The sequence below is a fragment of the Streptomyces sp. CC53 genome (assembly GCF_001865245.1).
Taxonomy (GTDB): domain Bacteria; phylum Actinomycetota; class Actinomycetes; order Streptomycetales; family Streptomycetaceae; genus Streptomyces.
This window is the reverse complement of sequence record NZ_MKXB01000202.1, coordinates 1-55,732: the sequence shown is the minus strand read 5'-3', so window position 1 is coordinate 55,732 and position 55,732 is coordinate 1. Positions and strand designations below refer to the sequence as shown.

Sequence of the window (55,732 nt, the reverse complement as noted above, 5' to 3'; positions counted from 1 at the left end):
GCCGCCGCTCTCGTCGTCCTGGTTCACGGGTTCCCTTCGATGTGGAGCGTGAGGGTGTTTCCTGCTCGATCATGCAGTGCGTGGGGGTCTGCCGTCGATGGTATGTCGCTCGCTGTCAGTGGCGGGCCGTAGGGTCTGAGTCATGACGACGAGCCCGCAGCCTTCCCCGACGAGCCCGGAGGCGCCTGCGCCGAGCCCGGAGGCGCCTGCTTCGCGGGCGCAGGAGCCCGCGGTGCCCCGGCCGCAGGAGCCGTCGGGGCCGCGGCCGCCGTCGTCGCTGTCGCCCTCACGGGCGAGCGACTTCATGCGGTGTCCGCTGCTGTACCGGTTCCGGGTGATCGACCGGCTGCCGGAGAAGCCGAGTGAGGCGGCGACGCGCGGCACGCTGGTGCACGCGGTGCTGGAGCGGTTGTTCGACGCGCCCGCTGCGGAGCGCACGGCTCCGCGGGCGCGGGCGCTGGTGCCTCGGCAGTGGGACCGGCTGCTGGAGTCGCGGCCGGAGCTGGGGGAGCTGTTCGCGGACGACCCGGAGGGTGAGCGGCTGGCGCAGTGGCTCGGGGAGGCCGAGGGCCTGGTGGAGCGGTGGTTCGCGCTGGAGGACCCGACGTCCCTGGAGCCGGCCGAGCGGGAGCTGTCCGTGGAGGCGGAGCTGGATTCGGGGCTGCGGTTGCGCGGGGTGATCGACCGGGTGGACGTGGCGCCGACGGGTGAGGTGCGGATCGTCGACTACAAGACGGGCCGGGCGCCGCGGCCGGAGTACGCGGACGAGGCGTGGTTCCAGATGGTGTTCTACGCGCTGGTGGTGCGGCGGTTGAAGGGTGTGCTGCCGCGCCGGTTGCAGCTGGTGTACCTGGGCAGCGGTGACGTGATCACGTACGACCCGGTGGAGGCGGACCTGCGGCGGGTGGAGCGGAGGCTGCTGGCGCTGTGGGAGGCGATCCGGCGGGCGACGGAGACGGGTGACTGGCGGCCGCGGCGGACTCGGCTGTGCGGGTGGTGCGACCACCAGGCGCTGTGTCCGGAGTTCGGGGGCGCTCCGCCGGTGTACCCGCTGCTCGCGGGTGGTGCGGAGGCGTGAGGCGCGGTGGGTGCGCGGGGGCGGGTGGGGGCAGAATGGGGCGGGTCCCGTGATCTGTTAAGGAGTTTCCGTGGCTATCCGCGTCCTGCTGGTCGATGACCAGCCACTGCTGCGTACCGGGTTCCGGATGATTCTGGAGGCCGAGGGGGACCTGGCGGTGGTCGGTGAGGCCGGGGACGGTCTCCAGGCCCTCGACCAGGTGCGGGCGTTGCAGCCGGACGTGGTGCTGATGGACATCCGGATGCCCCGGATGGACGGGGTGGAGGCGACGCGTCAGATCACCGGTCCGGGGCGGGACGGTCCGGCGAAGGTGCTGGTGCTGACGACGTTCGACCTGGACGAGTACGTGGTGGAGGCGTTGAAGGCGGGGGCGAGCGGTTTCCTGCTGAAGGATGCCCCCGCGCAGGAGTTGGTGCAGGCGATCCGGGTGGTGGCGGCCGGTGAGGCGATGCTGGCGCCCAGCATCACGCGGCGGTTGCTCGACAAGTACGCGGGGCATCTGCCGTCGGGTGAGGAGCCGGTCCCCGACGCGCTGAACACCTTGACGGAGCGTGAGGTGGAGGTGCTGAAGCTGGTGGCGCGGGGCCTGTCGAACGCGGAGATCGCGGCGGATCTGTTCGTGTCGGAGACGACGGTGAAGACCCACGTGGGTCATGTGCTGACGAAGTTGGGGCTGCGGGACCGGGTGCAGGCCGCGGTGTACGCGTACGAGAGCGGTCTGGTGCGCCCGGGGGCGCAGTAGTCCTGGTGACGGCGGCGGCCGCCTCGGGAGGGTTCCCGGGGCGGCCGCCGTGTCGTGTGCGCGGTGGGCGCAGGGCGGGTCAGCCCTTCTTGATCTCCCAGAAGCGGAAGACGGTCGACGCGTCGAGGGTCCACTCCAGGCCGGAGACGGTGTTGTAGGCGACGGCGTACTGCTTGGCCTGCCAGAGCGGCAGGATCGGCAGGTCGTCGGCGACGAGGTTCTGCAGCGTGCCGAAGGCCTCCTGGGCGGAGGTGCGGTCGGCGGCGGCCGCGGTGTCCGGGATGATCTTGTCGGTGATTTTCTTGTTCTCGTAGTGGTTGCCGAGGACGTTGCCGTCGCCGAAGAACGGCTGGGTGAAGTTGTCCGGGTCCGGGTAGTCCGGGACCCAGCCCTTGACGTAGATGCCGCACTTGCCCGCGGCGATGTCCTTCTCGTACTGCTCGTACTCGACGGACTTGACCTCGGCCTGGAACAGGCCGCTGTCGTTGAGCTGCTTGGCGATGGTCTGGATCTGCTCGTCCGTGCCGGGGCCGAAGCGGTTGGGGGTGGAGTACAGGGTCAGCTTGACCTTGCCGTCCTCGAAGCCGGCGTCGGCCAGGGCCTTCTTGGCCTTGGCGGGCTGCGGCTGGTCGCCGTACTTGTCGAAGAAGGCGGTGTTGTGGCCGAGGATGCCGGCGGGGACGATCGAGTAGAGCGGGGTGGCGGTGGACTGGTAGACGTCCGTGACCAGGGCGTCGCGGTCGATGAGGTAGGCGACGGCCTGGCGGACGCCGAGCTTGCCGGCGACCGGGTCCTTCATGTTGAAGACCAGGTGCTGGACCTCGGCGCTGGAGCCCTCCTGGACCTCGATGCCCTTCTGGCCGGCGGTCGGGGAGCCGTTGAGGTTCTTGATGTCGGCGGCGGCGAGGCCGCGGTAGGCGACGTCGATGTCGCCGTTCAGCAGGCCGTCGGCGAGGGCCTTGCGGTCGCCCTGGTAGAGCTTCAGCGTCACGCCGCCGTTGCGGACCTTCGCGTTGCCCTGGTAGGTGCCGTTGACGGAGAACACGGCCTCCTCGGCGCTGAACGAGTCCAGCTTGTAGGGGCCGGAGCCGACGGCCTTGCCGTCGGTGCGCAGGGCGTCGGCCGGGTACTCGCGGTGGTCGACGATGGAGCCGGCACCGGAGGCGATCTTGCTGGGGAAGGTGGCGTCGGGGACCTTCAGCGTGAAGACGACGGTCTTCTCGTCCGGGGTCTCGATGTGGTCGATGGTCGACAGCAGCGGGCCGGGGCCGTTCGGGTCGTCGATCTTCAGGGCGCGCTCGAAGGAGAACTTGACGTCCTCGGCGGTGAGCGGGTTGCCGTTGCTGAACTTCAGGCCCTCGCGCAGGGTGCAGCGGTAGACGGTGCTGGCGCCCTTGTCGAAGTCGCAGTTCTCGGCGGCTTCCGGCTGGGGCTCGGTGCCGCCGTTGGGGAAGCTCATCAGGGACTGGAAGACGTTGTTGAACAGCAGCCAGGAGCCCGGGTCGTAGCCGGCTGCCGGGTCGGTGGCCATGACCTCGTCGGACATGCCGATGACGACCCTGCCCTCGCCGCCCGCGGCAGCGCCGTCGTCGGTGCCGCAGCCGCTGAGGGTGGCGGCGGCGAGCCCCGCGGCGAGCGGGGCCGTCAGCCACTTGGTGTGTGCCTTCACTGGAACCTTGCCTCTGGATTTCTCGAACGACCGGGCTGGGGGTACGGCCCGGGTACAGCAGGGGTCAGGTGGTTCCTCGGCCGAGCTCCCAGAGCTGCAGGTCCGAGGAGGTGTTGAGCGCCCATTCGACGCCGTTGAGGGTGTCGCGGGAGGCGACGTACTGCTTGCCCTGCCAGAGCGGGAGCACCGGCACGTCGCGGGCCACGATGTCCTGGAGCCGGCGGAAGGTGCCGGCGGCGGCTGCGCGGTCCGCTTCGCGGCGGGACGCGGGGATGAGCCGGTCGCGGGCCTCGTCGCTGACGTAGGGCGTGTTGAGGAAGTTGTCGCCGTCGAGGAACGGGGCGATGTAGTTGTCGGGGTCCGGGAAGTCGGGGAACCAGCCGAGGCCGTAGACGGCGTAGTCGCCGCGCTTCTGGGCGGCGCGGAAGGCGGACCACTCGGTGCCCTCCGCGGTGGCGTCGAAGAGGCCGCTCTTGTTCAGCTGGTCGCGCAGGGCGGCGAACTCCTGGGCCGTCGCGGTCCCGTAGTGGTCCGTCGTGTAGTGCAGGGTGAGCTTGACCGGTGTGTCGACGCCGGCGTCGCGGAGGATGGCCGCGGCCTTGTCGCGGCTCGGTTCTCCGTACCGGTCGAAGAACGCGTTGGCGTGGGTGGCGATCGTCGAGGGGATCAGCGAGTACAGGGGCTGGGCCGTGGGCCCGTACACCTGCGCGGCGATCTCGTTGCGGTCGACGAGGGAGGCGATGGCCTGGCGGACGGCCTTGTCCTTGACCTCCGGAGCCTCGGTATTGAAGGCGAGGTAGCGGATCTCCAGTCCGGGGACCTCGGTGAGCTTGATGCCGTCGGTGGGCTTCCGGTCGAGTTCCTCGATCTGCTCGGGTGTCATCGTGCGCGTCATCATGTCGATGGCACCGTCGTCGAGGGCCCTCGCCATGGCGCCCGGGTCGGGGAAGGAGCGCAGCTCGACGGTCTCGTTGCGGATCTCGACGTCGCCCCGGTAGCGCGGGTTCCGGCTGAACACGACGCTGCTGAGGCTGCCGTCGCGCATCACCGGCTCCATGGTGTAGGGGCCGGAGCCGTCGACCTGGAAGCCTGCGCGGAGGGTGTCGTGGGCGTACTTGTCGCTGCTGACGATGCCCGCGACGGGCGTGGACAGCTTGTACGGGAACGTGGCGTCGGGGGTGCGCAGGTGGAAGACGACCTCGCGGTAGCCCCTGGTCTCGATGGTGTCGACGGTGGACAGCAGACCGGCGGCGCCGTTGTCGGCCTTGATGGCCAGGACGCGTTCGACGGAGAACTTGACGTCCTGGGCCGTGACGGGCTGGCCGTCGGCGAAGACGAGGTCCTCGCGCAGGAAGCAGCGGTAGTGCCGGCTGGCGCTGTCCGTGAACTGGCACTCGGAGGCCGCGTCGGGGACGGGGCGCCCGCCGCCGCGCGGGATGCGCATGAGGGTCTGGACCGTCTGGCGCAGCACGTTCCAGATGCCGGAGTCGTAGGCGTGGGCGGGGTCGAAGGGTGCGGGAGCGTCCTGGGTGACGGTGAACCGGTCGGTGGTGCCGACGACGATGGCGCCCGGTCGGGCGGCTCCGCTCGGGTCGCTCCCGCAGGCCGCGAGGAGGGGCGCGAGGAGGCCGACCGCGGCGGTGAGCGCCAGGGTCTTGCGGTTCATGGGGGACGTACTCCTGGATCCGGCACGGGGGGTGGGGCGGTGTGCGGAGCCTGTGCCGCGGGTGCCCTGTGGGGCTGGGCGACCGGGCCGGGCGGCGGACGGTCGACCCCGTGTTCCCGGTGGCTTCTGTCGCGGTCCGGAAGACGGGGAATGTGCGGCGCAGTGCTCGCCAGAAGATTAGTGGCAGCACCACTCATCCCGGACCGGGGTGAAGTTGAGAGGTCATCAGAACGCGATAGCGCGCGGTGCCCGTACGGCTGCGTAGCGGAGGAATGTTTCGTACACCGCTTCATCAATCCGGACACAAGGACGCGGTCGAAGTCGCCCGTACCGGGCATGCCACCCCTTGCCGACACGGTGCAGGGACCACCGTGCGTGAGCAACGTCACGTTCGTCGCTTTTCCGTAGGGTCACGGAGAATACACGCTTAGCAGCCCTGGGTTTTTCGGCTATTCAGCATGCCACGCTCGGTGTGCGGCTCAGTCGGTTCCGGTGATCAGAGAGCGGAGAAAGTCGAGATCGACTTCTTCCAGGGAACGGACGACCGCGCGGCCGTCGGCGGGTGCGATCGGCGCGAGCGAGGGGACGGCGACGACCCGGCACCCGGCGGCCTCGGCCGCGGCCACACCGGTCGGGGTGTCCTCGACGACGGCGCAGCGGGCCGGGTCGGCTCCGACGCTGCGGGCCGCCAGCAGGTACGGGTCCGGGTGGGGCTTGGTCCGGGGGACCTCGTCACCCGCCACGGTGACGGTGAAGTGGTCGCGGCCGAGGGACTGCAGGACGCGGTCGATGATGCGGCGGTGCGACGCGGAGACCAGGGCGGTGGGGACGGCGTGGGCGGTGAGCTGGGTGAGCAGCCGGCGGGCGCCGGGCATGAGCGGCACGCCGTCGTCGATGCGCTCCTCGAACCGGTCGTTGAGGAGGGTGGTGAGCTCGGGGAGGCTGATGTCGGCGCCGGTGGCCTCGATGAGGTAGCCCGCGCTGCGGGTCATGGGGCCGCCGACGACGATGTCGCGCCAGGATTCTTCCAGCCGGTGTCCGAGGTCCGCGAAGACCGCGACTTCCACGTCCCACCAGAAGCCCTCCGTGTCGACGAGGGTGCCGTCCATGTCGAGGAACACGGCCTGCAGAGCCGAACCGCCGGTGGTACGGCTCGGGGACGCGGGGACGGTGCTGGTCATCCGGCACACCTCCAAGAGGGACGAGAAGGCCGGTCGCGGACCCCCGGGGAGCCGTGGTGCGCTCCCCGCGGGACGGATGCGACCGGCCTGCGCTGGATCGACCAGTGTACGTCGGCGTGCGCCGGGGCGTGGCCCCCGCGGCCACGGCGTGGCGCCGCGCCACCACGGAGCGCGTACCCCTGGCGGGGGGCGGCACGGGGTCCCGCGGGCCGTCCCCTACCGAAGCAGGCCGTGCCGGGGCAGGCCACATGGGCGGGCCGACCCCTGACGGGACGCCCATACCGACGGGCCGCTTCCACCGGAAGCGTGGGCGGCACCGGGTCCCGCGGGCCGTCCCCTACCGAAGCAGGCCGTCCAGCGTCGGGAACTCTACGGCCGACCCCTGACGGGAAGCCCGTACCGGCGGGCCGTTCCCTCCGGGGGGCGGTCCGTGGCGGCGGGCCGCAGGAGGTGCCGCCCGGGGCGGGGGGCAGTCCGGGGATGGCGCCGGGTCGCGGAGACGGCCGTCGGTGTGACCCGGTGGCCGGCGGCGCTCCCAGGACGGCCTCCGCCGGGCGCCGGGGTCGCGGCCCGCGAGCAGGAGCGGGCACCGCAGCGCCGTCCCGCCGGGCCGGGCCGCTCCCGTGCCCGGGGCGGCCCGGCGCGAAGCTGCGGCCGGGACCGGCGGTGGGGGCCGCGGGGTCAGCGGGCGTTGAAGTACTTCGCCTCCGGGTGGTGGATCACGATCGCGTCCGTGGACTGCTCGGGGTGCAGCTGGAACTCCTCTGACAGGTGCACGCCGATGCGCTCCGGCTCCAGCAGGTTCGCGATCTTGGCGCGGTCCTCCAGGTCGGGGCAGGCCCCGTAACCGAGGGAGAAGCGGGCGCCCCGGTACTTGAGGGAGAACATGTCCTCGATCGCGTCCGGGTCCTCCCCGCCGAAGCCCAGCTCGGCGCGGACACGCGCGTGCCAGTACTCGGCGAGGGCCTCGGCGAGCTGCACGGACAGCCCGTGCAGCTCCAGGTAGTCGCGGTAGGCGTCGGCCTCGAAGAGCTCGGCCGTGGCCTCGCCGATGCGGGAACCGACGGTGACGACCTGGAGACCGACCACGTCGGTCTCGCCGGACTCCTCCGGGCGGAAGAAGTCCGCCAGGCAGAGCCGGCGGCCGCGGCGCTGGCGCGGGAAGGTGAACCGGGTGCGTTCGTTGCCGCGCTCGTCCAGGATGATCAGGTCGTCGCCCTTGGACACGCACGGGAAGTAGCCGTGCACGACGGCGGCTTCGAGCAGGTTCTCGGTGTGGAGACGGTCCAGCCAGCCGCGGAGGCGGGGCCGGCCCTCGGTCTCAACGAGCTCCTCGTACGTGGGGCCGTCCCCGGCGCGGGACTGCTTCAGGCCCCACTGCCCCTTGAAAAGGGCGCCCTCGTCGAGCCAGGAGGCGTACTCCTTGAGCTGGATGCCCTTCACGACGCGCGTGCCCCAGAACGGCGGCTCGGGCACCGGGTTGTCGGTGGCGACGTCGGAGCGGACCGCACCGTCCTGCGCGGCCTCCTCCTGGACGGGCGCGGCCGTGGCGCGGACCCGGCGCGGGCGGAGCTCCGGCAGTGCCGCGCCGGGCACGCCGCGCTTGACGGCGACGAGGGCGTCCATGAGGCGCAATCCCTCGAAGGCGTCACGGGCGTAGCGGACCTCGCCCTCGTACACCTCGTGCAGGTCCTGCTCGACGTAGGCGCGGGTGAGGGCGGCACCGCCGAGGATCACGGGGTACTTGGCGGCGAGGTCTCGCTGGTTGAGCTCCTCCAGGTTCTCCTTCATCACGACGGTCGACTTGACGAGGAGTCCGGACATGCCGATCACGTCGGCCCGGTGCTCCTCGGCCGCCTCGACGATGGCGGAGACGGGCTGCTTGATGCCCAGGTTGACGACGTTGTAGCCGTTGTTGGAGAGGATGATGTCGACGAGGTTCTTGCCGATGTCGTGGACGTCGCCGCGCACGGTGGCCAGGACGATGGTGCCTTTGCCGCCGTCGTCGCTCTTCTCCATGTGCGGTTCGAGGTGGGCGACGGCCGTCTTCATCACCTCGGCGGACTGCAGGACGAACGGCAGCTGCATCTGGCCGGAACCGAACAGCTCGCCGACGACCTTCATGCCGTCGAGGAGGGTCTCGTTGACGATGTCGAGTGCCTTGCGGGTGGTCAGGGCCTCGTCGAGGTCGGCCTCCAGGCCGTTGCGCTCGCCGTCGATGATGCGGCGCTTGAGGCGCTCATCCAGCGGCAGGGCCGCCAGCTCCTCGGCCTTGCCGGCCTTGAGGGACTTGGCGGTGGCGCCCTCGAAGAGCTCCATGAGCTTCTGGAGCGGGTCGTAGCCCTCGGAGCGCCGGTCGTAGATCAGGTCGAGGGCGGTGGTGACCTGCTCCTCGTCGAAGCGGGCGATGGGCAGGATCTTCGACGCGTGCACGATCGCGGAGTCGAGGCCCGCCTTGACGCACTCGTCGAGGAAGACGGAGTTCAGCAGGATGCGGGCGGCGGGGTTGAGGCCGAAGGAGATGTTCGACAGGCCCAGCGTCGTCTGCACCTTCGGGTGGCGGCGCTTGAGCTCGCGGATTCCCTCGATGGTGGCGATGCCGTCCTTGCGGGACTCCTCCTGGCCGGTGCAGATGGTGAAGGTGAGGCAGTCGACGAGGATGTCCTCCTCGTGGATGCCCCAGTTCCCGGTGAGGTCGGCGATGAGGCGCTGCGCGATCTCGACCTTCTTCTCCGCCGTGCGGGCCTGGCCCTCCTCGTCGATGGTGAGGGCGATCAGGGCGGCGCCGTGCTCCCGGGCCAGCCGGGTGACCTTCGCGAAGCGGGAGTCCGGGCCGTCGCCGTCCTCGTAGTTGACGGAGTTGATCACGGCACGGCCGCCGAGCTTCTGCAGTCCCGCCCGGATGACGTCCACCTCGGTGGAGTCCAGCACGATCGGCAGGGTGGAGGCGGTGGCGAAGCGGCCGGCCAGCTCCTCCATGTCGGCGACGCCGTCCCGTCCGACGTAGTCGACGCACAGGTCGAGCATGTGGGCGCCTTCGCGGATCTGCTCGCGGGCCATCTCCACGCAGTCGTCCCAGCGCCCGTCGAGCATGGCTTCGCGGAACTTCTTCGACCCGTTGGCGTTGGTGCGCTCGCCGATGGCGAGGTACGCGGTGTCCTGCCGGAAGGGCACCGTCTGGTACAGGGAGGCCGCGCCCGGCTCGGGGCGCGGGTCGCGCTCCGGCGGCGTCAGGCCGCGCACGCGCTCCACGACCTGCCGCAGGTGCTCGGGCGTGGTGCCGCAGCAGCCGCCGACGAGGGAGAGCCCGTACTCGCGGACGAAGGTCTCCTGCGCGTCGGCGAGCTCGGGGGCGGTGAGCGGGTAGTGGGCGCCGTTCTTGCCGAGGACGGGCAGGCCCGCGTTCGGCATGCAGGACAGGGCGACGCGGGAGTGGCGGGCGAGGTAGCGCAGGTGCTCGCTCATCTCGGCGGGGCCGGTGGCGCAGTTCAGGCCGATCATGTCGATGCCGAGGGGCTCCAGCGCGGTGAGCGCGGCGCCGATCTCGGAGCCGAGGAGCATGGTGCCGGTGGTCTCGACGGTGACGGAGACGATCAGCGGGACGCTGTAGCCGGCCACGTCCATGGCGCGGCGGGCGGCGACGACGGACGCCTTGGTCTGGAGGAGGTCCTGCGTGGTCTCGACGATGAGGGCGTCGGCGCCGCCGGCGAGGAGGCCCTCGGCGTTCTGCTGGTAGGCGTCGCGGATCGCGGTGTACGTGGTGTGGCCGAGGGTCGGCAGCTTGGTGCCGGGGCCGACGGAGCCGAGCACCCAGCGCTGCTGCCCGGTGGCGGCGGTGAACTCGTCGGCGACCTCGCGGGCGATGCGGGCTCCCGCCTCGGACAGCTCGACGACGCGGTCCGCCGCGTCGTACTCGCCCAGTGCGGTGAGGTTGGCGCCGAAGGTGTTGGTCTCGACGCAGTCGACGCCCACGGAGAAGTACGCCTCGTGGACGGAGCGCACGATGTCGGGACGGGTGACGCTCAGGATCTCGTTGCACCCCTCCAACTGCTGGAAGTCGTCCAGCGTCGGGTCCTGTGCCTGGAGCATCGTGCCCATCGCGCCGTCGGCGACGACCACGCGCGTCGCGAGGGCCTCGCGGAGGGCGGCGGCTCGGGCGGCGCTGTCGGCCGGGGCTGCGGGCGCGGTGGACGGGGTCGGCAACGAGGCCATGGAGGTGCTCCCTGAGGTGCGACGGCTGTCGGCTTTGCGCCACCGGGCGGGAGGCGCACGTCGTCAGCGTAACCGTCCCGCCCCCGGGGTGGACATCTCGTTCCACGTGGCGGACGGCATGCTGGGCGGGACGTCGAAGTCCGGCCAAGACCATCGGGGGTTGTCCGACATGTGGCCGGGGGTCGGCAAAGGCCGATAGTGTTCAGCATTGTCGAACCATGAAGTGAAGGAGCAGGCCGGGGATGGCGAAGAACATCCAGTCGCTTGAACGAGCGGCGGCGATGCTGCGACTGCTCGCGGGCGGGGAGCGCCGGCTGGGTCTTTCCGACATCGCGTCCTCGCTGGGCCTGGCGAAGGGCACGGCGCACGGCATTCTGCGGACGCTCCAGTCGGAGGGCTTCGTCGAGCAGGACGCCGCGTCGGGCCGCTACCAGCTCGGCGCGGAGCTGCTGCGCCTCGGCAACAGCTACCTGGACGTGCACGAACTGCGGGCCCGGGCGCTGGTGTGGACGGACGACCTGGCCAGGTCCAGCGGGGAGAGCGTCCACCTGGGCGTGCTGCACCAGCACGGGGTGCTGGTGATCCACCACGTCTTCCGGCCGGACGACAGCCGCCAGGTCCTGGAGGTGGGCGCCATGCAGCCGCTGCACTCCACGGCCCTGGGGAAGGTGCTGTCCGCGTACGACCCCGTGGCGCACAGCGAGGCGGTGGAGGTGGAGCGCAAGGCGTTCACCCCGCGCACGGTGACGGCCCTGGACGACTTCGAGGAACTGCTGGACCTGACCCGGGCGCGTGGCTGGGCCGCGGACGTGGAGGAGACCTGGGAGGGCGTGGCGTCGGTGGCCGCGCCCATCCACGACCGGCGCAGGATGCCCGTGGGAGCGGTGGCGATCACGGGCGCGGTGGAGCGGGTCTGCGACGCCGGTGAGCTGCGGTCGGAGCTGGTGGCGGCGGTACGGGAGTGCGCGCGGGCCGTCTCCCGCGACCTGGGCGCGGGGCGCTTCTAGGGGTGACTTCCGGCACCCCTCGCCTACGGTCGGGGCCCGCCGGCTCCGGAGCCGCCCGCCGGCCCCGGAGCCGCGCCTCTGCCCTGGGCGTCGGGCGGGTCGGCCCCTGCGGCGCGAGCACCGGTCCGGGTGGGGGCGCCTGTGCGGGGCGCCGCCCGCGGCCGGGTCGGCGGGCGGCTCGCGTTGAAGGGGGCCCGCGCACGGGCCGCCTCCCGCGCGCAGGGCGGTCGGGGCGCAGTACGTGACGGGCAGCGCGGCCGGAGCCTGCGGCGCAGCAGGAGGCGCGGGCGGCGCTGGACGGGCGGGGCTCGACACGGCCGGGGCCGCGGCGGGTGCGGCGGCCCACACCCCTGACGGCAGCCACTCCTACGGGACGCCCAGCCACCCTCGGGCTCCTCCGACCCGCACCCCTGGCCTCAGCCAATCCCAGGGCACCCAGGCACCCTCCGGCCCGCACCCTGACCGCAGCCGACCGCCGAGGCGGCCAGGCCGCCCGCGGCCCCACACCCCTGACCCCAGCCACCCCCACGGGACGCCCGGCCACCCTCCGGCCCGCACGCCTGGCGCAGCCGCCCCCAGGGGACACCCAGGCACTCTCCGGCCCCTCCGGCACGCACGCCCGGCCCCAGGCCGACCGCAGAGGCGGCCGGGCCGCCCAAAGGCCCCGCACCCTGTGTCCCCGCATCTCCGCCGCCCTGCACCGCCGCCCCCGCAGCCGCGCCCGGCCCCCGCACGGGCAGCCACCCCCGACCGCCGCCGAGGCGGCCAAGGGGCGCGACGGCCGCAGCGGCCACCGCCCGCAGCGACGGGGGCCGGCCTCGGCCCGGCCGACGCCCGCCCTCGCCACGGCGGGCACGAGCGGGAGGCAGCCGCCCGCCCGGTTCTCCAGGCGCACGGGGAGCGTGGCCAGGGCGCGAAGGCGCAGGTGGCGACCACTGCACACGGAGGGCGACGGTAACGATCGGGTCTACGGCTCTCGAACTCTTGACGCAGAATTCACCCCGGAGCAAAACTGCCGTCCATCGGTCGGCATTGTCGAACACCTACCGGGATTACACGCTAGAGTGTGACAGCGCCAGGAGGCCGGTTACTGCCCTCACCCCGAGGGCGACGAACCACCGGAGGGACCCGGGGTTCGCCTTTCCCTGGACGAAGGACAAAGGAGTCGCGGGTGTCCAGCTCCGACATCTTCTTGGGCGAGATCATCGGTACCGCCCTGCTCATCCTCCTCGGCGGAGGCGTCGTCGCCGCCGTCGTGCTGAAGCGCTCCAAGGCGCACGGCGCCGGCTGGGTCGCCATCACCCTCGGGTGGGGCTTCGCGGTCATGACCGCCGTCTACACCACCGGTTCCCTCTCCGGTGCGCACCTGAACCCGGCGGTCACGCTGGGCATCGCCATCAAGACAGGCGAGTGGAACGACGTCCCGGTCTACGTCGCCGGCCAGCTCCTCGGCGCGATGATCGGCGCCGTGCTCATGGTCGTCGCGTACTACGGGCACTTCCAGTCGCACCTGCGGGACCCGGAGATCATCTCCAAGCCCGTCGCCGACGCCATCGAGGGCCCCGGCCCGGTCCTCGGCATCTTCTCCACCGGCCCGGAGATCCGCAACACCTGGCAGAACCTCGCCACGGAGATCATCGGCACCACCGTGCTCGTCCTGGCCGTGCTCACCCAGGGCCTCAACGAGAACGGCGACGGCCTCGGCCCCCTGGGCGGCCTGATCGTGGCGTTCGTGGTCGTCTCCATCGGCCTCTCGCTCGGCGGCCCGACCGGATACGCCATCAACCCCGCGCGCGACCTCGGTCCCCGCATCGTCCACGCACTGCTCCCCCTGCCCAACAAGGGCGGCTCCGACTGGGGCTACTCGTGGATCCCCGTCGCCGGCCCGCTGATCGGCGCGGCCGTCGCCGGGGGTATCTACAACCTCGCGTTCGCCTGAACCCAGCCGGTACCCCACCCGACCCTTCACCGACCTTGAGGAGCACACCCCTATGACCGCCACCACCTCGCACGGTTCCGGTCCGTTCATCGCGGCCATCGACCAGGGCACCACCTCCAGCCGCTGCATCGTCTTCGACCGCGACGGGCGCATCGTCTCCGTCGACCAGAAGGAGCACGAGCAGATCTTCCCGAAGCCGGGCTGGGTCGAGCACGACGCCAAGGAGATCTGGACGAACGTCCAGGAGGTCGTCGCCGGGGCCATCGAGAAGGCCGGCATCACCGCTGCCGACGTGAAGGCGATCGGCATCACCAACCAGCGCGAGACCACGCTGCTCTGGGACAAGAACACCGGTGAGCCGGTCCACCACGCGATCGTCTGGCAGGACACCCGCACCGACGCCCTGTGCAGGGAACTCGGCCGCAACGTCGGCCAGGACCGGTTCCGCCGCGAGACGGGCCTGCCGCTGGCGTCCTACTTCGCCGGCCCGAAGGCCCGCTGGCTGCTCGACAACATCGAGGGCCTGCGTGAGCGCGCCGAGCGCGGCGAGATCCTCTTCGGCACCATGGACTCCTGGGTCATCTGGAACCTGACCGGCGGCGTCGACGGCGGCCGGCACGTCACGGACGTGACCAACGCCTCCCGCACCATGCTGATGAACCTCCACACCCTGGAGTGGGACGACAAGATCCTCCAGTCCATGGAGGTGCCGGCGGAGATCCTGCCCGAGATCCGCTCCTCCGCCGAGGTGTACGGCACGGTCAAGGGCGGCGTCCTGGACGGTGTGCCGGTGGCCTCCGCGCTCGGCGACCAGCAGGCGGCGCTGTTCGGCCAGACCTGCTTCGCGGAGGGCGAGGCGAAGTCCACGTACGGCACCGGAACGTTCATGCTGATGAACACCGGCGACAAGATCATCAACTCGTACAGCGGGCTGCTCACCACGGTCGGCTACCAGATCGGCGACGCCAAGCCGGTCTACGCCCTGGAGGGCTCCATCGCCGTCACCGGCTCGCTCGTCCAGTGGATGCGCGACCAGATGGGCCTCATCAGCACCGCGGCCGAGATCGAGACGCTGGCGCTGTCGGTGGAGGACAACGGCGGCACGTACTTCGTGCCGGCCTTCTCCGGCCTCTTCGCCCCGTACTGGCGCTCCGACGCCCGCGGGGTGATCGCCGGCCTCACCCGCTACGTGACCAAGGCGCACATCGCCCGCGCCGTCCTCGAGGCCACCGCCTGGCAGACCCGCGAGATCACCGACGCCATGACGAAGGACTCCGGCGTCGAGCTGTCCGCACTGAAGGTCGACGGCGGCATGACCTCCAACAACCTGCTGATGCAGACCCTCGCCGACTTCCTGGACGCACCCGTGGTGCGCCCGATGGTCGCCGAGACCACCTGCCTCGGCGCGGCCTACGCCGCCGGCCTGGCCGTCGGCTTCTGGCCCGACACCGACGCGCTGCGCGCCAACTGGCGCCGCGCCGCCGAGTGGACCCCGCGCATGGACGCGGAGACCCGCGAACGCGAGTACAAGAACTGGCTCAAGGCCGTCGAGCGGACCATGGGCTGGATCGAGGACGAGGAGTAATTCGACATGACCACCCTGCAGAGCGTCCCCGCCCTCGGGACGCACCCGGCTGCCGGTTCCCTGCCGAGCCGCGCCGAGACCCGGGAGCAGCTGTCCAAGGCGACCTACGACCTGCTGGTCATCGGCGGCGGCATCCTCGGTATCTCCACCGCCTGGCACGCCGCCCAGTCCGGGCTGCGGGTGGCCCTGGTGGACGCCGGCGACTTCGCCGGCGCCACCTCCTCCGCCTCCTCCAAGCTGCTCCACGGAGGTCTGCGGTACCTGCAGACCGGCGCGGTGAAGCTGGTCGCGGAGAACCACTTCGAGCGCCGTGCGGTCTCCCGCCAGGTCGCCCCGCACCTGTCGAACCCGCTCACCTTCTACCTGCCGGTGTACAAGGGCGGACCGCACGGCGCCGCGAAGCTTGGCGCGGGCGTCTTCGCGTACTCGGCGCTCTCCGCCTTCGGTGACGGCGTCGGCCACCTGCTCGGCCCCTCCCGGGCCGCGCAGGACGTGCCGGAGCTGCGCACCGACAACCTGAAGGCCGTGGCCGTCTACGGCGACGACCAGATGAACGACGCGCGGATGGCGCTGATGACGGTCCGCGCGGCCGTCGACGCGGGCGCGACGGTCCTCAACCACGCGGCCGTCACCGGCCTGCGGTTCACCGGCGGCCGGGTGACCGGCGCGGAGCTGAAGGACACCACCGACGGCACCGAGTTCGGTGTCGACGCCCGGCTGGTCCTCAACGCCACCGGCCCGTGGGTGGACCACCTGCGCCGCATGGAGGACCCGAACGCGGCCCCGTCCATCCGCCTCTCCAAGGGCGCCCACCTGGTGCTCAAGCGGACCTCCCCGTGGAAGGCCGCGCTGGCCACCCCGATCGACAAGTACCGCATCACCTTCGCCCTCCCCTGGGAGGACATGCTGCTCCTCGGCACCACCGACGAGGAGTACGAGGGCGACCCGGCCGACGTCGCGGTCAACGAGAAGGACATCGCCCAGATCCTGGACGAGGCCGCCTTCTCCATCCGCGACCAGCAGCTCAGGCGCGAGCTCATCACGTACGCTTTCGCCGGCCTGCGGGTGCTGCCCGGCGGGCCCGGCGACACCGCCAAGGCCAAGCGCGAGACGGTCGTCACCGAGGGCCGCGGCGGCATGCTGTCGATCGCCGGCGGGAAGTGGACCACCTTCCGCCACATCGGCCGCACCATCATGAACAAGCTGGCGGCACTGCCCGGGCGTCCGCTGGCTGAGGACATGACTCCGATCGCCAGCCTGCCGAAGAAGATGCCGCTGCCGGGCATAGCGAACCCGGACGCGGTCGCCCACCGGCTGCTCGTCGACGGGGGCACGCCGGGGCCGCGCATGGCCGCCGACACCGCCCGTCACCTGGCCACCCACTACGGCTCCCTCTCGTTCGACATCGCGCGCATGGCGTACGAGCGTCCGGAGCTGGCCGAGCGCATCCACCCCGACGCGCCGGAGATCTGGGCGCAGGTCGCCTACGCCCGGGACCTGGAGTGGGCCGAGACCGCGGACGACGTGCTGCGGCGCCGTACGACCCTGACGATCCGCGGTCTGGCCACGGACGAGATCCGCGCGAAGGTCGAGGCCGTGCTCGCCGACCGGGAGTCCTGAGCCTCCCCGCGCCCCGGACGGGTTCCTGAGCAGGGAGGACGCGCGCCCAGGGCGCGGGAAGGGAGGGCGGCCCCACACCGGGGCCGCCCTCTTGTACGCTCACACATCGGATGTCTGAGAGGCACTGGGGGACCGCGATGGCCGTGACCGACGAGGCGATCGACCGCATCAAGGAGATGATCGTCTCCGGCGCCCTGCGCCCGGGCGACCGCCTCCCGAAGGAGAGCGAACTGGCCGCGGAGCTGGGGTTGTCGCGCAACTCGCTGCGCGAGGCGGTCCGCGCGTTGTCGCTGATCCGCATCCTGGACGTGCGGCAGGGCGACGGCACGTACGTCACCAGCCTCGACCCGCAGGTGCTGCTTGAGGCGCTGAGCTTCGTCGTCGACTTCCACCGGGACGACACGGTCCTGGAGTTCCTCGCGGTGCGGCGCATCCTGGAGCCGGCCGCGACGGCGATGGCGGCGCACCGCATCGCGGAGCCGGAACTGGACTCCCTGGAGGCGTCGTTGGACGCGCTCGGCGACGCTCCTCCCGTGGAGGAACTGGTCGCGGCGGACCTGGACTTCCACCGGCGGATCGGCGCCGCGTCCGGCAACCAGGTGCTGTGCTCGCTGCTGGACGGGCTGTCCGGGCCCGCCACGCGGGCCCGGGTGTGGCGGGGGCTCACCCAGGAGGACGCGGTGGACCGCACCCTGTACGAGCACCGCGCGATCCTCGCGGCGCTGCGGGACCGCGACGCCGAGGCCGCGCGGTCGTGGGCGACGGTGCACATCGCGAGCGTGGAGCAGTGGCTGCGGTCGGCGCTCTGAGCCCGCCGCGCGGGGCCGGCTGCCGGACGGCTGACGTCCGCGGATCCGCGTACGGCTCCGCGGACGCTCCGGGCCACGGGGCCGCCCCGCACCGGACGCGGCACCGGGCGGTCCGCGGGGCGTCCGGGGACGGGCCGCGGGCGGCTGCCGGCGACCGCGGCGCCCGGGGGGCCGGTTCGGGGCCGGACGGCGCCGGAGGTCTCCACGGGACATCGGACCTCTCCAGGGCCATCCGATGTATGGCGTCGAGAGAGTGGCAAACTTCCCCCGCACGCCCGGGTGAGCCACGCGGAGCCCGGTAGGGAGATCGGAGGTATGCGGGGGTGTTCCGTCGTTCCGGGGGACGTAGTCGCGGACGGCCGATACAGCACCCGGACGTGTACGGGGACTGCGGGCAGGGGCCTGTGACGCCGTAAGGTTGGTTCGTACGCACGGAACTTCGGAAGGAGGCCTGGGTGATCGAGCTCGAAGGGGTTCCCGAGCTGATCGACCCGGTCATGGTGGCCGCGTTCGAGGGCTGGAACGACGCCGGCGACGCCGCCTCCACCGCGATCGCGCACCTGGAGCGGGAGTGGAAGGGGGAGGTGTTCGCGGCGCTCGACGCCGAGGACTACTACGACTTCCAGGTCAACCGGCCCACGGTGTGGCTGGACGGCGGGGTACGGAAGATCACCTGGCCGACCACCCGGCTCTCCGTGGTGCGCGTGGGTGGGGAGAAGCCGCGGGACCTGGTGCTCGTCCGTGGGATCGAGCCGTCCATGCGTTGGCGCTCGTTCTGCAACGAGCTGCTGGGCTTCGCCCACGAGCTGGGCGTGGAGATGGTGGTCATCCTGGGCGCGCTGCTCGGCGACACCCCGCACACGCGGCCGGTGCCGGTGAGCGGGGTGACGTCCGACCCGGACCTGGCACGGCGGATGAACCTGGAGGAGACCCGGTACGAGGGCCCGACGGGCATCGTCGGCATCCTCCAGGAGGCGTGCACGCACGCGGGCGTCCCGGCGGTGAGCCTGTGGGCGGCCGTCCCGCACTACGTGTCGCAGCCGCCCAACCCGAAGGCGACGTTGGCGCTGCTGAACCGCCTGGAGGACCTGATCGACCTGCGCATCCCGCTGGGCGAGCTCGCGGAGGACGCCCGGGCGTGGCAGGTGGGCGTGGACCAGCTGGCCTCCGAGGACAGTGAGGTCGCCGAGTACGTCCAGACGCTGGAGGAGGCGCGGGACACCGCCGAGTTGCCGGAGGCGTCCGGCGAGGCGATCGCCCGGGAGTTCGAGCGCTATCTGCGGCGGCGGGACGGCGGTACGGCACCGGGCCCGCCCGGCATCACCCCGGGAGGCGCGGGGAGCGCCGGCCCGAGTCAGACCCGCCCGCCCCGACCGCCCCGGCGGGAGGACCCCGCCGACGGCGGAGACGGGGACGCCGAGGACGGCTGACGGTCCGCCAGAACGCGCTGCGCACGGGAGGGTTGCGGTCGGGGTCCTCCTCCCCGGGTGCGTTCCGGGCCGGGCCCCCTGCTCCGGCGGTGCGTTACGCCCCGGTCGCTGGGACAGCGCCCCGCGGGCGCGGGCCCGCCGACGCGATCCCCGCAGGGGGACGTTCGCCGTACTCGTCCCCCGTCCGGGGTCCGGGCCGAGCGCAGGACGGCACTGCGGCGGCCGCAGCGGGGGCGTTCCCTCCCCCGCCGGGCCGCGGGGTCGCCCGTGTCGGCGGGCGCGGGCGTCGGCGGATGCGACAGAGCGGCCGCCTCCGGGCCGGGTACCGGGAGGCGGCCGCTCCGCTGCGGTGGCGACTCGCCGTCCGCTACAGAGCCACGCCCATCAGCGCGTCGACGGTCCGCGACACGAGACCGGGCGCGCTGTCGTCCGTGCCTCCCTCGGCGTCCTGGAGCTCCACCCAGCGGTCCACGGCGGCCAGCGCGCGGGGGGTGTCCAGGTCGTCGGAGAGCGCGTCGCGGACCTCTTCGAGCAGGGCGTCGGCGGGCGGGCCGTCGGGCCGCGACACGGCAGCGCGCCAGCGGCCGAGCCGGTCCACGGCGTCCCGCAGGACGCCGTCCGTCCACTCCCAGTCGGCCCGGTAGTGGTGGGCCAGCAGGGCGAGCCGGACGGCTGCCGGGTCGACGCCCTCGCGGCGCAGCGCCGACACGAAGACGAGGTTGCCCTTCGACTTGGACATCTTCTCGCCGTGCAGGGCGACCATCCCGGCGTGGACGTACGCCTTGGCGAACGGGTGCTCGCCGGTGAGCGCGTGGGCGTGGGAGGCGCCCATCTCGTGGTGCGGGAAGATCAGGTCGGAGCCGCCGCCCTGGACGTCGAAGCCCATGCCGAGGTGGTCCAGGGCGATCGCGACGCACTCGATGTGCCAGCCGGGCCGGCCGGGCCCGAGGGAGCCTCCGTCCCAGCTGGGTTCCCCGTCGCGGGCCGCCAGCCACAGGACCGGGTCCAGGGGGTTCTTCTTGCCGGGCCGGTCCGGGTCGCCGCCCCGCTCGGCGGACAGCCGCCGCATGAGGGCCGCGTCGTAGTGGGACACCTCACCGAAGTGCCGGTCGGCCTCGACGGAGAAGTAGACGTCGCCGTCGAGTTCGTAGGCGGCGCCCATGTCGCGCAGCCGCTCGACGACGGGGACGATGCCGGGGATGGCCTCCACGGCGCCGATGTAGTGCTGCGGGGGAAGCATCCGCAGGGCCGTCATGTCCTCGCGGAACAGGGTGGTTTCGCGCTGGGCGAGCGCCGTCCAGTCGATGTCGTCCCGCACGGCCCGCTCCAGCAGCGGATCGTCGATGTCGGTGACGTTCTGCACGTAGTGGACCTGCCGCTTGGTGTCGAGCCACACGCGCTGCACGAGGTCGAACGCGTTGTAGGTCGCCGCGTGACCCATGTGGGTCGCGTCGTACGGCGTGATGCCGCAGACGTATATGCGGGCGACGGGACCGGGGTCGAGGGTCACTCGTCCACCGGTCGCGGTGTCGTGGATCCGGAGGTCGCGGCCCGTGCCGGGCAGGGCGGGGACCTCAGAAGCGGGCCAGGCATGCATGCTTCGAGCGTAACCGGACGGGTGTTCCGGATACGAACCGGTGGCAAGATCCCGTCCTGATCCGCTCTCTTGCGCGCGGCGGCGACGTGTGCATGCCGCGCCCTGTGCGCGGCCCCCCGGACGCCGCGGCGCCCGCGGCGGGCCGCCCGGCTGCCCGGGAAGGCGGGGCCGGGCCCCGCGGGGCGGCGCCACCCGCACGGGGGGAGGGGTCCCGTCACACGGGGGGCCACGGGATGGGCGGCCAGTCGCCCGACGGGTGGGGGTGCCGGGCGGTGTGCGCCAGACGGTGGACGCGGGCGCGCAGCGCGTCCAGCTCGGCCGCCGTCAGCAGCGCGGACAGGCGGGACTCCAGCGGCGCGCCGGGCTCCAGCCCCTCCCCCAGTCCTGCCAGCACGGGCAGTGCCTCGTCCGGCAGGGGCTCGCCCGCCCAGCCCCACAGCAGGGTCCGCAGCTTGTCGTCCACGTGGAACGTGACCCCGTGGTCGATGGCGTACAGCCGGCCGCCGGACCCCGGCAGCAGGTGCCCGCCCTTGCGGTCGCCGTTGTTGATGACCGCGTCCAGGACGGCCAGCCGGCGCAGCCGTGCGTCGTCGGCGTGGACGAGCAGCGCGGCCCGTCCGTCACCGGTCTCGGCCGGCCCGACGGCCTTCCAGCCGGGTCCCGCCGTCCCGCCCTCCACGAGGGCCAGCAGCGGCGGCGGCGACGGGTCGGGCTCGATCCACAGCTGCACCATGCCGGGGCCGTACGGCCCGTCCCGCAGGACGGTCGGCGGGACGAGGTCCCAGCCGGTCGCCTCGGACACGGCGTACGCCGCGGCCTCCCGCTCGGCGAGCGTCCCGTCGGGGAAGTCCCACAGGGGCTGCTCCCCCGCGACCGGTTTGTAGACGCAGTCCGCGCGTTCCCCGCCGTGCGCGACCGTGCAGACCAGCACCGCGTTCGACGCCTCCCGCACCTGCCCGCGCACGGTCAGCTCTCCCTCCGCGAGGAGGTCGAGTGCCGTCAGGCCCCGCGGCGGTATCCGTTCTGGCGCGGACATACGTGTCCTTCCGGGTCGAGGGGCAGGCTGCACAGCGGGCACGGCGGGCGGCCCGCGTTGACGACCTCCAGGGCCCGTTTGGCGAAGGACCTCGCCTGGAGGCCGGTGAGCCGGACGCGGAGCATCGGGGGCCCGTTCTCCTCGTCCTGGAGGAGCCGCTCCTCCGCTTCCGCGAGGTCCTCCTCGGACTCCACGTCCAGCTCCACGAGGGCCTGTGCCTCGACGATCAGGCGCTGCTCGTCACCGTCCCAGGCGAGGGCCATGGTGCCGACGCGGAACTCCTCCTCGACCGGGGCGTCCAGGGGCGCGGTGTCGGCGACGTCGGCGGGTGCGACGGCCGGTACGGGCGCGTTCCCGCCGGTGCGGCGCACGACCTCGTCCAGCAGTTCGTCCATGCGTTCTGCCAGCGCGGCGACCTGGGCCTTCTCCAGGGCGACGCTGGTGACGCGTCCTCCTGCGGATGCCTGGAGGAAGAAGGTGCGGCGGCCAGGCAACCCGACCGTACCGGCCACGAAGCGCTCCGGCGGGTCATAGAGGAACACCTGACGGGACACGTTCCCTCTCCCTTGGCTGTGTGCACTGCTTGCGTGGATCCGACGCCGTCGCGGCGGCGGAGCACCGGGGCTGCGGTGCCATCCACCCTACTGTGCGGGGCGATCACGGTGTGCCCGTGCCGCCTCCGACCGTGGCCGCTCCGCCGTTCCCGTCGTCGCCCCGGGGGGCGAGGTCGCCGAGGTCGCCGGTGTCGCCGAGGCGCAGCAGGAAGGGCCGCAGCCGGGTGTAGCGGATGGCGGTGACCGAGCAGGGTTCGACGTGCACCCGCTGGAACAGGTCCAGGTGGAGTCCGAGGGCGTCCGCGACCAGGGACTTGATGATGTCCCCGTGCGAGCACACGAGGTAGGCCGCGTCCTCGCCGTGCTCGGCCTCGACGCGGGCGGTCCAGTCCCGCACGGCGTCGACGGCGCGGGCCTGCATGGCGCGCATCGACTCGCCGCCGGGGAAGGCCGCGGCGGAGGGGTGCTGCTGGACGGTGGCCATGAGGGGCTCGTCGGCGAGCTCGGCGAGCTTGCGTCCGGCCCAGTCGCCGTAGTCGCACTCGTTGACCCTGTCGTCCGTGTGGAGGGGGAGGCCGGGGCGGGCGTCGAGCAGCGGGCGGAGGGTCTCCCGGCAGCGCTGGAGGGGGCTGGTGACGGCCGCCGCGAGCGGGATGCCGGCGAGTCGGCCGGGGAGCGCGGCGGCCTGGGCGGCGCCGTGCTCGTCGAGTGACACGCCGGGGGTGCGGCCCGCGAGGAGTCCGGCGGTGTTGGCCGTGGAGCGTCCGTGCCGTACGAGGATCAACGTCGCCATGGGGGCCAGCCTAGGCGGTGGGGGGCGCGGGTGTGCACCGGCGGGGGTGCGGGGAAGAATACGCGCCGTGATCGTGGACTGTGCCATCTACCGGAACGGGCGCCGCCGAGAGGGGCCCGAGGACGTCGCCGCGGCGTTGGAGGAGGCCAGGGGTGCGGTGGACGCGTTCGTCTGGATCGGGTTGCACGAGCCGACGGAGGGCGAGTTCGACCGGGTGGCGGAGGAGTTCGGGCTGCACCCGCTGGCCGTCGAGGACGCGCTGAAGGCGCACCAGCGGCCGAAGCTGGAGGTGTACGAGGACTCGCTGTTCCTGGTGCTGAAGCCGGTGGTGTACGAGCCGGAGGCGGACGCGGTGTCGGCGAGCGAGCTGATGGTCTTCCTGGGTGACTCGTTCGTCGTGACGGTCCGGCACGGGGAGGGTGCGCCGCTGGGCGAGGTGCGGCGGCGGCTGGAGCGCGAGCCGGAGGTGCTGCGGAAGGGTCCGACGTCGGTGCTGTACGCGGTGAGCGACGCGGTGGTCGACCACTACATCGAGGTGGCGGCGGAGCTCCAGGTGGACCTGGAGGAGCTGGAGGCGGAGGTGTTCCAGCCGAGCGGCACGGACGCGAAGAACACGGCGTCGCGGATCTACACGTTCAAGCGGCAGGTGTTGGAGTTCCGGCGGGCGACGGGCCCGTTGGGGGCCCCGATGGAGCGCCTTGCCGGGGCGGGCGTGCCGTACGTGAGCGAGGAGGCGCAGCCGTTCTTCCGGGACGTGAGTGACCACCTGATCCGGGCTACGGAGCAGGTGGAGGGGCTGGACCGGCTGCTTTCGGACATTCTGTCGGCGCATCTGGCGCAGATGGGGGTGCGGCAGAACGACGACATGCGGAAGATCTCGGCGTGGGCGGCGATGGCCGCGGTGCCCACGATGGTCGCGGGCATCTACGGGATGAACTTCGTGCACATGCCGGAGCTGCACTGGGTGGGGTCCTACCCGGCGGTCCTCGTGCTGATGGCGGTCGCCGTGGTGGGGCTGTACCGGCTGTTCAAGCGGCGCGGCTGGATGTAGCCGGACCGCGCGGGGCGGCGCGCCGGGGCCCGGCCGGCGTGCGGGCGGCGCCGGAGCGTCAGAGGGCGGTGGCGGGCGCGGCGGGCCCGTCGAGGGCGCCCCGGCGCTCCGGCATGGCGAGGCGGACCATGCGCCGCCGGCCGCCGGCCCGCTCGTACGCGTACACGGCCCGGATGCCGGCGGCGAGGACGGCGGACCTGGCGCGGGGCCAGCGCAGGACGGCGCCCATGTGCTCCATGACGGCGAGGCTGACGTCGCGGTACACGGCCGTCTCGGCGAGGGCGGTCTCGTGCAGGGCGCGGCGAATGGCGGGGCCGTGGCCCGCGCGGGCGAGCCTCAGGAGTTCCTCGTGGCAGTAGGCGAGGTGGTTCTCCTCGTCCTGGGCGATCATGCGGACGGCCCTGCCGAGTTCCGGGTGGTGGCCGAAGTGGGTGACGAGGAGGCCCATCTGGCCGGCGGCGCGCTGCTCGGTGACGCGGCTGTGGGCGAGGTAGACGACGATGTCGTGCTCGGTGAGGGGTTCGTCGCGGCGCAGCTTGTCGTGGGCGAGGCCGATGCCGCGGCGTTCCAGGAGCACCGTGTAGTCCGTCTCCGGGGGGACGGGGGCCGGGTCGAGTCCTCGCTTCTTCAGCAGGCCGTGGAAGATGCGGCCGTGCTTCTCCTCGTCCGCGCCGTGCCGGGCGATCCTCGGGGCGAGGTAGCCGAGGCCCTCGGGGACCAGGGTGGCGATGCGCCCGTTCTCCCAGCCCCCCTGGGTCTCGCCGCTGGCGGCGATGGAGCAGAAGAGCCGGTAGGAGTCGTCGTTGTCGATGATCTCCTGGGACAGGCTGCGGGCCGAGAGCATCGCCGCCACCACCTCCGCGTCCGTGTGTCGGGGCGAGTTCCGGCCGAGTCAAACGCCCCGGGGCGGGTGCGGCAACGCCCCGGGGGCGCGGCTGCGCCGAACGGAGGAGCGCGGGTGGGGGACGCTGGTGTGAACGGGGGAACGAAGGTACGCGCCCCCTCCCGGCGGCGGGGCGTAACCGTGCGGGCGGGCCGCGCGTTGTGCTGCGTGACGGCCGTGGCGGGGATGACCCCGAGCCCCCACCACGGCCGCAGACGTGTCCGGAGGGGCCCCGGGGCCTGCGGCGGCGGCCGCGCACCGGGTGGGCGGAGGTCCTCAGTCGACGAGGCCGGCGCGCTCCAGCGCCTGGGTGCCGGCGCGGAGTGCGGCGATCCGCTCGTCGAGGGTGAAGCCGGCCGGGGCGAGGGTGAGGGTGGTGACACCGGCCGCCGCGTACGCCTGCATGCGGTCGGCGATGCGCTCGACGGGGCCCAGGAGCGTGGTGTCGTCGACGAGCTGGTGCGGCACCGCGGCGGCGGCGCCCTGCCGGTCCCCGGACAGGTACCTGTCCTGGATCTCGGCGGCCTCCTTCTCGTAGCCCATGCGCTGGGCGAGCCGGTTGTAGAAGTTCTGCTTCCTGCTGCCCATGCCGCCCACGTAGAGCGCGGTGTACGGGCGGAAGGTGTCGGCGAGCGCGGTGACGTCGTCGCCCAGGGCGAGCGGTACGGTCGGGCAGACGTCGAAGCCGTCCATGGTGAGGCCGGCCTTCTCCCGGCCCGCGCGCAGGTGCCGCACCGCGGTCTCCTCCAGGTGTGCGGCGGACGGGAAGATGAGCAGGGCGCCGTCGGCGATCTCGCCCGTCTGCTCCAGGTTCTTCGGGCCGATGGCCGCGATGTAGAGCGGGATCCGCTCGCGCACCGGGTGGACGGTCAGCTTGATCGGCTTGCCGGGGCCGCCGGGAAGGGGCAGCGTCCAGTGCTCCCCCTCGTAGGTGAGGCGCTCGCGGGACATGGCCCTGCGGACGATGTCGACGTACTCGCGGGTCCGGCCGAGCGGCTTGTCGAAGGTGACGCCGTACCAGCCCTCCGAGACCTGGGGCCCGGACACGCCGAGGCCGAGGCGGAAGCGTCCGCCGGAGAGCGAGTCGAGGGTGGCGGCGGTCATCGCCGTCATGGCGGGCTGCCGGGCGGGGATCTGCATGATCGCGGAGCCGACGTCGATGCTCTCGGTCTGGGCGGCGACCCAGGACAGGACGGTGGGCGCGTCGGAGCCGTACGCCTCGGCCGCCCAGCACACGTCGTAGCCGAGGCGGTCCGCTTCCTGTGCGACGGCGAGGTTGTCGCGGTCCATCCCCGCGCCCCAGTAGCCGAGGTTGATGCCGAGCCGCATAGCCGGTCCCCTTAAAGCGATCCGTTGGAGTGGGCGATCCGTTGGAGCAGAGCCGTTTACTGATCAGTAATGTACTGGTGTGCGGACTCTAGCGCGCGTGCCGCCGATCCGGCAGGGGACCGGCCGGACGGCGCGGTTCGGCGGAGTCGTCCACAGGCTCTGCGGCGCGCGGGGCACCGGCCAGTAATCTCGCGACCATGGAGCAGAGGCATCTCGGCCGTACCGGCCTGCGCGTGTCCCGGATCGGCCTGGGCACGCTGTCATGGGGGCGGGACACGGGCGAGCACGAGGCCGCGGAGCTGGTGAAGGTGTTCTGGGATGCCGGCGGGACACTCGTCGACACCGCGGACGTGTACGGGGGCGGGGAGGCCGAGTACCTGCTCGGGCAGTTGCTGGAGCGGCTGGTGCCGCGCCGGGACCTGGTGATCGCGACGAAGGCGGGCAGTGTGGCCGACCCCGACCCGGAGCGCCGCTTCGACGGTTCGCGGGGCCACCTGCTGTCCGCGCTGGACGCGTCGCTGGCCCGGCTGGGAACGGACTACGTGGACCTGTGGCAGGTGCACGCCTTCGACTCCCGCACCCCCCTGGAGGAGACGCTCCAGGCCCTGGACATCGCGGTGACCACGGGGCGCGCCCGCTACGTGGGGGTGGCGAACTTCTGCGGCTGGCAGCTGGCGAAGGCGGCGACCTGGCAGCTCGCCGCGCCCGGCACCCGGGCCCGGCTCGCCGCGACGCAGATGGAGTACTCGCTGCTCCAGCGCGGCGTGGAGCGGGAGGTGCTGCCCGCCGCCCGGGACCTCGGGGTGGGGCTGCTGCCGTCGTCGCCGCTGGGCCGGGGAGTGCTGACCGGGAAGTACCGGCACGGGATCCCCGCGGACTCGCGGGGCGCCTCGGACCACCTGGCGCCGTTCGTCGAGCCGTACCTGGACGAGGCGGCGCAGCGCATCGTGGAGGCGGTGGCCACGGCCGCGGACGGGCTGGCGGTGACGCCGACGCAGGTGGCGCTGGCCTGGGTGCGGGACCGTCCCGGCGTGGCGGCGCCGGTGGTGGGCGCACGCACGGCGCAGCAGCTCAGAGCCGCTTTGTCAGTGGAGGGCCTTACCCTTCCTGACGAGATCTGCCGGGCGCTCGACGACGTGTCGGCACCGGTGCACCGCTATCCCGACCAGGACTGGAGCACGCTGTGACCGCGCTTCCCCGGGGGGAGACCCCCGGCACCCCTCCCCCCGCCGACGAGGACGCGGCGCAGCCGCCCGCGCCGGGCCCGGCCGGGCCCGGCGCCGACGCCGCGGACCCGGGTACTCCGCAGGGAGGCACCGGCGGGGCGGGCGCGCCGGCGGGGACCGCCACGGGCCAGGACACGGCGGACGAGGGCGTCGCGGACACCGGCGCCCCGGACGGAAGCTCAGCGGACGGTGCTGCGGAGGGCGGTGCTCCGGACGGCGCGGGACGGGCCGGCAGCGAGCGGGCCGGGGGCGGCGGGGCGACCGCGGAGGGCACCGCGGGTGCGGACGGCGCACCGGCCGAGCTGTCCGAGGCGGAGGCCGAGCTGGCGGCGCAGCGGGAGCTCCGGGAGCGGATCGAGCGGCGCAAGGCGGAGAAGGCCGGGCCCGTGGACAGCGGCGGCAAGCTGCAGGGCGTCGCCGCGCAGTTGCTGGCGGCCGTACGGGCCGTGGAGAGCGGCGAGCAGGCGGCCGCGGCGTTCTACGAGCCGCCCGTGCCGCCGGCTCCGCCGCGGAGGCCCGCGCCCGTGGAGGCGGCTCCGGCCCCGCCCCGCCCGGAGCGCCCGGCGGGGCCGCGGCCGGCGGCTCCGGAGGCGGTGGCGGAGGTCCGCGCCGTGCTGGCCGCGGGCGGCGCCCCCGGGGCGCTGGCCGAACAGGTGGCGGAGGCGCTCGGGGAGTTCGCGGCGGTGTCGCTGCGGGAGGACCCGTGGCGGCTGCTGGCGGTGCCGGGCGTGCTGCCGGAGCAGGCGGACGGGTTCGCGCGGGCGCTCCTCGGCGCGGAGTGCGCGCCGGGCGACGGTCGCCGTACGGACGCGCTGGTCGCGTGGGTCCTCCAGAGGGCGGCACTGCAGGGGCACACGGCCCTGGACGCGGCGCGGGTGCGCACCGCCCTGGCAGGGCTGGGGGTGCAGGACCCGGAGGAGGCCGTGCGCCACGCGGTGGCGCAGGGCGTGGTCCTCGTCTTCCACGACGGGGAGGAGGACCACGAGGAGGCGGAGGGCGCCGAGGCGGAGACGGAGGCGCCGGGGGAGTCCGTGCCGGTGCTGGTGGGGCTGGACCGGTACGCGCTGGCGGAGGAGAGCCTGGCGGACGGCCTGGCCCGGCTGGCCCGCAGCGGCCCGGACCCGCGCTGGGCGGCGGCGCCGCCCTCCGGGCTGGCCCGTGCGGTGGCCGGGCACGGTCTGGTGACGCACACGGGTGGCGAAGCCGCCCGGTCCGAGCCGGTCGCCCTGGCGGCGGCGGCGCGGGGGCTGGGCTTGCGGGCGGCGGTGGCCGTGCACACGGAGAACGGCCGGCGCAGGCTGGGTCCCGACGTGCCGGCGGTGACCGTGGAAGCGCTGCTGTCCGGGACGGCCGGTCCGGGCCGGGACCCGGAGGGAGCGGTGGCCCTGGACCTGCTGGTGGTGCTGGACGCCCCGCTGCTGGACGTGGAGGCGGCGGCGATGCTGGTGGAGTCGGTGCCGGACGGCTGCCGGCTGGTGTTGAGCGGCGATCCCGGGGTGCTGCCGTCGGCGGGCGCCGGCCGGGTGTTCGCGGACCTGCTGGCGGCCCGGCTGTGCCCCCAGGTGGCGTCCCGGACACCGGACCCGGGACCGCTCGGCGAGCTGGTGTCGGGCATCGGCATCGGCGAGCTCCAGCAGGTGGAGGCGCCGCACAAGGAGGTCGTGATCGTCCCGGTGCGGGACGCGGGCGAGGCGGTGCACCGCACGGTGCAGCTCGTCGCCGACTCGGTGCCCCGCGCGCTCGGAGTACCGTCCACGCAGACGCAGGTGGTCACGGTGGGGCACGGCGGCTCGGCGGGCACCCGCGCGCTGAACGCGGCGCTCAAGCAGCGGCTGAACCCGGGGCCCGGCCGGTTCGGCGGGTTCGACCCGGGCGACCGGGTCGCGTACGCGACGGTCCCGGGGCGCACGCGGATGGGACGGGTCGTGTCCGCCGACGCGGAGGGCCTGCGCCTGGAGTGTGAGGGCGGCGAGGTCGTCGTGGCGAAGGACCGGGTGCAGGCGGTGCTGCGGCACGGGTGGGCGCTCACCGCGCACCAGGCGGCCGGGATGCGCTGGCCCGCGGCGGTGGTCGTGCTGCCGGGGGACGCGGCACAGGCACTGGACCGCACCTGGGTCTACACGGCGTTCAGCCGGGGGGAGCGGCACCTGTCCGTGGTGCACGGCGTGGACCAGGCACTGCCCCGCGCGGTAGCCCAGGCGCCCGCGCAGAGCCGCATCACCCGGCTGCGGACCCTGCTGGAGGGGCTGGCTGCCGCGGACGGGGAGGAGGACCCCGCCGAGTGATCCTGCTGCGGGCGGTGGCGGTGCCCGACCCCCGTCGCGCCGCGGGCGCGCGCCGAGCACGCCGGCGCCTCGGAGGGGCGGCCGGCGTGCTCCGTGCGGTCAGCGGCCGCCGCGGTCCTGGGGCGGGAGGTCCTCCTCGTACAGTTCGTCCTCGTCGAAGACGGCGCTGACGTCGAAGCGGCAGACGACCCGCCCGGCATCGGCCTGGTCGAAGGGGTTGCTCAGCCACTCCCCCGGCTCGGGCAGGTCGTCGGCGGCCGCCACCCACAGGGTGGAGTCGCCCTCCTCAAGGCCGAACTCCCGGTGCCGGGAAGCGATCTCGTCGGGTTCGAACTCCCCGAAGAGGACACCGAGCGCCGCGTGGACACTGGTGCCGACCACGGCGGCCACGCCGGTCACCTCGTCCGCGTCCTCGTCCTCCCGTTCGATGTCGGCGATGCGCTGCGCCTGCGCCAGCAGCCGCTGCGGCTCCGCCACCGCGTAGTCGCGGCGGATCAGCACGCTGACCGCGTTGGGGTCCTCGGGGCCCGTGTAGGGCGGCAGGGTGTCCTCGACGCCCGGGATCTCGAAGGGGGTGACCTCGTCGTAGCGGTCGTAGAGCCGTTCGTCGTACGCCTCGGCGGCGGCGGCCAGCTCGTTGAACGCGGCGAAGACCGCGGGGTCGTCGTCCCCGGTGCGGTTCTCCACCGCGGCCAGGTGACGGTCCAGTGCGGCTTTGACCGCCTCGGCGGCGGCACGTACCTCGGCAGCGGTGGGCTGCGCAGCATCAGACATAGTGCAGACGCTATCCGTACCTGGCCCCTGCCCGCACAATAGATGCGATGCCGGAATACGAATTCGTCGATGTGTACGTGCCGCGCGGTGTCTCCCGCAAGGAGGCCACGCGGCTGCTGACCGAGCACGCGGAGTACGGCCACTGGGAGTTGGACCGGCTGAGCCTGCACCGTGACGGCAGCCGCCGGGTGCGGCTGCGCCGGAGGATCATCCGCCAGGTGCGCGCCACCTGGTGACCGCCGGACACGGAGGAGCGGGCCCCGCGACTGCGGGGCCCGCTCCGTGGTGTGCGCGGGCGGATGCGCCTGCGTTACGAGGACTGCCGGGTGCGGCGGTAGAGGACCGTGCCGCCGAGCAGCGCGGCGGCGCCGGCGCCCGCCAGCAGCTCGACCGGGACCCCGGCGCCGGTGTGGGCCAGCTCGTCCACGCCCTTCGGGGCGGCGGGACCCTGGGCGTCCGGGCCGTTCGGCTCGATCGGGGAGCCGGGCTCGCCCTGGTCACCGGAGCCGTCACCGCCGGAACCGTCACCGTCACCGTCGGAGCCGCCGTTGGAGCCGTCGTCCCCACCGGGGTTCCCGGGCTCACCGGGCTCACCCGGGTTGCCGGGGTTACCGGGCTCACCGGGGTTACCGGGCTCTCCCGGGTTGCCGGGCTCTCCCGGGTTGCCCGGCTCTCCCGGGTTGCCCGGCTCTCCCGGGTTGCCCGGCTCACCGGGGTTGCCGGGCTCCCCCGGGTTGCCCGGCTCACCGGGGTAGTCCGGGGTCTGCGGGCCGTTGGAGCACTCGTTGCCGAACGACGGGTTGAGGGCGCCTCCCACGTCGACGCTGTTGCCGCACGCGTTCACCGGCACGCTGACCGGGGCCTGCACGTTGTTGCCGGACGCCACACCCGGCGAGTTGCTGGTCGAGCCGCTCGCGTGGGCGCCGCTCGACGTGTTGGCGCACTTGTTCCCGAACGTCGGGTTCAGCGCCCCGACCACGTTCACGGTGTTGCCGCACGCGTTCACCGGCACGCTGACCGGGGCCTGGACCGAGTTGCCGGACGCGACGCCCGGGGAATTGGACGCGACTGCGTCGGCTCCCGCTCCGCCGGTCGCCTGGGCGTATCCGCCACCGAGGGCGAGCACGCCGCCCGCCGCGGCAACAATGGTCAGCCCCTTGCGCGTGACCTGTCGCATAGATCTGTGTTCCTTGCCTTCTAGGCTCCCGATGCCTCCGAGCACCTCACACGGAGGCCGAATGCCCACCGGCCCCGGAGCGCATGGCGCGCGCTCCGAGGCCGGCCGGGCTCAGACCCTCACGGGTCGAGACTCAACGTCAGGCGACTGCTCAGGCGTTGACGCAGGTGTTGCCGAAGGCGGGGTTCAGCAGACCGATCACGTTGATCGTGTTGCCGCACACGTTGACCGGGATGTGGACCGGAACCTGGACCACGTTGCCCGACAGGACACCCGGGGAACCGACGGCCGCGCCCTGCGCGCCCGCGTCGGCAACGGCCAGGCCCGCGCCGGCCAGCACCAGACCACCAGTGGCAGCCGCGGTCGCGACGACCTTCTTGATCATTATTCCTCCTTGTTGGCAGTGCGGTCCCAGCCGCGGACCGCATCACCCCTAACGACAGGAGGAGGGACGGGCTACGAGGTGGCGACCCCGTTCACCCTTTTCGGTCAGACGTGTACACGCAGACGATTATGGGAGTGTCGTTTCACCGGACTTTCAGCCAGGAGTTCCGCCGTTTTCGGCCGGAAGGGCCCGTGCCCGCTCCGGGGGCCGCCCGCGTCCCCCGGAGCACGGTCACCGGGTCAGCACGCGTCGATGAACCGGTCCAGGACCCGGACGCCGAACTTCAGACCGTCCACGGGCACCCGCTCGTCCACACCGTGGAACATCCCGGCGAAGTCCAGCTCCGGCGGCAGCTGGAGCGGGGCGAAGCCGAAGCAGCGGATGCCCAGGTCGTCGAAGGACTTGGCGTCGGTGCCGCCGGAGAGCATGTACGGCACGGCACGGGCGATCGGGTCCTCCGCCCGCAGCGACGCCTGCATGGCGTCCACGAGGGCCCCGTCGAAGCTCGTCTCCAGGGCCTTGTCGGCGTGCACGTCCTCCCGCCGCACCCGGGGGCCGAGCAGCCGGTCGACCTCGGTGAGGAACTCCTCCTCGTACCCCGGCAGGAACCGCCCGTCGACGTGCGCCACGGCCTGGCCGGGGATGACGTTGACCTTGTAGCCCGCGCCGAGCATGGTGGGCGCGGCGGAGTTGCGGAGCGTCGCGCCGACCATCTTCGCGATGCCGCCCAGCTTCGCCAGCGTGGCCTCCATGTCCTCCGGGTCCAGCGGCGTGCCCAGCGCGTCGGACAGCTCGTCGAGGAAGGACCGCACGGTCTTGGTGACCCGCACGGGCCACCGGTGGCGCCCCAGCCTCGCCACGGCCTCGCACAGCTCGGTGACGGCGTTGTCGGTGTTCGTCATGGAGCCGTGGCCCGCGGTGCCCTCGACGGTGAGACGCATCCAGTGCATGCCCTTCTGGGCCGTCTCGATCAGGTACAGGCGGAGCTGCTCGTTGACGGTGAAGGAGAAGCCTCCGACCTCGCCGATCGCCTCGGTGACGCCGTCGAAGAGCTCCGGGTGCCGGTCGACGAGGTACCGGGCGCCGTACGTGCCGCCGGCCTCCTCGTCGGCGAGGAAGGCCAGGACGATGTCGCGGGGCGGCTTGCGGCCGCCGCGAAGCCGGTCGCGCACGACCGCGAGGGTCATGGCGTCCATGTCCTTCATGTCGACGGCGCCGCGCCCCCACACGCAGCCGTCGGCGATCTCCCCGGCGAACGGGTCGTGCGTCCAGTCCGCGGCGTCGGCGGGGACGACGTCGAGGTGCCCGTGGATCAGGAGGGCCGGCCGTGACGGGTCCTCCCCCGCGATGCGGGCGACGGTGGAGGCGCGGCCCTTGTGGGACTCGAAGATCCGGGGTTCGAGACCCACCTCGGAGAGCTTCTCCGCGACGTACTCGGCGGCGGCCCGCTCGCCGGGGCCGGAGTGGTCGCCGTAGTTGCTGGTGTCGATACGGATCAGCTCGCTGCAGAGGTCCGCGACCTCGCTCTCGGCGGCCGTGGTGGTGCTGGCCGGGTTCGACTCGCTCACGCTGGTTCCTCCCGCGTCGGTGGCGCTCGGGTCGGGCTGCTGCCCGGCGCCATCCTCCCCCCGACCGGGTCCGGGACCCAAGGTCCGGCCCGCAGCGGGGGGCGTGATCGGGCACGCCGAATGTTTGCTATGGTTTTCCACGTCGGAACGGCCGCGGGCCGCGAGACAGACACCTTGTCCGGGTGGCGGAATGGCAGACGCGCTAGCTTGAGGTGCTAGTGCCCTTTATCGGGCGTGGGGGTTCAAGTCCCCCCTCGGACACCACTGAAGACCCCAGTCCATCTGGGGTCTTTCTGCTGTTGCGGCGGCTGTGCGGTGCGGGAGAGCCATGAAGAAGAGTCGGGATCCGCTGGAACCCAAGGCCGACAAGGCGACCGTGCGGCGGCACAACCTCAGCCTGGTGCTGCGGGCGGTGCACGACGAGGGCGAGGCGACGCGGGCCGCGGTCGCGGCGCGGGTGGGACTGACGCGGGCGGCGGTGTCGTCACTGGTCGAGCAGCTGCTCGCGGGCGGGTTCCTGACCGAGTCGGGCAAGACCTTCAGCGGGCACGCCGGGCGTCCGGGCACGGCCCTGCGGATGGCGCGCACGGGGCCCGCGGGCCTGGGCGTGGAGGTCACCGTCGACTACGTCTCCGTGTGCGTCGTGGATCTGGCCGGTACGGACCGGGTGCGGCTCACGGAGCACCTGGACAACCGGAACGTGCCGCCGGGCGAGGTGCTGGCGCGGGCCGCGCGGATCGCGGCGCGCACGCTGGAGTCGGCGGCCGAGCAGGACCTGCGGCCGGCCGGTGTGCGGCTGGCGCTGCCCGGTCTGGTGTCGGACGGCCGGGTGCGGCAGGCGCCCAACCTGGGATGGGAGGGGGTACCTGCGGAGGAGCTGTTCGCCGGGGCGCTGAGCGCCGCGCGCCCGGGGCTGCCCGGGCTGCCGACGGGGTCCGACAACGAGGCGAACGCGGCCGCGCTGGCCCAGCTGTGGTTCGGTGAGGGCGAGGCCGGCACGGGCCGGGCCCGGAGCTTCCTGTACGTGTCCGGCGAGATCGGCGTGGGCGGCGCGGTGGTCGTCGACGGCGAGCTGCTGCGCGGCGCGCACGGCTTCGCCGGGGAGATCGGGCACGTGGTGGCGGACGCGGCGGGCCCGGAGTGCCGCTGCGGCTCCTGGGGCTGCCTGGAGCAGTACGCGGGGCAGGCGGCGCTGCTGCGCGGTGCGGGTCTCGACGCGGACGCCGGAGCGCGCGGGGTGGCGGAGCTGGAGCGGCGGGCGGGGGCGGGCGACACCCGGGCGCTCGCGGCGCTGGAGCGGGCGGGGCGGATGCTGGGGCTGGTCCTGTCGGGGGCGGTGAACCTACTGGACCCGGAGGCGGTGGTGCTGGGCGGGGTCTTCCGGGGCCTCATGCCGTGGCTGGGCCGGGCGGCGGACGAGGAGCTCTCCCGGCGCGTGGTGTCGGGCCTGTGGTCGGCGGGCGGCGGCAGGCTGCGGGCGTCGTCCCCGTCGGGCGACGCGGCCCGGGGCGCGGCGGCCCTCGTCGTGCGGGACGTGATCGCCGACCCGGTGCAGTACGCGGAGCGGTCCTCCGCCGCGGAGGGCGAAGCGGCCCGCGCCTGAGCGGCGTGGCTGCCCCGTGTGCCCCGTGTGCCCGTGTGGGTGGGGGCCCGGGCCGCCGCTTCGGGGCGGTGGGTCCCGCGTCCCTGATGACCGGTGCTGCGGTGGGGCACTCGGCGTGTCCGGGCCCGGTCCGGCGGCGGTCTCGGGCGGCGGGACGCACGGGCGAACACCGTCCCGGGCCGCCGTCCCCAGGCCCGCGCCGCATACCGTCACCTGTCAGGCGCCTTCCCGGTGGTTACGGGCTCGTGGCCCACCGGGCTCGCTCCGTCGGCCGCAGTGTCCCGGTCGCGCAGTGTGCCGTCGCGGGCGGCGCCCCGTGCATCCACGTGCCGCCCGCGCGGACCGCCTGCGGGTCCGCGCGGGCGGCCGTCGGCGGCTTCGGGCCGCGCCGGGCCGGGACGGCGGGCGGCCACGGCCCCGGGCGTGGGCGAACAGGAGGGCACCGCAGGCCGAGACCCGGCGTCGGGGGACGTCAGCGGGTGGCGAGGAGGTGCTCCAGGGCGAGCTGGTCGAGGCGTTCGAAGGCCAGGGAGCGGCGGGCGGCGGCGTCCACGTCGAAGGTTTCACAGGCCGTCGGGTCCGCGAGCAGGGACGCGAGGCCGTCCCCGGCGGTGGGTCGGGCCAGTTCGGGGAGGCGTGACGCGGCCAGGGCCTCCTGCACGTCGGGGTCGGCGCGGAAGGCGGCGGCGCGCTCCCGGAGGATGAGGTAGTTGCGCATGCAGTTCTTCGCGGACTCCCACACCCCGTCGATGCCGTCGGTGCGGACCGGTCTGAAGTCGAAGTGGCGGGGGCCTTCGTAGCCGGCCGTCTCCAGCAGGTCGACGAGCCAGAAGGCCTGGCGGAGGTCGCCGGCGCCGAAGCGCAGGTCCTGGTCGTACTTGATGCCGGACTGGCCGTTCAGGTCGATGTGGAAGAGCTTGCCCGCCCACAGGGCCTGGGCGATGCCGTGCGTGAAGTTGAGGCCCGCCATCTGCTCGTGGCCCACTTCGGGGTTGAGGCCGACGAGTCCGGGGCGTTCCAGGCGCTCGATGAAGGCCAGGGCGTGGCCGATGGTAGGGAGCAGGAGGTCGCCGCGCGGCTCGTTCGGCTTCGGCTCGATGGCGAAGCGCAGAGGGTGCCCCTGCTCGGTGACGTACTCGCCGAGCAGGTCGAACGCCTCCTTCAGTCGGTCGAGGGCGGTCCGTACGTCCTTGGCGGCGCCCGACTCCGCGCCCTCGCGGCCGCCCCACGCGACGTACACGCGGGCGCCGAGTTCGGCGGCGAGGTCGATGGCGCGGAAGGTCTTGCGCAGGGCGTAGCGGCGGACGTCGCGGTCGTTGGCGGTGAAGGCGCCGTCCTTGAAGACGGGGTGGGTGAAGAGGTTGGTGGTGGCCATGGGCACCCTCATGCCGGTGCGGTCGAGTGCGGCGCGGAAGCGTGTGACGGCCGACTCGCGTGCGGTGTCGGAGGAGCCGAAGGGGACGAGGTCGTCGTCGTGGAAGGTGACGCCGTGGGCGCCGAGGGCGGCGAGCCGCTCGACCGTTTCGACGGGGTCGAGGGCGGGGCGGGTGGGGGCGCCGAAGGGGTCGCCGCCCTGCCAGCCGACGGTCCACAGGCCGAAGGTGAACCGGTCCTCGGGGGTGGGGGTGAAGCGTTCCGGCATGGTGGTGGTCCGTTCCCGTGCGGAGTATTTGTTTGATTTGATTACTAATAGCTGAAGGGTGCGCTCCAGCCAAGGGTTCACCCCTTGACACCTCCTGGTGGCGACCGATTTGTTGTGTGTACGATCAAAAGAATGGACCCCGTAGTCATCGGCGTGGACAGCTCCACGCAGTCGACCAAGGCGGCCGTCGTCGACGCCGCCACCGGCCGCCTCCTGGCCCTCGGCCGGGCCGCGCACACGGTGACCGGTCAGGGCGGCGCCCGGGAGAGCGACCCCGAGCAGTGGTGGACCGCGCTCACCCGTGCCGTGGCCGCCGGGCTCGCGGAGTCCGGCGCGCGGCCCCGCGCGGTCGCCGGGATCGCGGTGGCCGGCCAGCAGCACGGGCTCGTCGTCCTGGACGCCGCGGGCCGGCCGCTGCGCCCCGCGATGCTCTGGAACGACACCCGCGCGGCGCCCCAGGCCGCCGCCCTTATCGGGGAACTCGGCGGCGGCCGGGCCTGGCTGGAGCGGACCGGCTCCGTGCCGGTCGCCTCCATGACGGCCGCGAAGTGGCGGTGGCTGTGCGAGCACGAACCCCGGAGGGCGGAGCACACGGCCGCCTTGCGGCTGCCGCACGACTTCCTCACCGAGCGGCTGGCCGGAACCGCCGCCACCGATCCGGGTGACGCGTCCGGGACCTGCTGGTACTCCACGGCCACCGGCGCGTACGACGGCGGCCTGCTGGACCTGCTCGGGCTGGACGCCTCCCTGCTGCCGCAGGTCGCGCCGACCGGTGCCACCCGCGTGGGCGGGCTGACCGCCGCGGCGGCCCGGGCGCTGGGCCTTCCCGCGGGCGTGGCCGTGGCGGCCGGCACCGGCGACAACATGGCGGCCGCCGTCGGACTCGGGCTCGGCGCCTCCGGGCTCCTGGACCACCCGGTGATGTCCCTCGGCACCTCGGGCACCGTGTTCGCGGCGACCCGCACCCGGCCCGCGGCCGCCGCGCTCGCCGGCTTCGCCGCCACCGACCGGCCCGGCACGTTCCTGCCACTCGGCTGCACCCTCAACTGCACGCTGGCGGTCGACCAGGTGGCCGCGCTGCTCGGACTCGACCGGGACGACGCGCAGCCGGGCGGCGAGGCCGTCCTCCTGCCGTACCTGGACGGGGAACGCACCCCCGACCTGCCGGGCGCGTCCGGGCTGCTCACGGGCCTGCGGCACGCCACCACACCGCAGCAGCTCCTCGGCGCCGCCTACGAAGGCGCGGTGTTCACGCTGCTGCGGGCCCTCGGGGAGCTGCCGGGCGCGGCCGGCGGCGGCGACGGGCCGCTGCGCCTGGTCGGCGGCGGCGCCCGGGGCCGCACGTGGGTGGAGACGGTGCGGCGGCTGTCCGGCCGGCCGGTCGTCCTCCCCCGCAGCACCGAACTCGTCGCCCTCGGCGCCGCCGCCCTGGCCGCGGGGGCGGCCACCGGCGGCGACCCGGTGGAGATCGCGTCCTCCTGGGGCTCGGGCGACGGCGACGCGCTGCCACCCGTCCGCCGGGACCACGCGGCGTCGGCCCGGATCGCGTCCGTGCTGGACACTGGCGCTCCCGCCCTCCTCACCCCACAGGGACACCGATGAAGTTCACCGACGGCTCCTGGCGGCTGCGCGACGGCGTGCGCGCCTCGTACGCGACCGAGGTGCGCGACGTGCACGTCGGCGACGACCACTCCACCGCGTACGCTGCGGTCGGACGCGCGGAGCACCACGGGCACACGGTGGACCCGCCCCTGCTGACGGTGGAGTGCTTCTCCCCCGCCGAAGGCGTCATCGGCGTCCGCACGACCCAGTACGCCGGGCGGGCCCCGGGCGCGGGGAGCCGGCGGCGGAGTTCCACGTGGCCCGGGACCCGGACGGCGGCCTGCGGGTCGCCGCGACCCCCGCGGCGCGGCCGTTCCGGGTGCGGGTGCCCGGGCTGGGTGGCGCGCGGGGCACGGGCGAGGTGGTGGTGAGGCGGCGGGAGCGCCCTCCTGGAGTGGGGCGGGCGGTGGTGCCCCGGCAGCGGGGCGACGCCGCACCGGCGGGGGGGTGCCCCGTCTCGTCGGGCGGGTCCGGTGCCCTGCCGGCGGCCGGGCGGGCTCACCCGCGGCGCCCGGCGGGGGATAGGTTGGGGTGGTGGGTCGTCGTGGGATGAGGGCGCCGGTGGCGCCGCTGGGGCAGCGGGACGGGGTGGACCCGGTGCGGGTGCGGCTGCCGACCGATCCCGCGGGCCGGTGGCCGACCGTGCGGGACCACCTGATGGAGCGGTACGGGGCCGCCATCGGGACCGACCGGGTCGACGCGATGATGGCCGAAGGGGCGTTCGTCGGCGCCGACGGGCGGCGCGTGGCCGCCGACGAGCCGTACCGGGCCGGGCGGCACGTGTGGTTCCACCGGGAGCTGCCCGCGGAGGAGCCCGTGCCGTTCCCGGTCGGCGTCGTCCACCGGGACGAGCGGCTGCTGGTCGCCGACAAGCCGCACTTCCTCGCCACCACGCCCCGGGGGCGGCACGTCACCGAGACCGCCGTCGCACGGCTCCGCCGCGAGCTGGGCCTTCCCGAGCTGCAGCCCGCGCACCGGCTGGACCGGCTGACCGCGGGCCTCGTGCTGTTCGTCGTGCGGGCCGAGGACCGGGGGGCGTACCAGACGCTGTTCCGCGACCGGCGGGTGCGCAAGGAGTACGAGGCCGTCGCACCCCACGATCCCGGCCTCGGCCTGCCCGCCACCGTGCGCAGCCACATCGTCAAGGAGCGGGGGCGGGTGGACGCGTACGAGGTCGAGGGCGCCGAACCGAACAGCGAGAGCCGTGTCGAGCTGGTCGAGCAGCGCGGCGGGCTCGCGCGGTACCGCCTCGTGCCGGAGACCGGGCGGACCCACCAGCTGCGGGTGCACATGAACCGGCTGGGCGTGCCGATCCTGCACGATCCGCTGTACCCCGTCGTACGGGACGACGGGCCGGAGGACTTCACCCGACCGCTGCACCTGCTGGCGAGGACGCTGGAGTTCACCGACCCGTTCACCGGTGCGCCGGTGCGCTTCGAGAGCCGGCTGCGGCTCGGGCCTCTCGGCTGAGACCCTCACCCGTCTTCGGCGACGAGGGCGGCCGGGGCCGGGCCGGAGCCCGCCGGAGAAGGCGCCGGCGGGAACGGCGGCGGTGAGGAGGTGGGCGAGACCCCTGCTCGTCACGGCGGACACGCGGCCCGGGCCGAGGGCGGCGAGTCGGACGTCCAGAGGGGCCGGAGCCGACAGCGCCCGCGGTCCCGGGCGGTGACCGGGCGCCGTGCTCGGCGAGGGCGAGTGCTGTGTGTGTACCGTGCCCCGCCGGAGGGGGCGACCCCGGGCAGGGGGATCGACGGGGCGAGAGGCCCGGCGGGGACAGCTCGGCCCGGCGGGGCTTGAACGTGCGGCGCCTCATGGGCTTGAGTGGAACCCGTGGGCGGCGGCGCCCACACGCCGATGTCCGAACCGACCGTGGAGCCCGTATGCGCACCCCCCTGGTCGTGGTGGTGATGGGAGTGTCCGGAACCGGGAAGAGCACCGTCGGCCCCCTGGTCGCGGACCGGCTGGGTGTCCCCTACGCGGAGGGCGACGACTTCCACCCTGCGGCCAACGTCGCCAAGATGACCGCCGGCGTGCCGCTGGAGGACGCCGACCGGTGGCCGTGGCTCGACGCGATCGGCCGGTGGGCGCGCGGCCGGGCCGGCCGCGGCGGTGTGGTCAGCAGCTCGGCGCTCAAGCGGGCCTACCGGGACCGGCTGCGGCAGGAGCACCCCGGGCTGGTGTTCCTGCACCTGACAGGCGACCGGGCGCTCATCGAGGAGCGGATGGCCGCGCGCCGGGGCCACTTCATGCCGACCGCACTGCTGGACTCCCAGTTCGGGGCGTTGCAGCCGCTCGGCGAGGACGAGGCCGGGGTCGCCGTCGACGTGTCCGGCACGCCCGAGGAGACCGCGGACCGGGCGGCCGCCGCGCTGCGCGCCTTCGCCTGACGGGCCCGGCCCCGGCGGGGCACCCGCGGCCTCACCGGCCTGCCGCCCGGCACGGCGCCCGCGGCGCGGACGACCGCCTCGGCGCCCGGACACCCCGCATCCGGCACATGCGGCCCCCCGCGCGGGCGCGCGACCACCGAGTGCCGTGGAAACCGCGGGGCGTCCGGGCGGGCCCGTGTGCCACACTCCCCGGCATGTCCCCCACGCGTGAACTGCCCCCGTACGAACTGGCCTTCCCCGGCCCCCTGCGCGACCGCCTGGTGGCGGCCGTCCTGACGGGGCGGAAGACCGCCACGACGGGCCTGCTCGCCGAGTACGAGGCCGAGGGCGCGCCGCTGCCCGCGCCCGGCGACCGGTCGGCCCTGGTGGATTCGGCCGGGCGTCCGGTGGCGGTGGTGGAGGTGACCGGCGTACGGGTGCTGCCGCTCGGCGAGGTGGATCCGCGGCACGCCGCCGACGAGGGCGAGGGCCACCGGTCCGTCGCCGAGTGGCGGGCCGCGCACGAGCGGTTCTGGCACAGCGCGGAACTGCGGGAGGCACTGGGCGACCCGGACTTCACCGTCGACGACACGACGGACGTGGTCGCGGAGCGGTTCCGCGTCGTGGAGGTGCTGGACCCGGTCGCCGCCGCGGTCGCGGGCGAACTCGCCCTGCTGGAAACGTCCGTGCGGGCGTCCCGCGCGGAGTCGGGACGGCTCCTCGACCCGGAGTTCACGGAGGTCGGCGCCTCCGGGCGGCGGTGGACGCGGGACGCGCTCCTGGACGCGATCACGGACATGGACGACGTCGCGGCGCCGGACGCGCAGGGCACCCCCCGCGTGCCGCAGGGGGTGCGGGGCGTCCTGCTGGCCCCGGGCATCGTGCACCTCACGTACGAGCTGGCCTCCGGGGGCCGCCACGTGCGGCGCAGCTCCGTGTGGCGCAAGGCACCGGACGCGGCCCTGTGGCGGCTCTACTACCACCAGGGGACGCCGGTTCCGCCGGAGCACAGGTGACGGCCGCCGGACGCGGCCGGGTGCGGCTGCGGCCTCCGTGCCCGTGAGGGCCGTTCAGGCGACGGCGCGGGCGGCGGCCCGGCCCGCCGTGCGCCCGGAGAACAGGCAGCCGCCGAGGAACGTGCCCTCCAGGGAGCGGTAGCCGTGGACGCCGCCGCCTCCGAAGCCGGCGGCCTCGCCGGCCGCGTACAGGCCGGGCAGCGGCTCGCCGTCCGCGGTGAGCACCCGGGACGACAGGTCGGTCTGCAGGCCGCCCAGGGACTTGCGGGTGAGGATGCGCAGGCACACGGCGATCAGAGGGCCGGCCGCCGGGTCGAGGAGTCGGTGCGGGGCCACCGTGCGGATGAGCCGGTCGCCGAGGTAGGCGCGGGCTCCGCGGATGGCGGTGACCTGGAGGTCCTTGGTGAACGGGTGCGCGATCTCCCGGTCGCGGGCGACGATCTCGCGGCGCAGCGCGGCCTCGTCGATCAGCGGCTCCTCGGTGACCGCGTTCATGCCGCGCACCAGGGCCGCGAGGTCCCGCTCGACGACGAAGTCGGCGCCCTTGTCCATGAAGGCCCGCACGGGCGCGGGCACGTCGGTGCGGGCGCGGGCGAGGACGTCGCGGACCGACTTGCCGGTGAGGTCGGGGTTCTGCTCCGACCCGGAGAGGGCGAACTCCTTGCCGATGATCCGCTGGTTGAGGACGAACCAGGTGTGCTCGTGGCCGGACCTCATGATGTGTTCGAGGGTGCCGAGCGTGTCGAAGCCGGGGAACAGCGGGACCGGGAGGCGGCGTCCGCGGGCGTCGAGCCAGAGACTGGACGGTCCGGGCAGGATGCGGATGCCGTGCCGGGCCCACAGCGGGCTGTGGTTCTCGATGCCCTCGGTGTAGTGCCACATGCGGTCGCGGTTGACGTGGTGGGCGCCCGCCTTCTCGGCGATGCCGAGCATGAGGCCGTCGACGTGGGCGGGCACACCGGACAGCAGCCTCCGGGGCGGGGTGCCGAGGCGTTCGGGCCACTGGGCGCGGACCAGGTCGTGGTTGCCGCCGATGCCTCCGGAGGCGATCACCACCGCCTGCGCGCGGTAGGAGAACGGGCCGGTGGTGTCGCGGCTGCTCGCGGTGCCGCGCTCGGCGTCCGACGGCGCGAGCACTTCGCCGCTGACGGTGTCGACGGCGCCCGCGGTGCGGCCGAGGGCGGTGACGCGGTGCCGGAACCGCAGCTGTACGAGGCCGCGGGCCGCTCCCGCGCGGACCCGCCGCTCGAACGGGGCGACGAGGCCGGGACCCGTGCCCCACGTGATGTGGAAGCGGGGCACGGAGTTTCCGTGGCCGGTGGCGGCGTATCCACCACGCTCGGCCCAGCCGACGACGGGGAAGAAGCGCACCCCCTGGCCGTGCAGCCAGGCGCGTTTCTCGCCGGCCGCGAAGTCGACGTACGCCTCCGCCCAGCGGCGGGGCCAGTGGTCCTCGGGACGGTGGAAGCCGGCCGTGCCCAGCCAGTCCTGCAGGGCCAGCTCGTGGCTGTCGCGGATCCGCAGCCTGCGCTGCTCGGGCGAGTCGACGAGGAAGAGCCCGCCGAACGACCAGTGGGCCTGCCCCCCGAGCGACTGTTCGGGCTCCTGGTCGAGGAGGATGACGCTGCGCCCCGCGTCGGCGAGTTCGGCGGTGGCGGCCAGACCGGCGAGGCCCGCCCCGATCACGATCACGTCAGCGTCGTACGCCATGAGGATCCGTCCTTCCGGGGCGCGGGGTGCGCGGAGTGCTCCGATCCTCCGTACCGGGCAGTAGCACGTCAACCTCGCGGACCGGACCGGTGGGTGGCCGTCCGCGTACCGGCCCGGTCCGCTCCGGCGGGCCCGCCGTGGCCCGGCGCGTCCGCGGACGGCGAGCGGCCGCCCGGCACGAGCGCCGGGCGGCCGGTCCGGTGGGGCGGGACCGTCAGTGCCTGAACGTGTCCTTGGCCTTCTCGCCCGCCTGCCTGGCGTCGCCCTTCACCTGCTCGGCGCGCCCCTTCGCTTCGAGGCTCTCGTTCCCGACAGCCCTGCCCGCGGCCTCCTTGGCCTTGCCCTTCGCGGTCTTGCCGATGTTCTTGGCCTTCTTGCCGGCGGCCATGTTCCACACCTCCTGGTCGGTGTGCCGACCGGCGGCCCGATGAGCCGCCGGGGTGCACCCTTCTTGCGGGGCGGGTTCCCGCGCGGTGCACCGGTATGCGCGGGCGCGGCGACGACCGGAGCCGCCGTGCCGCTCGGGCTCACGGCAGCGGAGTGCCGAACCGCCCCGGAGCCGGGGCCCGGCGCCACGCTCCGCCTACGGGCCCTTCCGTGCTCGGTAGCCTTGCCCCTCGGCCGATCCGGCGTGGGAAAGGCAGGGACCGACATGACCGCAGCGTCCGCGGACGAGGTGCTGGACGTCGTCGACGAGCACGACGAGGTGGTGGGGCAGCTGCGCCGGGGGGAGGTGTACGCGCGGGGGCTGCGGCACCGCTGTGTGTTCGTGCTGGCGCGGGACGCGGAGGACCGCGTGTTCGTGCACCGGCGCACCGCGACGAAGCTGGTCTTCCCCTCGCTGTACGACATGTTCGTGGGCGGCGTGGTCGGGGCGGGCGAGTCGTACGACGACGCGGCGCTGCGGGAGGCCGAGGAGGAGCTCGGGGTGCGGGGGCTGCCGCGCCCCGTGCCGGTGCTGAAGTTCCTGTACGACGACGGGCCGGGCGGGCGGGGCTCGTGGTGGTCCCGGGTGTACGAGGTGCGCTGCACCCTGCCGGTCGCACCGCAGGAGTCGGAGGTGGCGTGGCACGCGTTCCTGCCGGAGCCGGAGCTCGCCGCGCGGCTCCAGGTGTGGCGGTGGGTGCCGGACGGCGTGGCCGCGTGGGAGCGCCTGCGGGAGGCCCGCCGGGGCTGACGGGGCGGCGGCCGGGTCACGACGGCGGTGCGGCTGCGGGTGGAGGGCGATGCGTTCCGGGTCGGTCGGCGGGGTGAGCGGGCGGGCGGCCGGTCAGAGGGTGCCGTCCACGAGCCGGACCGCGAGCTGCCGCGCGTGCCGCCGGGGCAGGCCCACCCGGTGGAGCGCACGGGCGACGGTCCGCGGCGCGTCGGCGGGTGCCTGGGCCTCGGGGTCCCTCAGCAGGGGGAGCAGCAGCAGGAGGCGCTCGGCGGGATCGGTGAGGCCGTCGGCGGGACCGGATCCGGCCGGTACGGCCTCCGCGAGGGCGGCCAGTTCGTGCCAGGAGAGGCCGCGCCCCGGGGCGGTGGGGTGGTCGCTCGCCAGCCAGTCGAGGGCGGGCCGGTCGGGGTGGTGGAGGAAGCAGTCCACGCCCGCGTCACCGGGTGCGTTGCGGTGGACGACGACCACCGTGCCGCGCCCTTCGCACGGGACGCGCAGCACGGGCCAGGCCCGCTCGTCCTCCAGCCGCTCCCACACCGCGTCCAGGTCGGCGGCGTCGAGCCCGTACGCGCCGAGGAGCTGTCCCTGCGGGCCGGTCAGCGGCAGGCGGAGGTACAGGCACCGGAACTCGGGGTGGGCCGCCAGGTCCTCGGCGGCGGTCAGCCGCGCCTGCCCGGCGGTCAGCGCCGGGGACACGGCCTGGTAGGCGGGGAGCAGAAGGGTGCGGGGCGTCATGCCAGGAGGCTAGGGGCGCGGCGTCGGCGGGACGCGGTTAGGGTGCGGGTGTGAGCGGGATCGGGCGGAGTCTGCGGGACGTGCGGCTGTGGTTCGCGCCGCAGCGGGTCCGGGAGGAGGGCGAGACGCCCGACTACCGCTTCTCCCTCGCCAACGAGCGGACGTTCCTCGCGTGGCTGCGTACCGGGCTCGCTCTGGTCGGCGGCGGCTTCGCCGTGGACCAGTTCCTCCCCGACCTGCGGTGGGGCGTCCGGGTGGGCCTGGCGCTGACGCTGATCGGCGCGGGGGCCCTGTGCGCGGTGCGCGCGGTGAACCACTGGGTCCGCTGCGAGCGGGCCATGCGGCGCGGCGAGGACCTGCCGGTCAGCCGGTTCCCCGCGCTGCTGGGGGCGGCGGTGGCGCTGGTGGCGGCCGTCATGGTGCTGGTGGTGCTGTTCGGGTGGACCGGGTGACCGAGGGGCTCGGGCTCCGGGACCCGAGCCTGCAGCCGGAGCGGACGCGCCTCGCGTGGCGGCGTACGACGCTGTCGTGCACGGTCGTGGCCGTGCTGGCGGCGCGTCAGGCGCTGTACGGCGGGGCCACGGCGGTCGGCATGCTGGGGGTGGGGCTCTCGATGCTGGCGTGGGCGGCCTTCCTGGGCGTGGCGCACCGCAGGGTCCGCGCGCTGGGATCCGTGCGCCCCGAGGGCCTGCGGCCCCGGCTGGCCGCCGCGGCGGTGGGGTGCACGTTGGCGCTGGCGGCGTTCGCGGTGGCCGTGGTGGTGTGAGCGCCGGGCAGGCCGGGGTGCCGCCCGCGGCGACGAGGGCGGCCCGGTGCCGGGGACCCGCCCGTGCCCGCGCCCGGCGCAGCTGGGACCGGCCGCGGACCGCGCTGTGCTTCAGTCGGACCAGTCGACCGTGACCACGACCTTGCCCTGCAGACCGCCCTCCTGGTTGGCCCGCTGGGCTTCGGCGGCCTGCTCCAGCGGGAAGGTCCTGGCCACGTGCACCGACAGGGCGCCCTCCTCGGCGAGCGCCGCCAGGGCGGCGAGGTCCTCGGCGTCGGGGCGGACGAAGACGTAACGGCCGCCCAGCCCGACCACGTCGCCGTCCGCGATCGACGCCAGGCGGCCCTCGGGCGCCAGCACATTCGCGGAGTCCTTGAGGCTCTGGCCGCCGATCGTGTCGAAAGCGGCCTGCACGCCGTGCGGCGCCGATGCGCGGACCCGGGAGGCGAACCGGTCCCCGTACACGACGGGCAGCGCGCCGAGTTCCCGTACCCGCTCGACGCCGCTCTCCCGTACGGCGCCGATCACGTGCGCGCCGAGGTGGCGGGCGATCTGGACGGCCATCGCCCCGACGCCCCCCGCGGCGGCGTGCACGAGCAGGGTCTCGCCCTCCCGGAGGCGCAGGGCGCGGGTGATCACCTGGTACGCGGTGAGGCCGACGAGCGGCAGCGCCGCCGCCTCCTCGAAGCTGAGGTTGCGCGGCTTGCGGGCCAGGGTCCGCACGGGTGCGGCGACGTACTCGGCGAAGGTGCCGTGGCCCAGGACGTCCTCGCGGACGTACCCCATGACCTCGTCGCCGACGGCGAACTCGGGGACGGAGACGCCCGGCTGGACGACGACGCCGGACACGTCCCAGCCGGGGACCACGGGGAACACCGTGTCGAGGACGGTGTCCATGTACCCGGCCTGGCACTTCCAGTCCACCGGGTTGACGGCTGCCGCCCGCACCCTGATCAGGACCTTGTCGGGGCCGACCTTGGGGTCGGGAAGCTCCCCGTACTCCAGTACCTCCGGTCCGCCGTAGCGGCGGTAGTGGATCGCCTTCATGACCCGACCCTGAGGCGCTGGCGGGGCGACCGCAACCCAAGGTGATCAATCGGGCAAAAGGGACTACGCTGGTGGCGTCAGCCGACCTCGCCAGGACGAAAGGCTCCGCCATGACGGTCCTGCACAAGGAACACGTGGGGCACAAGCACGTTCACGGTCCGGCCTGCGGGCACACGTCCGTCGTGCACGGGGACCACATCGACTACTCCCACGACGGGCACCTGCACCGCGAGCACTCGGGGCACTGGGACGAGTGCGAACCGGGAGAGCACATCGCCCACAGCGGGCACGCGCACGAGCACGGGGACAACTGCGGACACCCCGCCGTACCCCACGGCGACCACGTCGACTACGTCCACGACGGTCACCGGCACGCCGCTCACGACGGCCACTGGGACGACCACTAGGCCGCTACCGGCCGACCTGCCGGACGGCGGCCGGCCCGCCCCTCAGGCGGTCGACACCGCGGAGGACCCACCTCCGGGCACCGGGCCCGCCGCCCCCACGTGACCACTCGGCGCCCCCTGACGGGCGCCGAGTGCCCCCGCCCGACCGCGCGGGGCCTCGCACGCGCCGACGCGGGGCGGCCCCCGGCGGCCCACGGTCGGGGCGTGGCCCGCTCCGGACGGCGGGCACACCGGACGGACCGCCTGGCCACCTGCGGGCGCGCGCCGACCCCGCCACCACCGTCCGGGCCGGGGCGGCGCGGGAGCCCGGGAAGGCCGGCACACGAAGCCGCCGGAACCGAGACCGGGCCACGAAGCCGCCGGGACCGACAGCAAGCCCCTCCCGCGCCTTGCGCGCACTCCTGCGACCACTCCCCCTAGACGGCATACCGACTGGTCGGTCATCATGCGTCGGGGGCGCCGCCCACGGCGCCCCCGACCGACGCACGCGACCGTCCGGAGGTACGCCCATGAGCCTCGCCCCACCGCCAGGACTCGACCCCGAGGGGTTGCGCCGGCTGCTGGACCGGGAGCGGCCGGGGCTGGTGCGGGGGCCGCTGCGCGGCCGGCTCATCGAGGGCGGCCGGTCGAACCTCACGTACGCGGTCACGGACGGCACCTCCCGCTGGGTGGTCAGGCGGCCGCCGCTCGGCCACGTCCTGGCCACCGCCCACGACATGCGGCGCGAGCACCGGATCATCAGCGCCCTGCGCGACACCGCCGTGCCGGTACCGGCCGCCGTGCTGCTGTGCGAGGACGAGACCGTCCTCGGCGCCCCCTTCTACGTGATGGAGCACGTGGACGGCACGCCGTACCGCAGCGCGGACGAGCTGGCCGCGCTCGGACCCGCCCGCACCCGGGGCACCGTCCTGAACCTGCTGGACACCCTGGTCGACCTGCACGCCGTCGACCCGGACGCGGTCGGCCTCGGCGACTTCGGCCGACCCGACGGCTTCCTCGACCGGCAGCTGCGCCGCTGGGGCAAGCAGCTGGCCGCGTCCCGGGGCAGGGACCTGGCGGGCGTCGACGAACTCCACGCCTCCCTCGGCCGGTCGCTCCCCGCGTCCCCGTACGCCACCGTCGTCCACGGCGACTACCGGCTCGACAACGCCCTCATCGGGGAGGACGACACCCTGCGGGCGGTCCTCGACTGGGAGATGTCCACCCTCGGCGACCCGCTGACCGACCTCGGGCTGCTCGTCATGTACAGCACGCCGCTGGACCTCCCGGGCTCGCCCGTCAGCACCACCGCCGCCGCCCCCGGCCACCCTTCACCCGGCGAGCTGGTGGAGCGGTACGCCGTCCGCTCGGGACGCGACACCTCGGCCATCGCCTGGTACACGGCGTTCGCCTGGTTCAAGCTCGCCGTGATCCTGGAGGGCATCCACTACCGCTACACCCTCGGCCGGACGGTCGGCGCCGGCTTCGACCGCATCGGGGAGCTGGTCCCCGTCTTCATCGAGCACGGCCTCACCACCCTGCAGGAAGGCTGATCCGGACATGGACTTCGCGTTCGACGCCCGCACCGAGGAGCTGCGGGCACGCCTGCTCGCCTTCCTGGACGGGCACGTGTACCCGGCGGAGCCGGTCGCCGAGGAGCAGCGGGCCGCGCTCGCCTCGCCGTGGGACACCCCGCCGGTCGTGGAGGAACTGAAGGCCGAGGCCCGCAGGCAGGGCCTGTGGAACCTCTTCCTCCCCGACGAGGAGTACGGCGCGGGGCTGACGAACCTCCAGTACGCGCCGCTCGCCGAGCTGACCGGCCGCTCCCCCCAGCTCGCCCCCACCGCCCTCAACTGCGCCGCCCCCGACACCGGGAACATGGAGGTGCTGGCCCAGTTCGGGACCGACGAGCAGCGCAAGCGCTGGCTGGAGCCGCTGCTGCGCGGGGAGATCCGGTCGGCCTTCGCGATGACGGAACCGGACGTCGCCTCGTCCGACGCGACGAACATCGAGACCCGCATCGAGCGGGACGGCGGCGACTACGTCGTCACCGGGCGGAAGTGGTACATCTCCGGGGCCATGAGCCCCGACTGCCGGGTGTTCGTCGTCATGGGGAAGACCGACCCGGACGGCGGCGACATCCGGCGGCAGCAGTCCATGGTGCTCGTCCCCCGCGACACCCCGGGCGTCGAGGTGCGCCGTGCGATGCGGGTGTACGGCTACGAGGACCACTACCACGGCGGGCACGCCGAGGTGGTGTTCGACGGCGTGCGGGTGCCGGTGGCGAACCTGGTCGGCGAGGAGGGCGGCGGCTTCGCCATCGCGCAGGCCCGGCTGGGGCCCGGCCGCATCCACCACTGCATGCGCCTGATCGGGATGGCTGAGCGCGCCGTCGAGCTGATGTGCCGCCGGGCGGTGTCCCGTACGGCCTTCGGCAGGCCGCTCGCCGCACAGGGGCAGGTCCAGGCGTGGATCGCGGACGCCCGGGTGGCGATCGAGCAGCTGCGGCTGCTGGTGCTGAAGACCGCGTGGCTCATGGACACCGTGGGCAACAGGGGCGCGCACACGGAGATCCAGGCCATCAAGATCGCCACCCCGAGGACGGTCGTCGGCATCCTGGACCGGGCGGTGCAGCTGCACGGCGCGGGCGGCGTGAGCCAGGACTTCCCGCTGGCCGAGCTGTGGGCGGCGGCGCGGACCCTGCGGCTCGCCGACGGCCCGGACGAGGTGCACCAGCGGTCGCTGGCCCGGCGGGAGCTGAAGGCGTACGCGTGAGTCGCGCGGCGGGGCGCCCCGGGCCGTCAGGGCGGGGCGAGCCGTCCGGGCGAGCTCCCGTCCGCGAGGCGGGCCGGGGCCGCGTGCCGGGCGGGGCCGGCCCGGGGGCGCGTGGGGGCGCGTGGAGGGTGTCCCCGCCCGCTTACGGCCGCAGGGCCCGCAGCAGGAGGTCGGCCAGATGGTCGGCGACCTGCTGCGGGCTCAGCGGGCCGTCGGGGCGGTACCACGTGGACAGGTGGTGGACCGAGCCGAAGTGGTAGTCCACCACCAGGTCCGCGGGCGTGGCGGAGGAGAAGACACCGCTGCGCTGCCCCTCCTCCACCAGGGCGCGGAACCGCTCGTGGTAGCGGCGGCGCTCGGCCCGCACCTGCCGGTTCTTCTCAGGGCTCAGGTGGTGCATGGAACGGAAGAAGATCGCCGCGTCGTCGAGGTTGTCGATGGTGGTGACGACCACGTCCGCGGCGGCGGCGCGCAACCGCTGCTCCACGGGCGCGTCCGCGTCGGCGAAGGCGTCGAGTCGCTCCTGCTGGAGGCGCAGCACGCGCGCGTACACCTCCTGGAGGAGGTCCTCCTTGGAGCCGAAGTAGTGGTAGAGGGCGCCCTTGGTGACCCCGGCGGCCTCGACGATCTCCTGGACGGAGGTGCGGTCGTAGCCCTGCTCGGCGAAGAGCCGGGTGGCGGCGGCCAGCAGTCTGCCGGGGACGGGTGTGGTGCCGCTCCCGTCCGTCGTCCTGGCCATCGTCGCCACCTCTTCCTCATGCGCGTGCCGCCTGGTCGTCGACCGATCTTCCCATTCGTCCGGGGCGGCTCACGCCACCGCGTCCTCCCAGGCGCGCTGGATGCCGTTCATGCCGCCGAGCCAGCGCTCCGGGTCGCCCGCGCGGGCGCGGTAGTAGTCGGCGACCTCCGGGTGCGGCAGGATCAGGAACCGGTCTTCGTCGATGCCCCGGAAGAGGGCGTCGGCGACGTCCTCGGGCTCGATCGCCGTCGGGGCGAGGACCAGCTCGCCCGCCGATCCCGCGGCCGTCAGCATGTCGGTGCGCACGCCTTGGGGACAGATCGCGTGGACCTTCAGCCCGCGGTGGCGGTACGTGAGGGACAGCCATTCGGCGAAGGCGTACGCGGCGTGCTTGGACGCGCTGTAGGGCGCGGCTCCGACCATGGTGAGCAGCCCGGCGGCCGACACGGTGGAGACGAACCGGCCGGCGCCGCGCTCCAGCCAGTCGGGCAGCAGGGCGCGGGCGGCGCGGACGTGGGCCATGACGTTGACGTCCCAGGCGGCGGACCAGACGGCCTCGTCGGCGAAGGCGTCGCCCGGCGAGGCGAGTCCGGCGTTGGCGCACCAGACGTCGACGGTGCCGCCGAGCGCCTCGCGGGCCGCGTCGACGACGGCGGAGGCGTCCCCGGGGACGGCGACGGCGCCGGTCTCCTCCGCGACGGCCCGGGCCCGGCCGGCGTCCAAATCGTTGACCGCGACACGGCAGCCCTCGGCGGCGAACCGGCGGGCGAGCGCGGCGCCGATACCGCCGCCCGCGCCGGTGACGACGACTCCCTGACCTCGTACGCCGCCCATCGACGCCCCACCTCTCGACGGACCGGTACCACGGACAGCGACAGACTAACCAGTCGGTATGCCGTGGCGAAAGGGGTCGGCCGCCTAGCGTGCAGCAGCATGGATCCCACCTTCGGACCGCCGGGTGCGGCCCGGCGCTCGGTGCTGGCCGGTGCTGCGGCGGCCGTCTGCTCGGGCGCCGGCACGGCGTGCGCGTCCACCCCGGAACCGCGACCCAGGGACCCGTGCCCCACGGGGACGCGGGGCACGGCGCCGCCGAGCCCGGCCGCCGGCGGTGTGCGCACCGGGTTCGACCGGCTCGCGGCCGACGGCTTCCGGGCACTGACCGGGCAGCGGGTCGGCGTGGTCACGAACCCGACGGGCGTCGCCTCCGGCGACCTGCGGCACATCGTGGACGTCATGCACGCCGACGACCGGGTGGACCTGGCGGCGGTGTTCGGGCCCGAACACGGATTCCGCGGCACGGCGCAGGCGGGCGGCTCGGAGGGCCGGGCCGACGACCCGGCGACGGGGCTGCCGGTGTACGACACGTACGGGAAGAGCGGAGAGGCGCTGGCCGAGGTGTTCACGGCGGCCGGCGCGGACACGGTGGTCTTCGACATCCAGGACGTGGGGACGCGCTTCTACACGTACGTCTGGACCCTGTACGACTCCATGACCGCGGCGGCACTGGCCGGGCTGCGGGTGGTCGTGCTGGACCGGCCGAACCCGGTCGGCGGCCGGGCGGCCCGCGGGCCGGTGCTGGAGCGGGCGTTCGCGTCGTTCGTCGGCCGGGAGCCGGTGGCGCTGGCGCACGGGATGACGGCGGGAGAGCTGGCCCTGCTGTTCGCCGGCGAGTTCCTGCGGCGCCCCCTGGACCTGGAGGTCGTACGGATGGCGGGGTGGCGGCGCGGCGACCTCTTCGACGCGACGGGGCTGCCGTGGGTGCCGCCCAGCCCGAACATGCCGACGCCGGACACGGCGCTGGTCTACGCGGGGACGGGCCTGTTCGAGGGGACGAACCTGTCGGAGGGGCGGGGCACGACCCGGCCCTTCGAACTGCTGGGCGCCGAGGGGCTCGACGCGCGGCGGTGGGCGGAGGCGGCGAACGCGCTGGAGCTGCCGGGCGTGCGGTTCCGTGAGGCGTACTTCGCGCCCGTCTTCTCGAAGTTCGCGGGCCGCACGGTCGGCGGCGTGCAGGTGCACGTGGTGGACCGGGAGGGGTTCGACCCGGTGCGCACCGGTGTGGGGCTGCTGGTGACGGCCCGTCGGGTGTGGGACGGCTTCGCCTGGCGGGCCGACCGGTGGATCGACAGGCTGACGGGGTCCACGGCGGTGCGCACCCTCGTCGACGCGGGCGCGGACACCGACACCGTCACGGCCGCGTGGCAGCGGGACCTGGCGGCCTTCCGCGCGCTGAGGCTCCGCTACCTCCTGTACCGGTGACCTTGGGGCCACCGGGGCCTTGCGGCCTTGCGGCCTTGCGGCCGTGGGGGCTTGGAGCCTCGGGGGCCGGGGGCCTTGGGTCCTCGGGTGACCCTGCCGCCGTGGGAGCGTGACCTGCGCGACGTTCGGGCGCTCCACGGTGCCCGGCCGCGCACCGCCCTGCGGCAGCGGCCCGCCGGGCCCGCTCCCGCCTGCGCCGAACAGCTCCCGGCCCGCTTGCGTATCAGTGGGAGGACGTGGCGGTTCGGGGTCCATCCGATTTTCGATGGAGCCGAATGCGGGCACCCGTACGTCCATTCAGTGACGCGGAGGACCAGCGACGGAGGTGGCGGAGCCATGGCCGGATTCCGGAGTCTCGCCAGACAGGTGCGCGATCCGAGGTGCGAGCCGGCACTGCGGCGCTACGCGCTGCGCAAGTGCCTGGAGCGGTTCGCCCCGTACGGGCACCGGGCGACCTGGCACCACCTGTGCGAACGGCACAGGTTCGGGCCCGACGACCGGGACGCGGATCCGGCGCGGCTGGTGGCCGCGCTGGAGGAGTTGGAGGACGCGCGGGCGGTGTGGCTCGCGTACGAGCGCCGGGTGGCGGAGCGCCGCAGGAGGGAGAAGCACCTGGGGGTGCGGCGTCCTTCGGCGGTCGACGACTGGCACCGCCGCACGTGGGGCGGCAACGGCGTGGCCCCGTGCGCGGATCCGCAGGTGCATCCGCAGGCGGCGCTCGGCGAGGTGCTGCGCCGTCTCATCGCGGGGCTGGAGTCGGGGCCGGGGAGTCGGTGCCCAGTGTGCGGCGGGACCCGCTTCGGGTGGCTGCCCGGCGCCTCCGGCCACCCCCGCTGCGGGCCGCTGTGCACCCGGTGCGGGGTGGTGGTGCCCGTACAGGCGCTGACGGACGAGGTACTGGCGGCGGCGCGGCGGCAGCACGCGCCGGGCGGCGGCGTACGGGCCCTCGCAGCCGTGGGGTGAGCCCGGCCGCCACGGCGCGGGCGGTGACGCCGGGCCGGGCCGGCACCTCGCGCCGACGCCACGGCGCACGGGCCCTGCGCGACCGGACGGCCGGAGACCGCCCGTGTTCCCGCTGCGTTCGGCGCTGCGGCGGGGCGGGTGACCCGCCGTCAGGCCGTACGCGGGCGGACGGATGGCACCGTCCCGCTCGTGCCGGTCGGCGACCCGCCGCCCCCGGGCGCGGACAGGTCGAACTACTCCCCCGCCGGAGCGGCTCCCTCCTCGGTGGGCCTGCGGCGGTACTCGCCCAGCAGCCGGGACCCGGTGATGACGTCCCCTATGGCGTCCTCGGGATTGGCGAGCGTGCAGCTCTTCAGGGACAGGCAGCCGCAGCCGATGCACTCGCTGAGCTGGTCGCGGAGGAGGCTGAGCTGCTGGATGCGGGCGTCCAGCTCACTGCGCCACCGCTCGGACAGCTGCGCCCAGTCCGCCGGCGTGGGGGTGCGCCCCTCCGGGAGCTGCGCCAGCGCCTCACCGATGGCGGCCAGGGGGATTCCGACGCGCTGGGAGGCGCGCACGAAGGCGACGCGGCGCAGCGCGTCCCGGCTGTACCGGCGCTGGTTGCCGCTGGTGCGGCGGCTGGTGATGAGGCCCTTGGACTCGTAGAAGTGCAGGGCCGAGACGGCGACTCCGCTGCGGGCGGACAGCTGGCCGACGGTGAGCTCGTGGATCTTCTGCGGGATCTGCGCCATCCCGCGGAGCCTACTGGTCCGTTGACAGGTGCGCCGCACCCCCAGCATGCTGAGCAAGCGCTTAGACAGTCCACGAGCAGGAGAGCACGGAGGAGCAGGCATGGCAGAGCCCAGGGTGTTCACGTCCGCCGACGAGCTGCGGGCCGCGGTCGGCGAGGAGCTCGGCCCGAGCGACTGGCTGGAGGTCGACCAGAAGCGGATCGACCTGTTCGCCGAGGCGACCGGTGACCACCAGTGGATCCACGTGGACCCTGAGCGGGCCGCGGCCGGGCCGTTCGGCACCACGATCGCCCACGGCTACCTGACCCTGTCCCTGCTGCCCGTGCTGGTCCCGCAGCTGCTGCGGGTGGAGGGCGTCACGATGGGCCTCAACTACGGGGCCGGCAAGGTCCGCTTCCCGGCCCCGGTGCCCGTGGGGTCGCGGCTGCGGGCGACCGCGGTGCTGAAGGAGGTCGTGGACGTGCCGGGCGGCGGGGTGCAGCTGACGGCCGCCGTCACCGTGGAGCGGGAGGGCGGCACGAAGCCGGTGTGCGTGGCGGAGCCGGTGTACCGGTACGCCTTCTGACCACAGGAGGGCGACCCGCCGCGGCGGGCGGCCCCGCGGGGTTCCGGTGACGCGGGGTTCCGGTGACGCGCC

At 74.1% G+C, this 55,732-nt stretch carries 50 protein-coding genes, 1 tRNA gene and 1 pseudogene (1 of these 52 cut by a window edge); 29 read left to right on the top strand and 23 right to left on the bottom strand.

Annotated elements, in window-relative coordinates; all coding sequences use genetic code 11:
- A protein-coding gene (locus tag BJP40_RS27390; protein WP_071283089.1) for a site-2 protease family protein crosses the window boundary here: on the bottom strand, positions 1-27 show its 5' end (the start). Its footprint begins 1,224 nt before the window's first position; only the first 27 of its 1,251 coding nucleotides appear in the window; it begins with the start codon at positions 25-27; its stop codon lies off the left edge, out of view.
- A 115-nt stretch (positions 28-142) separates the two neighbouring features.
- Between BJP40_RS27390 and BJP40_RS27385 the strand changes: the two genes are divergently transcribed.
- A complete protein-coding gene (locus tag BJP40_RS27385) occupies positions 143-1,078 on the top strand; it encodes a PD-(D/E)XK nuclease family protein (RefSeq protein ID WP_079171510.1) in 936 nt (311 codons plus the stop codon).
- A gap of 70 nt (positions 1,079-1,148) precedes the next feature.
- The gene (locus BJP40_RS27380; RefSeq protein ID WP_071266208.1) at positions 1,149-1,820 is read left to right on the top strand and encodes a response regulator transcription factor; all 672 of its coding nucleotides are present in this window, start codon (positions 1,149-1,151) and stop codon (positions 1,818-1,820) included.
- A gap of 79 nt (positions 1,821-1,899) precedes the next feature.
- Here the strand turns inward: BJP40_RS27380 and BJP40_RS27375 are convergent, their stop codons facing one another.
- From BJP40_RS27375 to metH, 4 genes are all read right to left on the bottom strand, one after another.
- Entirely contained in the window at positions 1,900-3,489 is a 1,590-nt protein-coding gene (locus tag BJP40_RS27375; RefSeq protein WP_071283087.1) for an ABC transporter substrate-binding protein, read from the bottom strand.
- Between the two features lie 64 nt (positions 3,490-3,553).
- Entirely contained in the window at positions 3,554-5,155 is a 1,602-nt protein-coding gene (locus BJP40_RS27370; RefSeq protein WP_071283086.1) for an ABC transporter substrate-binding protein, read from the bottom strand.
- Positions 5,156-5,634: 479 nt separating this feature from the next.
- Complete coding sequence (locus BJP40_RS27365; protein ID WP_071266214.1) at positions 5,635-6,336, bottom strand: HAD family phosphatase; 702 nt, start codon at positions 6,334-6,336, stop codon at positions 5,635-5,637.
- Positions 6,337-7,017: 681 nt separating this feature from the next.
- Entirely contained in the window at positions 7,018-10,548 is a 3,531-nt protein-coding gene (metH, locus tag BJP40_RS27360; protein WP_071283085.1) for a methionine synthase, read from the bottom strand.
- Between the two features lie 242 nt (positions 10,549-10,790).
- Here metH and BJP40_RS27355 point away from each other — a divergent pair, with 242 nt between their 5' ends.
- From BJP40_RS27355 to BJP40_RS27330, 6 genes are all read left to right on the top strand, one after another.
- The gene (locus tag BJP40_RS27355) at positions 10,791-11,555 is read left to right on the top strand and encodes an IclR family transcriptional regulator (RefSeq protein ID WP_071266218.1); all 765 of its coding nucleotides are present in this window, start codon (positions 10,791-10,793) and stop codon (positions 11,553-11,555) included.
- Positions 11,556-12,726: 1,171 nt separating this feature from the next.
- Entirely contained in the window at positions 12,727-13,494 is a 768-nt protein-coding gene (locus tag BJP40_RS27350) for an MIP/aquaporin family protein (RefSeq protein WP_071283084.1), read from the top strand.
- A gap of 52 nt (positions 13,495-13,546) precedes the next feature.
- Entirely contained in the window at positions 13,547-15,079 is a 1,533-nt protein-coding gene (gene glpK / locus BJP40_RS27345) for a glycerol kinase GlpK (RefSeq protein ID WP_071266273.1), read from the top strand.
- A gap of 6 nt (positions 15,080-15,085) precedes the next feature.
- Positions 15,086-16,699 carry a glycerol-3-phosphate dehydrogenase/oxidase gene (locus BJP40_RS27340; protein WP_071266275.1) on the top strand — a complete coding sequence of 538 codons (1,614 nt, stop codon included), beginning with the start codon at positions 15,086-15,088 and terminating at the stop codon, positions 16,697-16,699.
- 137 nt (positions 16,700-16,836) lie between these two features.
- A complete protein-coding gene (locus tag BJP40_RS27335; RefSeq protein WP_071266277.1) occupies positions 16,837-17,508 on the top strand; it encodes a FadR/GntR family transcriptional regulator in 672 nt (223 codons plus the stop codon).
- Between the two features lie 455 nt (positions 17,509-17,963).
- Entirely contained in the window at positions 17,964-18,938 is a 975-nt protein-coding gene (locus BJP40_RS27330; protein WP_071283083.1) for a PAC2 family protein, read from the top strand.
- A 367-nt stretch (positions 18,939-19,305) separates the two neighbouring features.
- On the opposite strand, the gene mshC is transcribed toward BJP40_RS27330, so the two are convergent.
- The 4 genes from mshC to BJP40_RS27310 form a co-directional block, all read right to left on the bottom strand.
- The gene (gene mshC / locus BJP40_RS27325; RefSeq protein WP_071283082.1) at positions 19,306-20,535 is read right to left on the bottom strand and encodes a cysteine--1-D-myo-inosityl 2-amino-2-deoxy-alpha-D-glucopyranoside ligase; all 1,230 of its coding nucleotides are present in this window, start codon (positions 20,533-20,535) and stop codon (positions 19,306-19,308) included.
- Between the two features lie 214 nt (positions 20,536-20,749).
- On the bottom strand, positions 20,750-21,571 hold the full coding sequence (locus BJP40_RS27320) for an SCO1664 family protein (RefSeq protein ID WP_071283081.1): 822 nt from the start codon (positions 21,569-21,571) through the stop codon (positions 20,750-20,752).
- Complete coding sequence (locus BJP40_RS27315; RefSeq protein ID WP_071266285.1) at positions 21,535-22,125, bottom strand: DUF3090 domain-containing protein; 591 nt, start codon at positions 22,123-22,125, stop codon at positions 21,535-21,537. Before BJP40_RS27315 ends, BJP40_RS27320 begins: the two co-directional genes overlap by 37 nt.
- Before the next feature lie 103 nt (positions 22,126-22,228).
- Positions 22,229-22,918, bottom strand: a complete 690-nt coding sequence (locus BJP40_RS27310; protein WP_071283080.1) for a histidine phosphatase family protein — start codon at positions 22,916-22,918, stop codon at positions 22,229-22,231.
- Positions 22,919-22,976: 58 nt separating this feature from the next.
- Between BJP40_RS27310 and corA the strand changes: the two genes are divergently transcribed.
- Positions 22,977-23,969, top strand: a complete 993-nt coding sequence (gene corA, locus BJP40_RS27305; RefSeq protein ID WP_071265501.1) for a magnesium/cobalt transporter CorA — start codon at positions 22,977-22,979, stop codon at positions 23,967-23,969.
- Positions 23,970-24,027: 58 nt separating this feature from the next.
- Here the strand turns inward: corA and BJP40_RS27300 are convergent, their stop codons facing one another.
- Both BJP40_RS27300 and BJP40_RS27295 read right to left on the bottom strand, forming a co-directional pair.
- Positions 24,028-24,813, bottom strand: coding sequence for a hypothetical protein (locus BJP40_RS27300; protein WP_071283110.1), 786 nt, complete (start codon positions 24,811-24,813; stop codon positions 24,028-24,030).
- Positions 24,814-25,128: 315 nt separating this feature from the next.
- The gene (locus tag BJP40_RS27295; protein WP_071265482.1) at positions 25,129-26,181 is read right to left on the bottom strand and encodes an LLM class F420-dependent oxidoreductase; all 1,053 of its coding nucleotides are present in this window, start codon (positions 26,179-26,181) and stop codon (positions 25,129-25,131) included.
- Between the two features lie 197 nt (positions 26,182-26,378).
- Between BJP40_RS27295 and BJP40_RS27290 the strand changes: the two genes are divergently transcribed.
- Both BJP40_RS27290 and BJP40_RS27285 read left to right on the top strand, forming a co-directional pair.
- Positions 26,379-27,368 carry an aldo/keto reductase gene (locus tag BJP40_RS27290; RefSeq protein ID WP_071265484.1) on the top strand — a complete coding sequence of 330 codons (990 nt, stop codon included), beginning with the start codon at positions 26,379-26,381 and terminating at the stop codon, positions 27,366-27,368.
- On the top strand, positions 27,365-29,692 hold the full coding sequence (locus BJP40_RS27285) for a helix-hairpin-helix domain-containing protein (protein ID WP_071283079.1): 2,328 nt from the start codon (positions 27,365-27,367) through the stop codon (positions 29,690-29,692). The genes BJP40_RS27290 and BJP40_RS27285 overlap by 4 nt, the downstream gene beginning before the upstream one ends.
- Before the next feature lie 99 nt (positions 29,693-29,791).
- On the opposite strand, the gene BJP40_RS27280 is transcribed toward BJP40_RS27285, so the two are convergent.
- Positions 29,792-30,466 (bottom strand): hypothetical protein, encoded by a 675-nt coding sequence (locus BJP40_RS27280; RefSeq protein WP_071265489.1) that lies wholly within the window; start codon positions 30,464-30,466, stop codon positions 29,792-29,794.
- A gap of 47 nt (positions 30,467-30,513) precedes the next feature.
- On the opposite strand from BJP40_RS27280, the gene BJP40_RS27275 reads away from it, so the two are divergent.
- Positions 30,514-30,702, top strand: a complete 189-nt coding sequence (locus tag BJP40_RS27275) for a DUF5703 family protein (protein WP_071283078.1) — start codon at positions 30,514-30,516, stop codon at positions 30,700-30,702.
- A 74-nt stretch (positions 30,703-30,776) separates the two neighbouring features.
- On the opposite strand, the gene BJP40_RS27270 is transcribed toward BJP40_RS27275, so the two are convergent.
- The 3 genes from BJP40_RS27270 to BJP40_RS27260 all read right to left on the bottom strand — a co-directional run bounded on the left by BJP40_RS27270 (position 30,777) and on the right by BJP40_RS27260 (position 33,596).
- Entirely contained in the window at positions 30,777-31,643 is an 867-nt protein-coding gene (locus tag BJP40_RS27270; RefSeq protein WP_071283077.1) for a chaplin family protein, read from the bottom strand.
- A gap of 151 nt (positions 31,644-31,794) precedes the next feature.
- Complete coding sequence (gene chpH / locus BJP40_RS27265; RefSeq protein ID WP_071265495.1) at positions 31,795-32,028, bottom strand: chaplin ChpH; 234 nt, start codon at positions 32,026-32,028, stop codon at positions 31,795-31,797.
- A gap of 239 nt (positions 32,029-32,267) precedes the next feature.
- Complete coding sequence (locus tag BJP40_RS27260; protein WP_071283076.1) at positions 32,268-33,596, bottom strand: M20/M25/M40 family metallo-hydrolase; 1,329 nt, start codon at positions 33,594-33,596, stop codon at positions 32,268-32,270.
- A 176-nt stretch (positions 33,597-33,772) separates the two neighbouring features.
- On the opposite strand from BJP40_RS27260, the gene BJP40_RS27255 reads away from it, so the two are divergent.
- Positions 33,773-33,860: transfer RNA gene (locus BJP40_RS27255), tRNA-Leu, on the top strand.
- A 64-nt stretch (positions 33,861-33,924) separates the two neighbouring features.
- Complete coding sequence (locus BJP40_RS27250; RefSeq protein WP_071283075.1) at positions 33,925-35,199, top strand: ROK family protein; 1,275 nt, start codon at positions 33,925-33,927, stop codon at positions 35,197-35,199.
- Positions 35,200-35,671: 472 nt separating this feature from the next.
- Here the strand turns inward: BJP40_RS27250 and xylA are convergent, their stop codons facing one another.
- A complete protein-coding gene (xylA, locus tag BJP40_RS27245; RefSeq protein ID WP_071283074.1) occupies positions 35,672-36,841 on the bottom strand; it encodes a xylose isomerase in 1,170 nt (389 codons plus the stop codon).
- 132 nt (positions 36,842-36,973) lie between these two features.
- Between xylA and xylB the strand changes: the two genes are divergently transcribed.
- The 6 genes and pseudogenes from xylB (at position 36,974) to BJP40_RS35965 (ending at position 41,825) form a co-directional block, all read left to right on the top strand.
- Positions 36,974-38,443, top strand: a complete 1,470-nt coding sequence (xylB, locus tag BJP40_RS27240) for a xylulokinase (protein ID WP_071283073.1) — start codon at positions 36,974-36,976, stop codon at positions 38,441-38,443.
- Complete coding sequence (locus BJP40_RS36415; RefSeq protein ID WP_071283072.1) at positions 38,440-38,814, top strand: hypothetical protein; 375 nt, start codon at positions 38,440-38,442, stop codon at positions 38,812-38,814. The genes xylB and BJP40_RS36415 overlap by 4 nt, the downstream gene beginning before the upstream one ends.
- 178 nt (positions 38,815-38,992) lie before the next feature.
- A complete protein-coding gene (locus BJP40_RS27230) occupies positions 38,993-39,913 on the top strand; it encodes a pseudouridine synthase (protein ID WP_071283071.1) in 921 nt (306 codons plus the stop codon).
- Between the two features lie 410 nt (positions 39,914-40,323).
- Positions 40,324-40,830, top strand: a complete 507-nt coding sequence (locus BJP40_RS27225; RefSeq protein WP_071283070.1) for a gluconokinase — start codon at positions 40,324-40,326, stop codon at positions 40,828-40,830.
- 194 nt (positions 40,831-41,024) lie between these two features.
- Positions 41,025-41,444 (top strand): annotated as a pseudogene (locus BJP40_RS35970) (ASCH domain-containing protein); the annotation flags it as partial.
- A complete protein-coding gene (locus BJP40_RS35965) occupies positions 41,433-41,825 on the top strand; it encodes a DUF4440 domain-containing protein (protein ID WP_226962943.1) in 393 nt (130 codons plus the stop codon). The pseudogene BJP40_RS35970 and the gene BJP40_RS35965, both read left to right, overlap by 12 nt.
- A gap of 54 nt (positions 41,826-41,879) precedes the next feature.
- On the opposite strand, the gene BJP40_RS27215 is transcribed toward BJP40_RS35965, so the two are convergent.
- Together BJP40_RS27215 and BJP40_RS27210 are read right to left on the bottom strand one after the other, a co-directional pair.
- Positions 41,880-43,535, bottom strand: a complete 1,656-nt coding sequence (locus tag BJP40_RS27215) for an FAD-binding dehydrogenase (RefSeq protein ID WP_071283069.1) — start codon at positions 43,533-43,535, stop codon at positions 41,880-41,882.
- A 214-nt stretch (positions 43,536-43,749) separates the two neighbouring features.
- Positions 43,750-43,923, bottom strand: a complete 174-nt coding sequence (locus BJP40_RS27210; protein ID WP_071268525.1) for a CsbD family protein — start codon at positions 43,921-43,923, stop codon at positions 43,750-43,752.
- Between the two features lie 264 nt (positions 43,924-44,187).
- On the opposite strand from BJP40_RS27210, the gene BJP40_RS27205 reads away from it, so the two are divergent.
- Positions 44,188-44,712, top strand: coding sequence for an NUDIX hydrolase (locus BJP40_RS27205; RefSeq protein WP_071283068.1), 525 nt, complete (start codon positions 44,188-44,190; stop codon positions 44,710-44,712).
- 93 nt (positions 44,713-44,805) lie between these two features.
- On the opposite strand, the gene BJP40_RS34685 is transcribed toward BJP40_RS27205, so the two are convergent.
- Positions 44,806-45,429, bottom strand: a complete 624-nt coding sequence (locus BJP40_RS34685) for a hypothetical protein (RefSeq protein ID WP_071283067.1) — start codon at positions 45,427-45,429, stop codon at positions 44,806-44,808.
- Positions 45,430-45,488: 59 nt separating this feature from the next.
- On the opposite strand from BJP40_RS34685, the gene BJP40_RS27195 reads away from it, so the two are divergent.
- A complete protein-coding gene (locus BJP40_RS27195) occupies positions 45,489-45,881 on the top strand; it encodes a YidH family protein (RefSeq protein WP_071269112.1) in 393 nt (130 codons plus the stop codon).
- Positions 45,878-46,195 carry a DUF202 domain-containing protein gene (locus BJP40_RS27190; RefSeq protein ID WP_071283109.1) on the top strand — a complete coding sequence of 106 codons (318 nt, stop codon included), beginning with the start codon at positions 45,878-45,880 and terminating at the stop codon, positions 46,193-46,195. Before BJP40_RS27195 ends, BJP40_RS27190 begins: the two co-directional genes overlap by 4 nt.
- 111 nt (positions 46,196-46,306) lie before the next feature.
- On the opposite strand, the gene BJP40_RS27185 is transcribed toward BJP40_RS27190, so the two are convergent.
- Positions 46,307-47,242: an NADP-dependent oxidoreductase gene (locus tag BJP40_RS27185; RefSeq protein ID WP_071283066.1), complete on the bottom strand. Its 936-nt coding sequence runs from the start codon at positions 47,240-47,242 to the stop codon at positions 46,307-46,309.
- A gap of 110 nt (positions 47,243-47,352) precedes the next feature.
- Between BJP40_RS27185 and BJP40_RS27180 the strand changes: the two genes are divergently transcribed.
- The 3 genes from BJP40_RS27180 (at position 47,353) to BJP40_RS27170 (ending at position 50,403) form a co-directional block, all read left to right on the top strand.
- Positions 47,353-47,649: a hypothetical protein gene (locus BJP40_RS27180; protein WP_071283065.1), complete on the top strand. Its 297-nt coding sequence runs from the start codon at positions 47,353-47,355 to the stop codon at positions 47,647-47,649.
- A gap of 509 nt (positions 47,650-48,158) precedes the next feature.
- Positions 48,159-49,181 carry a phosphotransferase family protein gene (locus tag BJP40_RS27175; protein WP_071283064.1) on the top strand — a complete coding sequence of 341 codons (1,023 nt, stop codon included), beginning with the start codon at positions 48,159-48,161 and terminating at the stop codon, positions 49,179-49,181.
- Positions 49,182-49,188: 7 nt separating this feature from the next.
- Positions 49,189-50,403: an acyl-CoA dehydrogenase family protein gene (locus BJP40_RS27170; RefSeq protein WP_071283063.1), complete on the top strand. Its 1,215-nt coding sequence runs from the start codon at positions 49,189-49,191 to the stop codon at positions 50,401-50,403.
- 142 nt (positions 50,404-50,545) lie between these two features.
- On the opposite strand, the gene BJP40_RS27165 is transcribed toward BJP40_RS27170, so the two are convergent.
- Complete coding sequence (locus BJP40_RS27165) at positions 50,546-51,142, bottom strand: TetR/AcrR family transcriptional regulator (protein WP_071267720.1); 597 nt, start codon at positions 51,140-51,142, stop codon at positions 50,546-50,548.
- Positions 51,143-51,211: 69 nt separating this feature from the next.
- The gene (locus tag BJP40_RS27160; RefSeq protein ID WP_071283062.1) at positions 51,212-51,976 is read right to left on the bottom strand and encodes an SDR family oxidoreductase; all 765 of its coding nucleotides are present in this window, start codon (positions 51,974-51,976) and stop codon (positions 51,212-51,214) included.
- 99 nt (positions 51,977-52,075) lie between these two features.
- Here BJP40_RS27160 and BJP40_RS27155 point away from each other — a divergent pair, with 99 nt between their 5' ends.
- Positions 52,076-53,401: an exo-beta-N-acetylmuramidase NamZ domain-containing protein gene (locus BJP40_RS27155; protein ID WP_071283061.1), complete on the top strand. Its 1,326-nt coding sequence runs from the start codon at positions 52,076-52,078 to the stop codon at positions 53,399-53,401.
- Positions 53,402-53,737: 336 nt separating this feature from the next.
- A complete protein-coding gene (locus BJP40_RS27150) occupies positions 53,738-54,364 on the top strand; it encodes a hypothetical protein (RefSeq protein ID WP_071283060.1) in 627 nt (208 codons plus the stop codon).
- 233 nt (positions 54,365-54,597) lie between these two features.
- Here BJP40_RS27150 and soxR read toward each other — a convergent pair whose 3' ends face one another.
- The gene (soxR, locus tag BJP40_RS27145; protein ID WP_071267728.1) at positions 54,598-55,095 is read right to left on the bottom strand and encodes a redox-sensitive transcriptional activator SoxR; all 498 of its coding nucleotides are present in this window, start codon (positions 55,093-55,095) and stop codon (positions 54,598-54,600) included.
- 100 nt (positions 55,096-55,195) lie between these two features.
- Here soxR and BJP40_RS27140 point away from each other — a divergent pair, with 100 nt between their 5' ends.
- Positions 55,196-55,660 carry a MaoC family dehydratase gene (locus BJP40_RS27140; RefSeq protein ID WP_071283059.1) on the top strand — a complete coding sequence of 155 codons (465 nt, stop codon included), beginning with the start codon at positions 55,196-55,198 and terminating at the stop codon, positions 55,658-55,660.
- Positions 55,661-55,732 lie beyond the last annotated feature (72 nt).

Bases quoted from the DNA above. Each gene is read 5' to 3' on its own strand.
- BJP40_RS27385 (WP_079171510.1), top strand. From the start codon at position 143: ATGACGACGAGCCCGCAGCCTTCCCCGACGAGCCCGGAGGCGCCTGCG.
- BJP40_RS27370 (WP_071283086.1), bottom strand. From the start codon at position 5,155: ATGAACCGCAAGACCCTGGCGCTCACCGCCGCGGTCGGCCTCCTCGCG.
- BJP40_RS27365 (WP_071266214.1), bottom strand. From the start codon at position 6,336: ATGACCAGCACCGTCCCCGCGTCCCCGAGCCGTACCACCGGCGGTTCG.
- metH (WP_071283085.1), bottom strand. From the start codon at position 10,548: ATGGCCTCGTTGCCGACCCCGTCCACCGCGCCCGCAGCCCCGGCCGAC.
- BJP40_RS27355 (WP_071266218.1), top strand. From the start codon at position 10,791: ATGGCGAAGAACATCCAGTCGCTTGAACGAGCGGCGGCGATGCTGCGA.
- glpK (WP_071266273.1), top strand. From the start codon at position 13,547: ATGACCGCCACCACCTCGCACGGTTCCGGTCCGTTCATCGCGGCCATC.
- BJP40_RS27340 (WP_071266275.1), top strand. From the start codon at position 15,086: ATGACCACCCTGCAGAGCGTCCCCGCCCTCGGGACGCACCCGGCTGCC.
- BJP40_RS27335 (WP_071266277.1), top strand. From the start codon at position 16,837: ATGGCCGTGACCGACGAGGCGATCGACCGCATCAAGGAGATGATCGTC.
- mshC (WP_071283082.1), bottom strand. From the start codon at position 20,535: ATGCATGCCTGGCCCGCTTCTGAGGTCCCCGCCCTGCCCGGCACGGGC.
- BJP40_RS27320 (WP_071283081.1), bottom strand. From the start codon at position 21,571: ATGTCCGCGCCAGAACGGATACCGCCGCGGGGCCTGACGGCACTCGAC.
- BJP40_RS27310 (WP_071283080.1), bottom strand. From the start codon at position 22,918: ATGGCGACGTTGATCCTCGTACGGCACGGACGCTCCACGGCCAACACC.
- BJP40_RS27300 (WP_071283110.1), bottom strand. From the start codon at position 24,813: ATGCTCTCGGCCCGCAGCCTGTCCCAGGAGATCATCGACAACGACGAC.
- BJP40_RS27295 (WP_071265482.1), bottom strand. From the start codon at position 26,181: ATGCGGCTCGGCATCAACCTCGGCTACTGGGGCGCGGGGATGGACCGC.
- BJP40_RS27290 (WP_071265484.1), top strand. From the start codon at position 26,379: ATGGAGCAGAGGCATCTCGGCCGTACCGGCCTGCGCGTGTCCCGGATC.
- BJP40_RS27280 (WP_071265489.1), bottom strand. From the start codon at position 30,466: ATGTCTGATGCTGCGCAGCCCACCGCTGCCGAGGTACGTGCCGCCGCC.
- BJP40_RS27275 (WP_071283078.1), top strand. From the start codon at position 30,514: ATGCCGGAATACGAATTCGTCGATGTGTACGTGCCGCGCGGTGTCTCC.
- BJP40_RS27270 (WP_071283077.1), bottom strand. From the start codon at position 31,643: ATGCGACAGGTCACGCGCAAGGGGCTGACCATTGTTGCCGCGGCGGGC.
- chpH (WP_071265495.1), bottom strand. From the start codon at position 32,028: ATGATCAAGAAGGTCGTCGCGACCGCGGCTGCCACTGGTGGTCTGGTG.
- BJP40_RS27250 (WP_071283075.1), top strand. From the start codon at position 33,925: ATGAAGAAGAGTCGGGATCCGCTGGAACCCAAGGCCGACAAGGCGACC.
- xylA (WP_071283074.1), bottom strand. From the start codon at position 36,841: ATGCCGGAACGCTTCACCCCCACCCCCGAGGACCGGTTCACCTTCGGC.
- xylB (WP_071283073.1), top strand. From the start codon at position 36,974: ATGGACCCCGTAGTCATCGGCGTGGACAGCTCCACGCAGTCGACCAAG.
- BJP40_RS36415 (WP_071283072.1), top strand. From the start codon at position 38,440: ATGAAGTTCACCGACGGCTCCTGGCGGCTGCGCGACGGCGTGCGCGCC.
- BJP40_RS27230 (WP_071283071.1), top strand. From the start codon at position 38,993: ATGAGGGCGCCGGTGGCGCCGCTGGGGCAGCGGGACGGGGTGGACCCG.
- BJP40_RS27225 (WP_071283070.1), top strand. From the start codon at position 40,324: ATGCGCACCCCCCTGGTCGTGGTGGTGATGGGAGTGTCCGGAACCGGG.
- BJP40_RS27215 (WP_071283069.1), bottom strand. From the start codon at position 43,535: ATGGCGTACGACGCTGACGTGATCGTGATCGGGGCGGGCCTCGCCGGT.
- BJP40_RS27210 (WP_071268525.1), bottom strand. From the start codon at position 43,923: ATGGCCGCCGGCAAGAAGGCCAAGAACATCGGCAAGACCGCGAAGGGC.
- BJP40_RS27205 (WP_071283068.1), top strand. From the start codon at position 44,188: ATGACCGCAGCGTCCGCGGACGAGGTGCTGGACGTCGTCGACGAGCAC.
- BJP40_RS34685 (WP_071283067.1), bottom strand. From the start codon at position 45,429: ATGACGCCCCGCACCCTTCTGCTCCCCGCCTACCAGGCCGTGTCCCCG.
- BJP40_RS27185 (WP_071283066.1), bottom strand. From the start codon at position 47,242: ATGAAGGCGATCCACTACCGCCGCTACGGCGGACCGGAGGTACTGGAG.
- BJP40_RS27180 (WP_071283065.1), top strand. From the start codon at position 47,353: ATGACGGTCCTGCACAAGGAACACGTGGGGCACAAGCACGTTCACGGT.
- BJP40_RS27175 (WP_071283064.1), top strand. From the start codon at position 48,159: ATGAGCCTCGCCCCACCGCCAGGACTCGACCCCGAGGGGTTGCGCCGG.
- BJP40_RS27170 (WP_071283063.1), top strand. From the start codon at position 49,189: ATGGACTTCGCGTTCGACGCCCGCACCGAGGAGCTGCGGGCACGCCTG.
- BJP40_RS27165 (WP_071267720.1), bottom strand. From the start codon at position 51,142: ATGGCCAGGACGACGGACGGGAGCGGCACCACACCCGTCCCCGGCAGA.
- BJP40_RS27160 (WP_071283062.1), bottom strand. From the start codon at position 51,976: ATGGGCGGCGTACGAGGTCAGGGAGTCGTCGTCACCGGCGCGGGCGGC.
- BJP40_RS27155 (WP_071283061.1), top strand. From the start codon at position 52,076: ATGGATCCCACCTTCGGACCGCCGGGTGCGGCCCGGCGCTCGGTGCTG.
- BJP40_RS27150 (WP_071283060.1), top strand. From the start codon at position 53,738: ATGGCCGGATTCCGGAGTCTCGCCAGACAGGTGCGCGATCCGAGGTGC.
- soxR (WP_071267728.1), bottom strand. From the start codon at position 55,095: ATGGCGCAGATCCCGCAGAAGATCCACGAGCTCACCGTCGGCCAGCTG.
- BJP40_RS27140 (WP_071283059.1), top strand. From the start codon at position 55,196: ATGGCAGAGCCCAGGGTGTTCACGTCCGCCGACGAGCTGCGGGCCGCG.